General features: G+C 69.7%; 43 protein-coding genes and 1 pseudogene (2 of these 44 running past the window's edge). 29 read left to right on the top strand and 15 right to left on the bottom strand.

Annotated features, from left to right (window positions below; genetic code table 11):
* A protein-coding gene (locus BLQ39_RS00910) for a Pr6Pr family membrane protein (protein ID WP_092321197.1) crosses the window boundary here: on the top strand, positions 1 to 334 show its 3' end. Its footprint begins 350 nt before the window's first position; 334 of the gene's 684 nt are visible here — the last part of the coding sequence; its start codon lies beyond the left edge, outside the window; its stop codon occupies positions 332 to 334.
* On the opposite strand, the gene BLQ39_RS00905 is transcribed toward BLQ39_RS00910, so the two are convergent.
* Complete coding sequence (locus tag BLQ39_RS00905) at positions 331 to 1,782, bottom strand: flavin monoamine oxidase family protein (RefSeq protein WP_166784426.1); 1,452 nt, start codon at positions 1,780 to 1,782, stop codon at positions 331 to 333. The genes BLQ39_RS00910 and BLQ39_RS00905 overlap by 4 nt on opposite strands.
* Before the next feature lie 190 nt (positions 1,783 to 1,972).
* Between BLQ39_RS00905 and BLQ39_RS00900 the strand changes: the two genes are divergently transcribed.
* Entirely contained in the window at positions 1,973 to 2,428 is a 456-nt protein-coding gene (locus tag BLQ39_RS00900) for a type II toxin-antitoxin system Phd/YefM family antitoxin (RefSeq protein ID WP_092321195.1), read from the top strand.
* 52 nt (positions 2,429 to 2,480) lie between these two features.
* On the opposite strand, the gene BLQ39_RS00895 is transcribed toward BLQ39_RS00900, so the two are convergent.
* Complete coding sequence (locus BLQ39_RS00895; protein ID WP_092321194.1) at positions 2,481 to 3,755, bottom strand: M18 family aminopeptidase; 1,275 nt, start codon at positions 3,753 to 3,755, stop codon at positions 2,481 to 2,483.
* 101 nt (positions 3,756 to 3,856) lie between these two features.
* Positions 3,857 to 4,141, bottom strand: a complete 285-nt coding sequence (locus BLQ39_RS00890; RefSeq protein ID WP_092321330.1) for a winged helix-turn-helix domain-containing protein — start codon at positions 4,139 to 4,141, stop codon at positions 3,857 to 3,859.
* A gap of 111 nt (positions 4,142 to 4,252) precedes the next feature.
* Here BLQ39_RS00890 and BLQ39_RS00885 point away from each other — a divergent pair, with 111 nt between their 5' ends.
* Complete coding sequence (locus BLQ39_RS00885; RefSeq protein ID WP_092321193.1) at positions 4,253 to 5,197, top strand: sodium-dependent bicarbonate transport family permease; 945 nt, start codon at positions 4,253 to 4,255, stop codon at positions 5,195 to 5,197.
* Positions 5,198 to 5,202: 5 nt separating this feature from the next.
* A complete protein-coding gene (locus BLQ39_RS00880) occupies positions 5,203 to 5,505 on the top strand; it encodes a P-II family nitrogen regulator (protein WP_092321192.1) in 303 nt (100 codons plus the stop codon).
* Between the two features lie 8 nt (positions 5,506 to 5,513).
* Here BLQ39_RS00880 and BLQ39_RS00875 read toward each other — a convergent pair whose 3' ends face one another.
* Positions 5,514 to 5,996: a universal stress protein gene (locus BLQ39_RS00875; protein WP_092321191.1), complete on the bottom strand. Its 483-nt coding sequence runs from the start codon at positions 5,994 to 5,996 to the stop codon at positions 5,514 to 5,516.
* Positions 5,997 to 6,222: 226 nt separating this feature from the next.
* Between BLQ39_RS00875 and BLQ39_RS15505 the strand changes: the two genes are divergently transcribed.
* From BLQ39_RS15505 to BLQ39_RS00855, 5 genes and pseudogenes are all read left to right on the top strand, one after another.
* Positions 6,223 to 6,576 (top strand): hypothetical protein, encoded by a 354-nt coding sequence (locus BLQ39_RS15505; protein ID WP_134574994.1) that lies wholly within the window; start codon positions 6,223 to 6,225, stop codon positions 6,574 to 6,576.
* Between the two features lie 114 nt (positions 6,577 to 6,690).
* Positions 6,691 to 7,695 carry a TerC/Alx family metal homeostasis membrane protein gene (locus BLQ39_RS00865; protein ID WP_092321189.1) on the top strand — a complete coding sequence of 335 codons (1,005 nt, stop codon included), beginning with the start codon at positions 6,691 to 6,693 and terminating at the stop codon, positions 7,693 to 7,695.
* 23 nt (positions 7,696 to 7,718) lie between these two features.
* A pseudogene (locus tag BLQ39_RS16240) lies at positions 7,719 to 8,171 on the top strand (P-type ATPase actuator domain-containing protein); the annotation flags it as partial.
* A gap of 58 nt (positions 8,172 to 8,229) precedes the next feature.
* The gene (locus BLQ39_RS16030) at positions 8,230 to 8,376 is read left to right on the top strand and encodes a cation transporting ATPase C-terminal domain-containing protein (RefSeq protein WP_241982853.1); all 147 of its coding nucleotides are present in this window, start codon (positions 8,230 to 8,232) and stop codon (positions 8,374 to 8,376) included.
* A 134-nt stretch (positions 8,377 to 8,510) separates the two neighbouring features.
* Positions 8,511 to 11,747, top strand: a complete 3,237-nt coding sequence (locus tag BLQ39_RS00855) for a beta-phosphoglucomutase family hydrolase (protein WP_198417119.1) — start codon at positions 8,511 to 8,513, stop codon at positions 11,745 to 11,747.
* 37 nt (positions 11,748 to 11,784) lie between these two features.
* Here the strand turns inward: BLQ39_RS00855 and BLQ39_RS00850 are convergent, their stop codons facing one another.
* The 3 genes from BLQ39_RS00850 to BLQ39_RS00840 are packed head-to-tail and all read right to left on the bottom strand — an operon-like array spanning position 11,785 to position 18,507.
* Positions 11,785 to 14,901 carry an efflux RND transporter permease subunit gene (locus BLQ39_RS00850; protein ID WP_092321188.1) on the bottom strand — a complete coding sequence of 1,039 codons (3,117 nt, stop codon included), beginning with the start codon at positions 14,899 to 14,901 and terminating at the stop codon, positions 11,785 to 11,787.
* 1 nt (position 14,902) lies between these two features.
* Positions 14,903 to 15,352: a hypothetical protein gene (locus BLQ39_RS00845; protein ID WP_092321187.1), complete on the bottom strand. Its 450-nt coding sequence runs from the start codon at positions 15,350 to 15,352 to the stop codon at positions 14,903 to 14,905.
* Positions 15,349 to 18,507: an efflux RND transporter permease subunit gene (locus BLQ39_RS00840; protein WP_092321186.1), complete on the bottom strand. Its 3,159-nt coding sequence runs from the start codon at positions 18,505 to 18,507 to the stop codon at positions 15,349 to 15,351. The genes BLQ39_RS00845 and BLQ39_RS00840 overlap by 4 nt, the downstream gene beginning before the upstream one ends.
* Before the next feature lie 292 nt (positions 18,508 to 18,799).
* Between BLQ39_RS00840 and BLQ39_RS00835 the strand changes: the two genes are divergently transcribed.
* Positions 18,800 to 20,947: a RecQ family ATP-dependent DNA helicase gene (locus tag BLQ39_RS00835; protein ID WP_092321185.1), complete on the top strand. Its 2,148-nt coding sequence runs from the start codon at positions 18,800 to 18,802 to the stop codon at positions 20,945 to 20,947.
* A gap of 123 nt (positions 20,948 to 21,070) precedes the next feature.
* Here the strand turns inward: BLQ39_RS00835 and BLQ39_RS00830 are convergent, their stop codons facing one another.
* Positions 21,071 to 21,649 (bottom strand): helix-turn-helix domain-containing protein, encoded by a 579-nt coding sequence (locus tag BLQ39_RS00830; protein ID WP_092321184.1) that lies wholly within the window; start codon positions 21,647 to 21,649, stop codon positions 21,071 to 21,073.
* Positions 21,650 to 21,778: 129 nt separating this feature from the next.
* Here BLQ39_RS00830 and speB point away from each other — a divergent pair, with 129 nt between their 5' ends.
* The 8 genes from speB to BLQ39_RS00790 all read left to right on the top strand — a co-directional run bounded on the left by speB (position 21,779) and on the right by BLQ39_RS00790 (position 29,498).
* Entirely contained in the window at positions 21,779 to 22,765 is a 987-nt protein-coding gene (speB, locus tag BLQ39_RS00825) for an agmatinase (protein WP_241982850.1), read from the top strand.
* Between the two features lie 56 nt (positions 22,766 to 22,821).
* Entirely contained in the window at positions 22,822 to 24,294 is a 1,473-nt protein-coding gene (locus BLQ39_RS00820) for a purine-cytosine permease family protein (protein WP_092321182.1), read from the top strand.
* Positions 24,295 to 24,364: 70 nt separating this feature from the next.
* Positions 24,365 to 25,219, top strand: a complete 855-nt coding sequence (locus BLQ39_RS00815; RefSeq protein WP_092321181.1) for a nitrilase family protein — start codon at positions 24,365 to 24,367, stop codon at positions 25,217 to 25,219.
* A 112-nt stretch (positions 25,220 to 25,331) separates the two neighbouring features.
* The gene (locus tag BLQ39_RS00810) at positions 25,332 to 26,153 is read left to right on the top strand and encodes an amino acid ABC transporter substrate-binding protein (RefSeq protein WP_092321180.1); all 822 of its coding nucleotides are present in this window, start codon (positions 25,332 to 25,334) and stop codon (positions 26,151 to 26,153) included.
* Positions 26,154 to 26,156: 3 nt separating this feature from the next.
* The gene (locus BLQ39_RS00805) at positions 26,157 to 26,825 is read left to right on the top strand and encodes an amino acid ABC transporter permease (protein ID WP_092321179.1); all 669 of its coding nucleotides are present in this window, start codon (positions 26,157 to 26,159) and stop codon (positions 26,823 to 26,825) included.
* Positions 26,812 to 27,600, top strand: a complete 789-nt coding sequence (locus tag BLQ39_RS00800) for an amino acid ABC transporter ATP-binding protein (protein WP_092321178.1) — start codon at positions 26,812 to 26,814, stop codon at positions 27,598 to 27,600. Before BLQ39_RS00805 ends, BLQ39_RS00800 begins: the two co-directional genes overlap by 14 nt.
* A 130-nt stretch (positions 27,601 to 27,730) precedes the next feature.
* A complete protein-coding gene (locus tag BLQ39_RS00795; RefSeq protein WP_092321177.1) occupies positions 27,731 to 29,038 on the top strand; it encodes an Nramp family divalent metal transporter in 1,308 nt (435 codons plus the stop codon).
* A 262-nt stretch (positions 29,039 to 29,300) separates the two neighbouring features.
* Positions 29,301 to 29,498, top strand: a complete 198-nt coding sequence (locus BLQ39_RS00790; protein WP_092321176.1) for a hypothetical protein — start codon at positions 29,301 to 29,303, stop codon at positions 29,496 to 29,498.
* A 27-nt stretch (positions 29,499 to 29,525) separates the two neighbouring features.
* Here the strand turns inward: BLQ39_RS00790 and BLQ39_RS00785 are convergent, their stop codons facing one another.
* A complete protein-coding gene (locus tag BLQ39_RS00785; protein WP_092321175.1) occupies positions 29,526 to 30,905 on the bottom strand; it encodes an ADP-ribosylglycohydrolase family protein in 1,380 nt (459 codons plus the stop codon).
* Positions 30,906 to 31,366: 461 nt separating this feature from the next.
* Here BLQ39_RS00785 and ptsP point away from each other — a divergent pair, with 461 nt between their 5' ends.
* The 4 genes from ptsP (at position 31,367) to BLQ39_RS00765 (ending at position 34,661) form a co-directional block, all read left to right on the top strand.
* Complete coding sequence (gene ptsP / locus BLQ39_RS00780; protein WP_092321174.1) at positions 31,367 to 33,064, top strand: phosphoenolpyruvate--protein phosphotransferase; 1,698 nt, start codon at positions 31,367 to 31,369, stop codon at positions 33,062 to 33,064.
* Between the two features lie 44 nt (positions 33,065 to 33,108).
* Positions 33,109 to 33,417, top strand: a complete 309-nt coding sequence (locus BLQ39_RS00775; RefSeq protein ID WP_092321173.1) for an HPr family phosphocarrier protein — start codon at positions 33,109 to 33,111, stop codon at positions 33,415 to 33,417.
* 87 nt (positions 33,418 to 33,504) lie between these two features.
* Entirely contained in the window at positions 33,505 to 33,768 is a 264-nt protein-coding gene (locus BLQ39_RS00770; protein ID WP_092321172.1) for a hypothetical protein, read from the top strand.
* 2 nt (positions 33,769 to 33,770) lie between these two features.
* Positions 33,771 to 34,661 (top strand): FHA domain-containing protein, encoded by an 891-nt coding sequence (locus BLQ39_RS00765; protein ID WP_092321171.1) that lies wholly within the window; start codon positions 33,771 to 33,773, stop codon positions 34,659 to 34,661.
* 33 nt (positions 34,662 to 34,694) lie between these two features.
* On the opposite strand, the gene BLQ39_RS00760 is transcribed toward BLQ39_RS00765, so the two are convergent.
* From BLQ39_RS00760 to BLQ39_RS00750, 3 genes are all read right to left on the bottom strand, one after another.
* Positions 34,695 to 36,368: a DHA2 family efflux MFS transporter permease subunit gene (locus BLQ39_RS00760; protein ID WP_092321170.1), complete on the bottom strand. Its 1,674-nt coding sequence runs from the start codon at positions 36,366 to 36,368 to the stop codon at positions 34,695 to 34,697.
* The gene (locus BLQ39_RS00755) at positions 36,358 to 37,170 is read right to left on the bottom strand and encodes a TspO-related membrane protein (protein ID WP_092321169.1); all 813 of its coding nucleotides are present in this window, start codon (positions 37,168 to 37,170) and stop codon (positions 36,358 to 36,360) included. The genes BLQ39_RS00760 and BLQ39_RS00755 overlap by 11 nt, the downstream gene beginning before the upstream one ends.
* A 99-nt stretch (positions 37,171 to 37,269) precedes the next feature.
* Positions 37,270 to 37,752, bottom strand: coding sequence for a DUF2231 domain-containing protein (locus tag BLQ39_RS00750; protein ID WP_256332659.1), 483 nt, complete (start codon positions 37,750 to 37,752; stop codon positions 37,270 to 37,272).
* Positions 37,753 to 37,967: 215 nt separating this feature from the next.
* Between BLQ39_RS00750 and BLQ39_RS00745 the strand changes: the two genes are divergently transcribed.
* The 4 genes from BLQ39_RS00745 to BLQ39_RS00730 all read left to right on the top strand — a co-directional run bounded on the left by BLQ39_RS00745 (position 37,968) and on the right by BLQ39_RS00730 (position 45,905).
* Positions 37,968 to 40,259 carry a putative bifunctional diguanylate cyclase/phosphodiesterase gene (locus tag BLQ39_RS00745; protein WP_135109442.1) on the top strand — a complete coding sequence of 764 codons (2,292 nt, stop codon included), beginning with the start codon at positions 37,968 to 37,970 and terminating at the stop codon, positions 40,257 to 40,259.
* Positions 40,260 to 40,385: 126 nt separating this feature from the next.
* Complete coding sequence (locus BLQ39_RS00740) at positions 40,386 to 42,677, top strand: putative bifunctional diguanylate cyclase/phosphodiesterase (RefSeq protein WP_092321166.1); 2,292 nt, start codon at positions 40,386 to 40,388, stop codon at positions 42,675 to 42,677.
* A 352-nt stretch (positions 42,678 to 43,029) separates the two neighbouring features.
* Positions 43,030 to 43,584, top strand: coding sequence for an AMIN-like domain-containing (lipo)protein (locus BLQ39_RS00735; protein WP_134575005.1), 555 nt, complete (start codon positions 43,030 to 43,032; stop codon positions 43,582 to 43,584).
* Between the two features lie 44 nt (positions 43,585 to 43,628).
* Positions 43,629 to 45,905: a S9 family peptidase gene (locus BLQ39_RS00730; RefSeq protein ID WP_092321164.1), complete on the top strand. Its 2,277-nt coding sequence runs from the start codon at positions 43,629 to 43,631 to the stop codon at positions 45,903 to 45,905.
* A 79-nt stretch (positions 45,906 to 45,984) separates the two neighbouring features.
* On the opposite strand, the gene BLQ39_RS00725 is transcribed toward BLQ39_RS00730, so the two are convergent.
* Positions 45,985 to 47,544 carry a CYTH and CHAD domain-containing protein gene (locus BLQ39_RS00725; protein ID WP_092321163.1) on the bottom strand — a complete coding sequence of 520 codons (1,560 nt, stop codon included), beginning with the start codon at positions 47,542 to 47,544 and terminating at the stop codon, positions 45,985 to 45,987.
* A 139-nt stretch (positions 47,545 to 47,683) separates the two neighbouring features.
* Here BLQ39_RS00725 and BLQ39_RS00720 point away from each other — a divergent pair, with 139 nt between their 5' ends.
* The 3 genes from BLQ39_RS00720 (at position 47,684) to BLQ39_RS00710 (ending at position 53,411) form a co-directional block, all read left to right on the top strand.
* A complete protein-coding gene (locus BLQ39_RS00720) occupies positions 47,684 to 49,717 on the top strand; it encodes a gamma-glutamyltransferase family protein (protein ID WP_241987001.1) in 2,034 nt (677 codons plus the stop codon).
* A gap of 10 nt (positions 49,718 to 49,727) precedes the next feature.
* Positions 49,728 to 50,372 carry a pyroglutamyl-peptidase I gene (gene pcp / locus BLQ39_RS00715; RefSeq protein WP_092321328.1) on the top strand — a complete coding sequence of 215 codons (645 nt, stop codon included), beginning with the start codon at positions 49,728 to 49,730 and terminating at the stop codon, positions 50,370 to 50,372.
* A gap of 228 nt (positions 50,373 to 50,600) precedes the next feature.
* Positions 50,601 to 53,411: a cation-translocating P-type ATPase gene (locus BLQ39_RS00710; RefSeq protein WP_092321161.1), complete on the top strand. Its 2,811-nt coding sequence runs from the start codon at positions 50,601 to 50,603 to the stop codon at positions 53,409 to 53,411.
* Positions 53,412 to 53,528: 117 nt separating this feature from the next.
* Here the strand turns inward: BLQ39_RS00710 and BLQ39_RS00705 are convergent, their stop codons facing one another.
* Entirely contained in the window at positions 53,529 to 57,122 is a 3,594-nt protein-coding gene (locus BLQ39_RS00705) for a TM0106 family RecB-like putative nuclease (protein WP_092321160.1), read from the bottom strand.
* A gap of 176 nt (positions 57,123 to 57,298) precedes the next feature.
* Positions 57,299 to 57,671, bottom strand: the 3' end of a protein-coding gene (locus tag BLQ39_RS00700) for a putative endonuclease domain-containing protein (protein WP_092321159.1). 614 nt of this gene lie beyond the right edge of the window; 373 of the gene's 987 nt are visible here — the last part of the coding sequence; its start codon lies off the right edge, out of view — the gene reads right to left on this strand; its stop codon occupies positions 57,299 to 57,301.

Raw genomic sequence — 57,671 nt, 5'->3', positions numbered from 1 at the left:
CGAGGTTCCCTGGTCGAGCCAGCTCCTGCATTTCTGGATCCCGACCTTCGCCCTTCTGGACTGGATGCTCGACTTCGGGAAGGCGCGCCTGACCTGGAAGCCCCTCGCCTGGATTGTGGTGTACCCGCTGCTGTGGGGCGTCTTCACCCTGGTCCGCGGGGCCGGGGTCGGCTGGTATCCGTACTTCTTCCTCGACCCCGTGCAGGTCAGCGGCCCCCTCGAAACCGTGCTGTACTGCGCGCTCGCCGTGGCCCTGATGACCGGCGTCGCGGCGGGCCTGATCGCCCTGACGAAGCTCCGCTGGGCGCCCCGGTGGATGAGCCCGACCGGCTAGCCGGTCGGTTCGGGAACGGGCAGGGCGAACGGCTCGAGGCTGGCCAGTGCGGCCGCCAGGAAGTCGTCGTCGCCGAGCTTCGCCAGGCGCAGGGCGTCGTCGGCGGCCACCACGCCCATCAGCACCGCCTCGCCGGTGAGCGGTTCGAGGTTCACCCAGTCCTGGAAGCCGGAGTCGCCGCCGACGACGGACCAGAGCGTGACGTCGGTGTCCCAGAAGGGCTCGGGGAAGCGCAACCACACCTTGTCGAGCACGCCCATCCCGAGCGCGGCGATCGCCCCGCGGTGCTCGAACGGAAGCGGCGGCGCGAACTCCAGTGCGTCGGTCTTGAGCACGCCGAGCGGGACGGTGACGATCACCCGGTCGGCCCCGAGTGATTCTCCGGTCTCGAGCCGCAGGCTGACGCCCTCGTCGGTGTAGGCGATCCGTCGCACGGCGCTGGAGGCCAGCAGGTCGAGGTCCACGGCGGCTTCGGACACGAGGGTGGAGTACCCGCCGAGCACGATCCGGTCTCCCTGCCAGGTTCCGTCTTCCGCGGTGTCGTCGCCGGTTCCGGCCTGCGGCGGGAACCACGCGGATACCAGCCCCGCCTCGGCTCCGGAGAGCTGCTGGATCTCGCCGGCGACGGCGTGATCGAGCCAGTCGACCTCGGAGACGCCGTTTTCGCCGGGGGTGTCGGACAGGTCGGAGGCCCCCGATTCGACGAGGGCCACAGCGACGGACACGTCCTGCGGCTGGCCGGCCGCCCAGGCGATGGCCTCGGCCACGGCACCGGAGCCCACCGGCGACACCGGCGCGATGGCGCCGGCCGGTGTGCGGGTCTCCGTGCCGCCGGGCACCGGGAGGGTGGTCACCCCGGCCCTGGCGAGGTCCTCATCCAGCCGGCTCGCGGTGGAGTTGCGAACGAAGGATGGTCCGAGCTCGATCGGGAACGGCCAGTCCGGATCCGAGACGGTCGCGATCCGCCCACCGACGCGCTTGCGCGCCTCGATCACGACGACGTCGTACCCGGCGTCGCGGAGCAGCCCGGCAGCCGTGATGCCGGCCATTCCCGCTCCGACGACGGCGATGCGCTCGTCTGCGCCGGCGACGGCCATGACCTCCCGGGCGGCGCGGCGGCCCGAGTCACGGGCGCCCTGCACGGTGCCCGGCAGCTCGACCGACGTGGCCTCGCCCGCGAAGAACACCCGGTCCTGCACGGGCGTGGCCAGCGTGGTGCGATCCGCCGGCGTCGCCCCGACCGCCGTGAAACTCATCGACCCGCGCGCAAAGGGATCCTTCGACCACGAGGTGCGCCGCATGGCCTGCGGCCGGGGCACGAGGGACGGCGACGGGGATTCCGACGGGGACGGGCTGATGGAGGGCACCGGTGACGGGCCGGTGCACGCGGTGAGCGCGAAAATGGACAGCCCGGACGCCGACCCGATGAGGAAGGTCCGACGCTTCATGACTGTGCCCGTTCCCTGACTGTGCCCGCTGCCGCTGGTTTCGGCCGACCTCGGTGCTCCGGGTCCGCGCCGCTGGTATGACTCAAAGCTACCCCAGTGGCGGGCACGGCGCAGTCGGCGTACCGTCTGACACAGGCATCCGCACGCACAGGCATCCGCACAGGCACCGACCCGTGGAGAGGAGCCCGCCATGGGCTACACCTTCGACAGCGACCAACTTCCCGAGCTCCCCGATCCCGGCCCCCGCGACGGGCGCCACGGGGTGGACCGCGACGAGGAGTACGACCCCTTCCCCGCGCGGCGGCCCGGCGCCGAAGGATGGGACACCCTCACGGTGAGCGTGGAGGTCGCGAAGCTGCACCTCTTCGTGCTGCTCGCCCGGGTGGCGGACGGCCAGGACGTCGTGCTGACCCGGGCGGGACATCCGGTGGCCAGGCTCGTTCCGCCAGACGCTCCCGGTGCCGTGATCGTCTCCGAAACGGTGGTCGCGGTCATCGGAGAGGGCCCGGCCGCCCGGCGGGTCGCGCCGAAACGCACCTCGCTCTACGCCCGCGACGGCGACCAGCTTCCGGCCCTGCCCGACTCCGGCCCCCGCGACGGGCGCCATGGGGTCGACCGGGACCTCGGTTACCCGTTCGGCGGCTGAGCCGGCTCGCGCGGCGTCAGCCCGGCTGACGCCGCGTCGGCCCGGCTCAGGCTCAGGCGCCTGCGTAGAAGGCGCCGATCGCCGCGGACAGCAGCACCGGGTCGTTCACGTGGCACATCTCCCGCGCCGAGTGCATCGAGAGCAGCGCAACTCCGACGTCGACGGTGCGGATGCCGAGCCGGGTCGCGGTGAGCGGCCCGATCGTCGACCCGCAGGGCACCGTGTTGTTCGACACGAACTCCTGGTACGGCACGTCGGCCTGCTCGCAGGCGCGCGCCCAGAGGGCCGCGCCCACGGCATCCGTCGCGTAGCGCTGGTTGGCGTTGATCTTGAGCAGCGGGCCGCCGCCGGCGATGGGCGTGTTGGCCGGGTCGTGGCGCTCGGGGTAGTTCGGGTGCACGGCGTGGCCGGCGTCGGCGGAGAGGCACCAGGAGCCGGCGTACGCGCGGAGCCGGTCCGAGACGTCGGCGCCGAGGGCGGCGCCGAGGCGGGTGAGGATGTCGTCGAGCAGCGGTCCGCTGGCCCCGGAGCGCGACTGGGAGCCGAGTTCCTCGTGGTCGAAGGCGGCCAGCACGCTGATCTGCCCGGTGTCCTCCGGCGCGGCAATGAGCGCGAGCAGGCCCGCGTGCACCGAGGTGAGGTTGTCGAGGCGGCCGGCGGCGAAGAGGGTGGAGTCCCGGCCGAACGTGGCTGGGGCGGCGGTGTCTGCGGTGAGGATGTCGTAGCCGGCGACATCCGCCCCCTCCAGCCCGGCGAGGCCGGCCAGGTGCCCGACGAGGTCGGCCTGCGAGCTGTCGCCGACCCCGAACACGGGGTTGAGGTGGCGCTGGCGGTCCAGGGTGAGGCCGGCTGTGTTGACCTCGCGGTCGAGGTGCACGGCGAGCTGCGGGATACGCAGGAACGGGCCGGTGCGCACGAGGTGCTCGGCGCCGTCACGGGTGACGAGGCGCCCGGCGAGTTCCAGTTCGCGGTCGAGCCAGGAATTCTGCAGAGGCCCGCCGTACACCTCGACCCCGGCCTGCAGCCAGCCCTGGGAGGCCAGCGTGGGCTTCGGCTTGAGCTTGAAGCCGGGCGAATCGGTGTGGGCGCCGAGGATGCGGAACGGGGTGGTCGGGCCGGCAGCGGCCGGCTGCGCCCAGGCGATGACGGCCCCGTCGCGCACGATGTAGTGCCGGCCGGGTGTGGCGGGCCACTGCTCGGTCTCATCGCGGCGGGTGAACCCGGCGGCGTCGAGGCGGCGGGCGACCTCGGCGGCCGCGTGGTACGACGACGGCGAGGCCGTGATGAATCGGGCGAAATCGTCCATGTACGCGTGGCTCGAGGTCATGGGTCCATCCAACCACCTGCCCGGCCAGGCAGAATCTCCGAGGTTGGGAGCCTCGGCACCCCATGTGGGCCGTGCTGATACCTGAGTAATCGTCTAACCGTCTAAACGCGGTGTTCGGATCCAAGCGCCACGAGAAGTTCGCCGATTTGGTGGTCACTTTCCAGGGGATGCCGAAGCGGCAGCTCCGGGTAGAGCTCGTAGCGGTTACGCCGTCCATCGCGTCGACGCGTGAGATACCCGTCTGCGACAAGTTCGGCGATGATGCGCTGGGCGGCGCGTTCGGTAATGCCCACCGCTCCCGCAATGTCCCGTAACCGCATACCGGGGTCTGTGGAGACACACAGCAGAACGTGTGCGTGATTAGTGAGGAAGGTCCAGTCGGCCATCCTCTGATTATAGATGACACACGTTTTGAAATACACGCTATGTCAAACACGCTATGTCATACCGGCTATCATTAGCATGCATCGCTCGACAACGAACCAGAGAGCCACCATGTGATCGATCCAGTCATCCTCTTCTTCGTGCTCGGCGCCGTCGCGGGCCTGCTGCGTTCGGAACTGCGTCTCCCAGCGGCGGTGTACGAGTTCGCTAGTATCGTGCTGTTGCTCTCCATCGGCCTCAAGGGCGGAATCGAACTCGCCAGGCAGCCGTTCGGCAATCTGCTGCCGCAGATGCTGGCTGTGGTGGCCCTGGGCCTGGCCCTCTCCCTCATCGCATTCCCCGTGCTGCGCCACCTGGGCCGATTCACACGTGCGGATGCGGCTTCGATCGCCGCCCACTACGGCTCCGTGAGCGTGGGCACCTACGCCGTGGCGGTTGCCTATCTCGGCAGCCGGCAGATCGCCTTCGAAGCGCACATGCCGCTTCTTCTGGTCCTTCTGGAGGTGCCGGCCATTCTGGTGGGAATTGTTCTCGCCCGGGGTCTCTCACGCGAGACGCGCTGGGGTTCGGTTGCCCATGAGGTCTTCCTGGGGAAGGGCATCGTGCTCCTGCTCGGCGGAGTGTTCATCGGCTGGGCGGCGGGGCCGGACGGTCTCGCGTCGATCGAGCCGTTGTTCTTCGACCTATTCAAGGGAATCCTCGCCCTATTCTTGCTGGAGATGGGGTTGATCACGGCGAAACAGGCCGGCAGCCTGCGCCGCCACGGGCCATTTCTGGTTGCCTTTGGTATCGGGATGCCACTCTTTTCGGCACTGGTGGGGACCTGGCTGGGATGGGCTCTAGGGCTCTCCATCGGCGGAACGGCCATTCTCGCGACGCTGGCGGCGAGCGCTTCCTACATCGCGGTGCCGGCCGCCATGCGCATTTCAGTGCCCGAGGCCAACCCCACCCTGTCCCTGGCCGCCGCGCTGGGCATAACATTCCCGTTCAATGTCCTGCTCGGCATCCCGATCTACCACGCGCTCTCCGTGTGGGCACATACATTCGCGAGAGGATGAGACGAATGCACAGCCATACCCGCACGCTCTTGACCATCGTCACCGAAGCAGCACTCGAGGGCACCCTCGTTCGGGATCTCGATCGGTTGCATGCGCACGGCTACACCATCACCGATGCCCGCGGAAAAGGGAACCGCGGCGTTCGCGATGCCGGCTGGGAGGCGAGCGCCAACATCCGCGTCGAGGTTGTGTGCGACGCGGAGACAGCCGAAGCGATCGCCGCCTCCCTCCAGGAGCAGTACTACGACGACTACGCCATGATCCTGTTCATGAGCGACATCACCGTGCTGCGACCGCAGAAATTCTAAGCGCCCCGTCAGGTGCGCGGCCGCACGACCAGGACGGGGCAAGCCGCGTGCCGTACGCACTGCTCGCTCACGGAACCGAGCAGCATCCCCGCGAGTCCGCCACGCCCGCGGGTTCCGACGACGAGCAGGCGGGCGTCGCGTGAGAGGTCGATGAGGCTCTGCGCGGGGCCGGCGTGAACGGCGCGGTAGCTGACCGAAACCGCGGGATATTTCTTGACCGCGGCGCGCGCGTCCCGCACAAGTTCGTCGTGGACGGCCGCGGAATACTCATCGAACGACGAGACGTACCCGAAGTCCCAATTGGACGGGCGCGGAGCCGTCGCGATGGACCAGGCCCGCACCACCAGGACGGGGACATGCAGCTGGTCGGCGAGCTCGAGGGCCGCGCCCAGGGCGTCATCGGCATAGTCGGATCCATCGTGTCCGACCACAATGCTGTTGCGCGGTGCGGGTACCAGTTCGCTGTTGTCGATCGTGTCTTCAGCGCTCATGGGTTGTTCTCCTTATCGGGGTGACGGGCGATGCCGGCTCTTAGGTCGCTGGCGTGGTGGGCGGTGGTGGGATGATCGGTTGTTTGGGCAGCTGCGTGGCACCATGGCGGCGAGCCAGGCGGTCCATGGCTGCACACATGCTCCGACTGCTTCCGGGCTGGGTGCCACTGCCCCCGTAGGTCATCAGGACTGTGTCGAATGCGACGCCCGTGCGGTCTAGTACCTGGTGAGCAAGACGCTCCAAGTCCAGCAGCTCCTGCCGCCTCCGCACAACGACGCGTCGTGCGATCGCAGCGTCGGTCGTGAAACCGCAACGGGAGCGGGCAAGCGCGATCAACAGTCGCGCGCCTGCGCGACGAGCCAGCACAGACGCCGCGGCCAGGCTCTGGGCGACGTCGAAAAAATCCGCCACGACGACGAGGTAGGTGGGTTCGGGGGGAACCGCGGTGGAGGCGGGAACACTCGATCCAAAAGGGAAAAAAGCAGGTGTCTCTCGATTGGACAACAACGAAATCCCTTCCTGCGCCAGCTCGGCTGCGCCGTGCCGGACACCTTCCAGTCGAACATGCTGGCCACATGAATGTGTGCGGAAACCATTCAACGTACGTATCCAGATTAGCGAATTTCGCTTCAGGTGTCTATCCTTGGAAGCGAACGCCGGACGTAATCTCGACCGAAGGCAGAAAGGTCACTAGTGCTCGAAGTCACCGCTCTCCGCTGGACGCTGACCATCGGACTCATTCTGGGGCTGCTCGCCCTGGACCTGGGTCTGGCCGCCGCCCGGCCGCACGTTGTCAAGTTCCGCGAAGCGGCAATCTCATCGGTCCTCTACATCGCGGTGGCGATCGTGTTCGGTCTGGTATTCGCCGCCCAGGTGGGCTGGGACCTCGGCGCGGAATACTTCGCCGGCTACATCGTCGAGAAGAGCCTGTCGATCGACAACCTCTTCGTCTTCGTGATCATCATGTCGACCTTCGCCGTTCCGCAGAAGTACCAGCAGAAGGTTCTCATCTTCGGAATAGTACTGGCCCTGGTCCTGCGAGCGATCTTCATCGCCCTGGGTGCCGCGCTGCTCTCGCTGTTCTCCTTCATGTTCCTGATCTTCGGTCTCGTGCTGATCGTGACGGCCGTACAGCTTTACCGGCACCGCAACGTCGACCCCGACGTGCACGACAACGTGCTGGTCCGGGTGGCCCGCCGCAGCCTGAACGTCAGCACGGACTATGACGGCGGGCGTATGTTCACGCGCAGCGCCGGCCGCCGCGCGGTGACGCCACTTTTCATCGTGCTGCTGGCAATCGGCAGCACCGACCTGTTGTTCGCGCTCGACTCGATCCCGGCGATTTTCGGTATCACCGACGAACCGTACATCGTCTTCACCGCCAACGCCTTCGCCCTGCTCGGGCTGCGGGCACTCTTCTTCCTCGTCAAAGGGCTCCTGGACCGGCTGGTCTACCTCTCCACCGGCCTGGCCCTCATCCTGGCCTTCATCGGCGTGAAACTCGTCCTGCACTGGGGGCATGGCCTGGACGACCGAGTGCCGGAGATCAGCACCAACCTCAGCCTTGGCGTCATCGCTGTCGTCCTGACCGTGACCACGATCGCCAGCCTGATCCGGGTCCGGCTCGACCCCACCGCACGCGCCCACGCCGGCTCGCTCACGGGAGAGCAACCGCACGACCCCGGAAGGACGGAGTAACCGCCCGGAACAGGGGCGACATCGTGACCTCCAAGCAAATCGCCGCGTCCAGGACCGCAGCCGAGCCGGTGCCGCGGCACAGCCTGGATCCGGAGACAGCCGGTCATCACGCTCATCCAGCAACAGTGGGTGGATTCGGGTGCCATCTTCCTGGTCCTGTGCATCAACGCTGCCCGGGGTTCGTGCAGGAGCGCAAGGCGGAAGCCGATGTGCGGGCGCTGCAATCCCTCTCGACTCCCTCCTGCCGGGTCCTGCGCGATGGCGCCGAACGAGTGGTCCCCGGACGCGACATCGTGCTGTTCGAGAGCGGTGAGCGAGTTCCCGCCGACCTGCGACTCATCGAAAGGAACGGCCTCCAGGACGACGAGTCGATGCGGACCGGAGAGTCCTTCGCCGCGACGGAGCACACGGATCCGCTCCCGCGGGAGGTCGTGGAAGCGGACAAGGCAAACGTTGCTTTCATCGGCACGTTCGTGGGCAGCGGTCGCGGGAGGGGCGTTGCCATCGCCACCGGCCCTGACCGCTCACTGGGCCGTGATTACCTGGCCTGTCTCCGCCAGCGTGCTGGGGCTGACGCCCCTGAACGCCCGGGAATGGCTCCTCTGCATCGCCGTGGGCTCAACGGTGTTGATCATTGTCGAGGCGGAAAAGGGCGTCCGGCGCTGGTCCCAGCGGCAGTGACGTCGAGCGGCAGTGACGTCGAACCGCACTGACGTCGAACCGACCCGACGCATGGGCCGATCTCATGTCACACGCCGAACGCGAGCGTCACCTGCATAGTATGGGCACACAACGCCGCCGTGAGGAGTGCAATCGTGACCGAGATCGAGCCGCAGCACTCGCCCCGGTCAGGGCGCGAAGCCGTGATCTTCGACCTGGACGGCGTCGTCACCGACACCGCGTCGGTGCACGCGCTCGCCTGGAAGGCCCTGTTCGACGAGCAGCTTCCGCTCCTCTCGGCCGGCCCGGTGCCGGCATTCGACGTCGGCGCCGACTACCGGCGGTACGTCGACGGGCGTCCGCGCGAAGACGGCATCCGCAACTTCCTGGCGTCCCGTGGGCTCGAGGCGGCGCCGGAGCGGATCACCGCGCTGGCCGACCGTAAGCAGGCGCTGTTCGAGCAGCTCATCGGCGGCGGGGTGCAGGGGTATCCCGGCACCGTGGCGCTGCTCCGCCGGCTGCGCGGGCAGGGCATCCCGACCGCCGTCGTGACCTCGAGCCGCAACTGCCAGGCGGTGCTGGCGGCCGCCGGGCTGACCGGGCTCTTCGACGCGCGGGTCGACGGCACGGATGCGGCGAGGCTGGGCCTGCCCGGAAAACCCGACCCGGCTATGTTCCTCGAGGCGGCCCGGCTGCTGCGGGTGTCCCCCGGGCACGCCGTGGTCATCGAGGACGCCGAAGCCGGGGTGCGGGCCGCCTCCCGCGGCGGATTCGGACTCGTCATCGGCGTCGACCGCACCGGCTACGGTGACCGGCTCAGGGCCGAAGGGGCCGATCTCGTGGTGACGGACCTGGGCGAGCTCGACCTGCGCGACCTCGACCTGCGGATGCCCAACCTCGACGGGGCCGACGTGGGCTTCCCCGACCTGCCGCGCGAACCGGGGCCGGAGTTCCCCGGGTGGGCGGGCGGTGACTCCGGCAGCGACCCGTGGCTGCTGCGCTACGTGGGCTTCGACCCGGCGACGGAGGGGCTGCGGGAAGCGCTTTGCACCCTCGGTAACGGCTACTGGGGAACCCGCGGAGCCGCCACAGAGACCGGCGCCGACGGCGTGCACTACCCGGGGACCTACCTCGCCGGCGTCTACAACCGGGTGCACACGCAGCTCGGCGACCGGAGCGTTGAGGACGAGCACCTGGTGAACGGCCCGAACTGGCTGCCGCTCTGGTTCAAGGTGGCCGAAAACGACTGGTTCCGCCCGGGCGGCTCCCAGTTGATCAGCTACCTGCAGGAGCTCGACCTCCGGCGCGGGATGCTCCGGCGCGTCATCCGATTCCGGGACGAGGCCGGGCGCACCACGACGGTCACCTCCGACCGGTTCGTGTCCCAGGCCGCGCCCCGCCTGGCCGTGCTGACCACGACCTTTGAAGCCGAAGACTGGTCGGGGCCGATCACGATCCGGTCCGCGCTGGAGGGCCGGGTGGCCAACCGCAACGTCGCCGCCGACCGCTTGCTCACCGGCTCGCACCTGATCCCGCGCACCGCGGCGGCCATCGATGGGGAGACGGTGCTGCTCGAGGTGGAGACGAACCAGTCCGGCATCCACATCGCCATGGCCGCGCGCACCCGCGCCCACCGGGCGGGCGCCCGCATTCCCCTCTCCCCGCGCCTGCTCCACGACGACGAGGGGTGGGTCGCCCACGAGTTCGAGGTGGACCTGGCGCCGGGGCATCCGGTCACGGTGGAGAAGACGGTCATCGTCGGCACCTCCCGGGACCGGGCGATCGCCTCGCCGGCCAGGGCCGTGGCGACGTGGATGCGGCGGCTGCCGGAACCCGAGCGGCTCGCCGCCGCCCACGAGCGCGCCTGGCAGATCCTCTGGGACGAGTTCGCCGTGCGCATGCACACCAGCGAGCGAGCGTCGCTGGCGCTGAACCTGAACACCTTCCACGTGCTGCAGACGCTGGCCGCCGTCGACGCCGACCTCGACGCGGGGATGCCGGCCCGGGGCCTGCACGGCGAGGGCTACCGCGGACACGTGTTCTGGGACGAGCTGTTCGTCTACCCGATCCTCACCCTCCGCCGCCCCGACCTCAGCCGCGCCCTGCTCGGCTACCGGTACCGGCGCCTCGACGAGGCGAGGGCCGCCGCGAAGGAGTCCGGCTTCGAGGGGGCGATGTTCCCGTGGCAGAGCGGGATCGACGGGCGCGAGGTGACCCCGACCGAGTTCTTCAACACGCGCAGCGGCACCTGGATGCCCGACAACTCCCACCTGCAGCGGCACGTCGGGCTGGCCCTCGCGTACAGCGTCTGGCAGCACTACCAGTCGACGGCCGACCTGGAGTTCCTCATCCGCCAGGGCGCGGAGATCCTGCTCGAGGTGGCGCGCTTCTTCGCCAGCCTGGCCCGCTACGACGAGACCGCCGACCGGTACGACATCGAGGGCGTGATGGGGCCGGACGAGTTCCATGACGGCTACCCGGGCTCCCCCGGCTCGGGTCTGCGCAACAACGCGTACACGAACGTCATGACCGCATGGGTGCTGCGGCGCGCGATCGAAACGGTGTCGCTGCTCGAGGGGCGCTACTGCCGACCGCTGTGGAACCGTCTGCGACTGCGGCCGGAGGAGGTCGGCCGGTGGGAGCACATCGGCCGGCGGCTGCGCGTGCCCTTCCACGCCGACGGCGTGATCAGCCAGTTCGAGGGCTACGAAGACCTGGCCGAGTTCGACTGGCAGGCGTACGGGGACCGGTACGACTCCATCGGCCGCCTCGACCTGATCCTCCAGGCCGAGGGCGACACGACGAACAACTACCGGGTGTCCAAGCAGGCCGACGTGCTCATGCTGCTCTACCTCTTCTCGGCAGAGGAGCTCCGCGAGCTGCTTCATGAGATGGGATACGCGCTGCCGCCGGAGGCGATCGTGCGCACCGTGGAGTTCTACGGCGCCCGTTCGACGCACGGGTCGACCCTGAGCAATGTCGTGCATTCGTGGCTGGAGGCCCGGCGCGACCGGGAGGCGTCCTGGGACTTCCTGACCCGGGCGCTGGAGAGCGACCTGGCCGACATCCAGGGCGGGTCCACTCCCGAAGGGATCCACCTCGGGGCCATGGCGGGCTCGATGGACATGGTCGTGCGCTGCTACACCGGGCTCGAGATCCGGGAGGACATGCTCTGGCTACACCCGGTGCTGCCCGCGGAGCTGGCGCGGGTGGTCTTCACGATCAACTACCGGGAGCAGCCGATCCGGCTGGAGGTGACCGCGACGACCCTGCGCCTGAGGCTGCACGCCGGCGGTGCCACGCCGATCCGGGTCAGGGTGGAGGGACGCGAGTCGATGCTCGCGCCGGGAGAAACCCGGGACTTCGTGCTCGGCCCCTCCGCCGAACTGTGAGTTTGGCACCTTCGTGGTGCCCGGGAAGGTGCCAAACTCACAGTTCGGCGGGAACGAGCGAGGCCTTCGACTTGGCGAATCTCAGGTACAGGGACGGCACCACGAACAGGTTGAGCAGGGTCGAGGTGAACAGCCCGCCCAGGATCACGAGTGCCATCGGGTGTTCAATCTCATGGCCGGGGAGGTTGCCCATGACCACGAGCGGCACGAGCGCGAGTCCCGTGGCCAGCGTGGTCATCAGGATCGGAGAGAGCCTCTCGCCGGCGCCGCGCAGCACCAGCTCGGGGCCGAATGTCACCCCTTCCTTCTTCTCGAGGTGCTGGCAGTGATTGATCAGAAGGATGCTGTTGCGCGCGGCGATGCCCATCACCGTGAGGAATCCGACGATCGAGCCCAGCGACAGCACCCCACCGCCCAGAAAGGCCGCGAAGACCCCGCCGACCAGGGCGATCGGCAGCGTCAGCATGATCAACGTCGCCAGCCTCCAGCTGCCGAACGCGGCCTGCAGGAGGAGGAAGATCACGGCCAGCGCCAGCAGCGCCAGCGTCAGCAGGAGCCGTGAGGCGGCTTCACGTTCCTGGAACTCGCCGAGGACTTCGGCGTGGAACCCCGTCGGCAGCTCCAGGTCGGCCAGCCCGGCCTCCATCGCCGCGACCACCGTCCCGAGGGTGCCATCCTCGACGTTGGCCTCGATGTCGATGCGCCGGGAGCCCTCCTCGCGCTGAATGACATTCGGCGTCGCGATGAGCTTGACGTCTGCGACGTCGGACAGTTTGATCTGCTCTCCGCTGGGTGTGTCAATGGGCAGGTTGCGGATGCTGCTCACGTCGGAGCGGATCTCCACCGGGCTCCAGACCTGCACGTCGTAGGCCTTGCCGCCCCGGTAGACGTCACCGACCTCTTCGCCGGCAACCAGTGTTGCCGCCGCGCGCCGCACATCGCCCGGCTTCAGCCCGTAGGTCTGGGCTTTCTCGAGGTCCACCTTGACGCTGAGCTGGGGGATGTCGACCTGCAGGGCCACATGCTCGTCGATCGCCCCGGGGATTTTTTCGAAGATCTCCAGGATGTCATCGCCCGTCGACCGCAAGAGGTTCAGGTCATCGCCGTAGAGCCGCACCACGACCGCGTTGCTCGAGCCTGTCAGGACCTCCCTGATCCTCTCTTTCAAATAGGTCTGGACGTCCCGGTGGATGCCCGGATACCCCTCGACCATTTCCAGGACCGCGGCATGGGTCTTCTCGTAGTCCGCCTCGGGGTCGATGCTGATCCAGTTCTCGCCGAAATGGACGCCGACGACCTCGTCGGCCGCGAACGCCTGCCCGATGTGGGCGCCGCAGTTGTTGACACCGTCGATGGTGAGCAACTCCTGGCAGGCGAGCTTGCTGATGCGGTATTCCTCGGCCACCGAGGTACCCGGCTGGGTCACCCAGTGCATCAGGAAGTCCCGCTCCTTGAAGTCCGGCAGCAACGACTGCCCGAGCAACGGAGCAACGAGGGCGCCCGTTGCGGCCAGGGAGCCGAACAGGATGTACCCTCCCGCGGGCCTCCGGACGATCGGTTTCAGAACCGTGCGGTATCCGCGCTTGAGCACCCGCACGAGCGGCGGCTCCTGTTCCTTCAGCGGCAGGTTGCGCATGAAGAGCAGCGCCAGCGCGGGAGTGACGGTCAACGCGACCACCATCGAAGCCAGCACGGCCAGCGTGTACGAGATGGCCAGCGGCCTGAAGAACGCCCCGGTCAGCCCCTCGAGGAAGAAGATCGGGATGGCCGCGACGACAATGATCAACGTGGCATAGACAATCGGGCCGCGCACCTCGAGCGAGGCCTCCAGCACAACCGAGGACGTGGATCTCGTGCTGCCGGAGGCGCGATGCTGCCGCAGGCGGCGAATGATGTTTTCGATGTCGATGATCGCGTCGTCCACCACGACGCCCACCGCAATCACCAGTCCCGCGAGGACCATGGTGTTGATCGAGCTGCCGGTCAGATACAGCACCAGCGCCGCGGACACGAGGGAGAGCGGGATGGCGATCAGGCTGATCAGCGCCGTGCGCCATTGGAAGAGGAAGGCCCCGAGGACCATCATCACCAGGAGGCAGCCCAGGAGGAGCGACCGGGTCAGGTTGTCCAAAGACTCCTCGATGAATGACGCCGGCCGGAAGATCGCGGTATCGATGTCAATGCCGCTGAGCCCGGGTTTCATCTCCTCGAGCGCGGCCTCAACGCCCTCCGTGACCTCGAGGGTGTTCCCCCAGGGGAGCTTCTCCACGATCAGCATGAGGCCTTCGCCGTTGTTGATCACCGCGTCGCCGATCAGCGGCTGATGATCTTCGACGACGGTCGCCACGTCCCCGAGCTTGAGCGGCGTCCCGTCACGGTCCTCGATGGTCACGTTCGCGAGATCCTCGGCCGTCGCGATCGGCAACACGTGCTGGATGCCCAGCTGCTGGTTGGGGGTGCCGATGCTTCCCCCGGTTCCGATCAGGGCGCCCGGGGAGTATTGCAGCAGGCCGGCGTCCAGCGCATTCGCCGTGACATCCATCACCTGGTTCAGGGATACGCCCTCTGCCAGCATCTTGTCCGGCTCCGCCTGCACCTGGAGCATCTGCAGTCGCTCGCCCCAGATCGCCACGTTTGCGACGCCGGGCACCCGCAGCAGATGCGCCCTGATCTTCCAATAGGTGATCATGGACATTTCCATCAGCGAGCGCTCATCGGATGTCAGCCCGATCTTCATGACCCGGCTGGTCGACGAGAGCGGCTGGAGCATCACCGGCGGCGCGGCCCAGGTGGGCAGCGTCGGGACCACGATGGCGATGCGTTCCGACACCATTTGACGGGCCGTCAGGAGGTCCGTGCCGGGTTCGAAGATCATCACGACCGAGGACAGCTGCTCGACCGACTTCGAGCGCAGGTCGTCGAGGCCCTCGACGCCGTTGAGCGCCTCCTCGAGGGGCACGGTGACCAGCTGCTCAACCTCCTCGGCGGTCAGGCCGATGCAGATGGTCTGGATCTCCACCTTGGGCGGCGCGAACTCGGGAAAGACGTCCACGGAGGCCGTGCTCAGCTGGACTCCCCCGAACAGCATGATCCCGACGGCGATCGCGACGATCACCGACCGGAACTTGAGGCTGAACCCGATGACGCGGCGCATGTCAGTGCGCCGCGTCGAATTCGGCGCCGTAGAGCTCGGCCGCTCCTACCGTGACTATCTTCGTACCGGCCGCGGGGCCCGCACTCAGCCGGACCGTGTCCCCGTCGATGCGTTCCACGACGACCTGCGCCCGGATATACACGAGCGGCTCGGGGTTCGTGTACACCCAGGTGTCTCCCTCGGAGGTGTAGATCAGGGCGCCGTACGAGACTTCGAGCCCGCCGGCGCCGACCGTGACGGCCACCGTCTGCAGGTCGAGTCGTTCCACGGCCCGCTCGGTGAGGGTCAGCTTGCTCAGGTCCGTGCCCGCGATCTCTTCCTTCGTTGCCGCGGCGATGATGGGCGCCGCTTCGACCGGAGGCTGGACGCAACCGGTCAGGCCCACGGCAAGCGCCGCGGCCACCGCGGCTGCCATCGTCCCCCGGCGCAGCGAACGACTGTTGGTTTTCATGACACGTCCTGCCTCTCTTGCGGTACAGGTCCATCAGAACTTACGAGCGAGCTTTCCCATTCCACCTGTCTCGCGGGCCCGAACCGCTCGAGGAGGATGGGCAGGATGAGCAGGGTGAGCAGCGCCGACGTCGCCAGTCCGCCCCAGACGATGACGGCCAGCGGCAATATTGTGGTCACTCCGACTGCGCCCCCCAGGAGAACCAGGGGGATCAGGGCAACTGCCGTCGTCAGGCCGGCCAGGATGGTCGGAGCAAGCCGGTCCCGGTACGCCGCCCGGACGAGGCTCTCCGGCGACGCCGATGGGTCGCGGCCCTGCAGGGTCTGGTATCGACCCAGGAGCAGGATCACATCCCGCACGGCGATGGCCAGCACGGCCGCGAATCCAATCAGCGCGTAGAGCGAGCCGATGCCCTCGGCAAGCACGGCGGCCAGCAGGCCGCCGAACAGCGCCACGGGCAGGAGCACGAAAGCAAGCCCCGCCAGTTTCCAGCTGCCCAGGACCGTCTGCAGGAGGATGAGAATCCCGATGACGGCCGCGGCGAGCAGCCACCAGACGAGCTGCCCGGAAGCCTGTTGTTCCTCGTACTGCGGGGGAATCGCGGCGTGATGCTCGACCGGGAACTCCATCTTCGCGATGGCCGCCTGGATGTCGGTCGTGACATCCGCGAGGCTCCGTCCCTCGATTTCTGCGCTGACATCGATGCGCCGGGACGTGTCGTCGTGGTTGATGACCGTCTGGTTCGGGCTGACCCGCACCTCGGCCACCTGACCCAGCTGCACATGACCGCCGTCGGGCGTGTTGATGACCAGCTCACGCACGCTCGTCAGGCTGTTGCGAACCTCGGCGTTGCCCTTGACCACCACCTGAAACACCTTCTGCTGTTCGAACAGGTACCCGACTTCTATGCCCTGCAAAATGGCGGCGGCCGCACGTCGCACGTCGCCGGGCTTGATGCCGTGCTTCTCGGCGGCGGCAAGGTTCACTTCGATCTCCGCGATGGGCTGGTCGATCGTCACGTCCACCCGGGGGTTCACCACACCGTCGGTCTCAGCCAGGATCTGCCTGACCTCCTCGGCCTTCTCCCGCATGACGTCCAGATCGATGCCGTAGACGCGCACCTGGAAGGGCTGCTCGCCGGCGTCTCGGACCGCGGCGATCTGCCGTTCCGGGTAGGTGATGACCTCGGTGGCGATTCCGGGATACCCGATGACGATGTCCTCGACGGCAGCCCGGACGCCCCGGAAGTCCGCTTCGGGCGTCATCGTGACCCAGAGCTCTGCCGAGCTGACGTCGGATGCAGTGTCGGATGTGATCGCCCGGCCGACATGGCCGCCGACGGAGTCGACGCCGGGCACGGAGCGCAATTCGGTGCCGGCGATTGCCATCACGCGGCTTAATTCACTTCCCGCAGTGCCCGCGGCCGCCTCCCATTGGATGAGGATGGTGCGGTCGGGGACCTCCGCGACGATGGGTTTGCCGTCGGCCAGGAACGGAATCGCGGCCACGCCGGCGATCGCGATCGCGGCGACAACGGCCGCAGCTACCCACTGCCTTCCGGATGCCAGTCTCTCCCCCGCACTGTTGCCCCTCGCGCGCAGCCGACGAAGAAACGCCGGATCGGGGCGCGGGCTACGATCCCCGGCCAGCAGGATGCCGGCGAGGGCTGGAGTGACGGTCAGCGCGACGATCGCGGCGACAAGCAGGGCCAACAGGTATGCGAGGACCAGCGGCCTGAGGAATTCCCCGTCGATACCGGGCACGAAGAGGGCGGGCGCCACTGCCAGCGCGGACATCAGGGCCGCGAACACGGCAGGGATTCGCGAGCGTTTGAGGGCTCGAACCAGCCGACCTTCCTGGGGTTCGGCACCATCGGCATCCGTTCGCAGCCTGACGCTGTGCAGGTCAGTGATCACATCGCCCACGATGACGGCCAGCGCCAGGACAAGTCCGGCGAACACCATTGTGTTGAAGACGGCTCCCTGCAGCTCGAGCAGCACGGCGGCTGCGGTCGCTGACAGCCCGATGCCCACCAGTCCGACCAGCGCGTACCGCCAGGAACGAAAGGCCAGCCCAATGGCCAGGGTGACGACCAGCAGGCTCACCAGCAACGCCAGGCCGAGATCGTCGACGGCACCGGCCAGGAAGGACGCGGGGCGGAACACCGTGCTGTCGACGGTGATGCCGGTCAAGCCGGGCTTGAGGTCATCGAGCGCATCCTCGATGTCTCCGGTGACCTCTTCGACGCTCGTGTCCGGGAATTTCTCGATCACGAGCAGCAGGCCGGGCTCGTCGCCGGTGACGGCGTCACCGATCAGCGGCTGGTGGTCCTCGGAGAGCTCGGCCACATCGCGGAGCAGGAGCCGGCCACTCTCCGTGCCCTCGACGGTGACCTTGCCCAGATCCTCCGGCGTCTGGATCGGCAGCACATGCTGGATGCCGATTCGCTGGTTGGCGGATTCCAGGAATCCGCCGGTACCGGGAGTGGACGCTTCCAGGAAGCTCAACGGCGACACCCACACGGCATTGCCGGTCGTTTCGATGACCTGCTCGAGCGTCACGCCCTTCGCACGGAGCTGATCCGGGTCCACCTGCACCTGGAGCTGTTGTTCCCGCTGGCCCCAGATCGACACATTGGCGACGCCCGGGACGCCCATCAGCTTGGGCTTGACGTTCCACCGCGCGAGGACGGACATGTCCATCAGCGAGACATCCTGCGAGCTGAGTTTGATCATCATCACCCTGCTGGTGGACGACAGCGGCTGCATCAGGACGGGCGGCGTGGACACATTCGGCAACGCGAATGCCTGGGTGAGCCGCTCGGCCACGAGCTGGCGCGCACGCAAGACGTTGGTGCCGGGTTCGAAGATCAGATCGATGGAGGAGAGCCCCGGCACGGACACGGAGCGGATTTCATCGAGCCAGGCGACACCGTTCAACAGGTCGGCCTCCATGGGCGACGTGATGAGCTGTTCGACTTCGACGGCGGAGAGCCCGAGGGCCTCGGTCTGGATCTGAACGTGAGGAGGCGCGAATTCGGGCAGGTTGTCCACCGACATCTCCGGCGCATTGATCAGCCCGAAGCCGACGATCCCGGCCGCCAGGGCCAGCACGAGAAGGCGGAATCTGAGGCTCCAGCGCACTAACCAGCCCATGACATTCCACCCGTCCCAGAGAAGCCGTCGGCGATCGGTAATTCCGATCACCGCTGTTCGATCACCGCTGTTCGATGTGCCGAATCAGACTTCGAATCACGCCCCGAGGACGTCGAGATGCGCTGCGCCGCAGGTGAGCGGCCATCAGCGATTCGCGTTGTCGTGAATCGTTGCCACTGAATTTTACTGAGAGTATCTCATGAATTTCATTCCGTGGGGCCCTGCCCCAAGAGTGCTGCGTTACTATCCGCTCTTCCCTCCGGCTGTCAGGGGGGTCTGGCAAGCTGAGCGGATGACCACCGACACGCGCGCATCCGCCCTCGAGATCCTGCGCGCCCTGGTCGGGCGTCCCGACGCCGAGTTCCACGAGGGCCAGTACGAGGCCATCGAAACCCTCGTCGACCAGCGGCGTCGGGCGCTCGTCGTGCAGCGCACCGGCTGGGGAAAGTCCGCGGTGTACTTCGTGGCCACGCTGCTCCTGCGCCGCCAGGGAGCCGGGCCGACAATCCTCGTGTCGCCGCTGCTGGCCCTCATGCGCGACCAGGTCGCCGCCGCGGCGCGCGCCGGCGTGCGGGCCGTGTCGATCAACTCGTCGAACGCCCACGAGTGGGCCGAGGTGCAGGCGTTGCTGCAGGCCGACGAGGTCGACGTGCTGCTGGTGTCGCCCGAACGGCTCAACAACCCGTCGTTCCGCGACGAACAACTGCCCGCGCTGATCCGTCGCGTCGGCCTGCTCGTGGTCGACGAGGCGCACTGCATCTCCGACTGGGGCCACGACTTCCGCCCCGACTACCGGCGCCTGCGCGACCTGATCGCCGAGATGCCGGACGGCGTGCCGGTGCTCGCGACGACGGCGACCGCGAACAGCCGGGTGGTGACGGATGTCGCAGCCCAGCTGGACCACCGGGTCACGGCAGGCTCGACTTCCGAGGGCTCGACCACCGAGGTGGTGACGATCCGCGGGCCGCTCGCCCGGGCATCCCTCCGCCTCGGCGTGCTCCGGCTGCCCGACTCGAAGGCCCGGCTGGCCTGGCTGCTCAGCCACCTCTCCGAACTGCCCGGAAGCGGCATCATCTACACCCTCACCGTCGCGAACGCCGAAGACACGGCGCGCCTGCTGCGTGAGGCGGGCCACGCCGTGCGCGCCTACACCGGCCAGACCGACACAGCCGAGCGCGAGGAGTCGGAGGGGATGCTCAAGAACAACGAGGTGAAGGCGCTCGTCGCCACGAGCGCCCTCGGGATGGGCTTCGACAAGCCCGACCTCGGCTTCGTGCTGCATCTCGGCGCTCCCTCCTCCCCCGTCGCCTACTACCAGCAGGTCGGCCGCGCCGGCCGCGCGACCGAGAACGCCGACGTGCTGCTGCTGCCCGGGCTCGAGGACGAGGCGATCTGGCAGTACTTCGCCACCGCCTCCATGCCGAGCCAGGGCAAGGCCGAGGCCGTGCTCGGGGCGCTGCGGGACGCCGCCGGCGCCCCCCTCTCCACGCCGGCGCTCGAGGCGCGGGTCGACCTGCGCCGCACCCCGCTGGAACTGCTGCTCAAGGTGCTCGACGTCGACGGGGCCGTGCGCCGGGTGAAGGGCGGCTGGGTCGCCACCGGGCAGCCCTGGGTCTACGACAGCGAACGCTACGAGCGCATCGCCGCCGAGCGCGTCGCCGAGCAGCGCTCGATGATCGAGTACGAACGCACCTCGGGCTGCCGGATGGAGTTCCTGCAGCGCGCCCTCGACGACGACACGGCCGTGCCCTGCGGCCGGTGCGACACCTGCGCCGCGCCCTGGTATCCGGCCGACGTCGACGAGGCCGCGGCCTCCGCGGCCGCGCAGTCGCTCGACCGGGTGGGCGTGGCGATCGAGCCGCGCGCCCAGTGGCCCACCGGCGTCGCGAGCCTCGGCGTCGACGTGCGCGGCAACATCCCGCTCGGCGAGCGCCTGTCCACCGGCCGCGCCCTTGCCCGGCTTACCGACCTCGGCTGGGGCGGGCCGCTCCGGGACGTGTTCGCTTCGGGGGCGACGGATGCCCCGGCGAGCGCCGCCATGCTGGCCGCCTGCGTGCGCGTCCTGGCCGACTGGGACTGGGACGAGCGCCCGGCCGCCGTGATCAGCATGCCGTCGCGGCGGCATCCGCTGCTCGTCGAGTCGGTCGCGCGTGCGCTGTCGGACGCCGGCCGCCTGCCCTGGCTCGGCTCGCTCGACCACGCCAACGGCGGCCCGACAGGAACGCCGGGCGGCAACAGCGCCTACCGGCTCGCCAACGTCTGGGAGCGGTTGGCGGTCGGCCCGCACCTCGCGGAAGGCCTCGAATCGCTCGCCGGCCGGCCGGTGCTGCTCATCGACGACAGCGCCGACAGCCGGTGGACGCTCACGGTCGCCGGCCGCTTGCTCCGTCACCAAGGCGTCTCGGCCGTGCTGCCCTTCACCCTCGCGCTGAAGTCCTGACCCCCGCCCGCCCTCCCCGCGAAACCGCAGTTGTGCGCCCTAAAACGCCCGTTTAACGCGCACAACTGCGGTTTCGCGGGAGGGGGATGGGGCGGGATGGGGCGGGATGGGGCGGGGCGGGGGCTAGGCGCTCCAGGCGGCGGGGACGAGCGTCCAGATGACCTCGGCGCCGGCGTCGCCGGGGTTCTGCCAGGTGTGCGGCTCGCGACCGGCGAACGTGACGGTGTCCCCGGCCGCCAGGTCGACGGTGCGGTCGGAGAAGCGCACCGTCAGCCGCCCGCTGATCACGTGAACCACCTCGGCGTCGCAGTTGATCGTGTACAGCTTCTCGCCGCCGTCGGCCCCGGGCTCGAGCGTGGAGCGCAGCACCTGCACGCGGGACTGGCTGCGCGGCGTCACGAGGCGTTCGACCGCGCCGGTCCCGCCCATATTGATCAAGGGGGCCTCGGCCAGGGTGATGACCTCGATGTCTGCCTCCGCGAAGAGGGAGCCCACCGACAGCGACAGCACCTGGCAGAGCGTGACCAGGGTCGCGACGCTGGGCGAGGTCTCATCCCGCTCCACCCGGCTGATGAAGCCCCTGGTGAGGTGGGTGGCATCCGCGACCTGTTCGATCGTCAGGCCCTGGGCCCGGCGGGTTGCGCGCAGCCGGGCGCCGACACGGACGCGATCCTCGGAGGGGGCTGGATGCACGGGTCTCATGTGACTCTTTCGTCGGAGCGGCCGGGAGCATCATCTTGACAGGGAGGGACGCTGCCCCCAGAATCAGACCAGGCTCAAAGTTGCATGACAAACACTTTATGTTGCATATGAGTATCCCGCACCATCCCGATGAGCGACACCCCCACACGCACGAAAGCAGGACGACTGATGGTCAACGAACAGCCGATCGGCCCGACGGACGCCAGCCTGGTGCCCCGCTACGCCGGAATCGCCACCTTCGCCCGGCTGCCCCGCCTCGAGGATGTCGGCCGGGCCGACATCGCGGTGGTCGGTGTGCCGTTCGACAGCGGAGTGAGCTACCGCCCGGGCGCCCGCTTCGGCCCGGCCCACGTGCGCGAGGCCTCGCGGCTGCTCCGGCCCTACAACCCCGCGCAGGACGTCGAGCCGTTCTCCACACAGCAGGTCGTCGACGCCGGCGACATCGCCGCGAACCCGTTCAACATCACCGAGGCCGTGGCCCAGATCCAGCAGGCGGCCTCCGAGCTGACCGCCGACGGCAAGCGCCTGGTGGTCATCGGGGGCGACCACACCATCGCCCTCCCCCTGCTGCGGGTGGCCGCCGAACGGCACGGACCCGTGGCGGTGCTGCACTTCGACGCGCACCTCGACACCTGGGACACCTACTTCGGCGCCCCGGTCACGCACGGCACTCCGTTCCGCCGCGCCTCGGAGGAGGGGCTGATCGACATGCAGGCCAGCATGCACGTCGGCATCCGCGGCCCGCTGTATTCCCGCGACGACCTCCGCGACGACGAACGTCTCGGCTTCGCGATCATCACCAGCGCCGAGTTCGAGACCGAGGGCCTTGCCCGCGCCATCGAACGGATGCTGGCCAGGCTCGGCGATCGCCCCGTCTACCTGTCCGTCGACATCGACGTGCTCGACCCCGCCCACGCGCCGGGGACGGGCACCCCGGAGGCCGGCGGCATGACCAGCCGGGAACTCCTGGCCATGATCCGCGCCCTGCGTGCCGTGAACCTGGTCGGCGCCGACGTCGTCGAGGTTGCCCCCGCCTATGACCACGCACAGCTGACCGCCGTCGCCGCCTCCCACGTCGCCTACGAGATCATCTCGGCGATGACCCCGTCCCGCTAGACCCGGGCTCCCGCACGCCTCCCGCACGCACCGCACACCGCACACCCCGAAGGACAATGATGTCAACAAGCCCGACCACCCCCGCCCCGGCCTCGCCCGCTGATTCCGAACGGCGCGGCAGCGTCATCGAGCAGCGCTCGATCGACTACGTGCCACGATCCGAACGGCACGGAAAGGTCTGGCACCAGGGACCGTTCTGGTTCACCGGCAACTTCGTGCTCCCCACCATGGTGATCGGTTTCATCGGCCCGGCCATCGGGCTGAGCGTCTGGTGGACCGTTCTCGCGGTCGTCCTCGGCGCCTGCTTCGGAACGTTCTTCATGGCCTTCCACGCCAACCAGGGGCCGCGCACCGGCCTTCCGCAGATGATCCAGTCCCGGGCCCAGTTCGGCAGCCGAGGCGCCATCGTCCCGTTCGCGGCGAGCGTTTTCGTCTACATCGGCTTCATGGTCTTCGATACGATCCTGGCCACCCAGGGCCTGCAGCTGGCGCTGCCGGGCGACAAGCTCTTCTGGTACCCGCTCCTGATTGCGCTCTCCATCGTGATCGCCGTCGTGGGCCACGACTTGCTGCACTTCATCCAGCGCTGGCTGACCTACCTGCTCATCGTCGTGTTCGCGATCATCACCGTCCTGGCGATCGTGAACTTCGACGCCTCCACGGTCACCGAGGCCGCCGGCGCCGCCGGCTGGGACGGCACCTCGTTCCTGGTGATGTTCTCGCTGGCCGCCGGCTACAACATCAGCTACGCCATCTACGTCTCCGACTACAGCCGCTACCTGCCTCAGGATGCCTCGGCGCCCAAGCTCATCGGCTGGACCTACCTCGGCGCGGCCGTGTCGGCGTCCTGGCTGATGTCGCTCGGCGCCCTGCTCGGCAGCAACATCCCGGATGCCGACGCAATCGGCGCCGTCAAGACCGTCGGCGACATGCTCTTCCCGGGGTTCGGCACCTTCGCCGTCCTGGTCTCGACCGTGGCCCTCATCTCCATCATGGGCGTGAACGCGTATGGGGCCATGCTCACCGGCACGACCGCCGTCGACGGATTCCGCAAGGTTCGCGCGACGGTGCGGCTGCGCGTGATCGGGCTCGTCATCGTCGGCCTGATCACCCTCGCGATCGCCCTGCTCATCCCGGACAACTACCTGGGCAGCTTCAACGACTTCGTGCTCCTCATGCTGTACTTCCTCGTGCCGTGGACCGCGGTCAACCTGGTCGATTTCTACCTCGTGCGGCGCGGGCAGTATGCGATCGCCGAGATCTTCAACCCGCGGGGCATCTACGGACGCTGGGCCTGGCGCGGGATGGTCTCCTACCTGATCGGTTTCGTCGCGATGATCCCGTTCTTCTACACCTCGTTCTACGTGGGGCCGGTCTCCGAGGCGCTGGGCGGAGCGGACATCTCGTTCGCCGTCGGACTGGTCGTCTCCGGCGGGCTCTACCTGCTGTTCTCGCGAAACCTCGACCACGCCGCCGAGGCGGAGGCCCGCATCCGCAGCGAGCTCGAACTCGAAGGCACGGCCGGGTGACCCCGGCCCGATGAGTAACGGCGCGATGAGTAGCGGCCCGATGAGTAACGGCGCGATGAGTAGCGGCCCGATGAGTAACGGCCAGTCGAGTGCCGGCCCGATCCGTGTCGCCTGCTGTCAGGTTTCCCTGGCTGTGGGCGACACGCCAGGCAACCTCGCCCGGCTGCGCGCCGCGGTCACCCGGGCCGCGGATGCCGGGGCACGCATCGTCGTGCTGCCCGAGCTCGCCAACACCGGCTACATGTTCGAGGACCTCGCGGAGCTTCGAGCCGCGGCCGAGCCGCTGGACGGGGCATCCGTTCGCCAGTGGGAGGCCCTCGCCCGGGAGCTGGACCTCGTCATCGTGGCCGGCTTCGCCGAGGCCGGTGACGACGGCCTCGTCTACAACTCGGCCGTGCTCGTGGACAAGACCGGGCTGCGTGCCCGCTACCGCAAGGCACACCTCTGGGACCGGGAGAAGGACAACCTCTTCAGCGCGGGCTCGGACGCCCCTCCCGTCGTGGATACCGCGTTCGGACGCATCGGCGTGCTCATCTGCTACGACCTCGAATTCCCGGAGTGGGTGCGCTCGGCGGCCCTCGAGGGCGCGGAACTGCTCTGCTGCCCGGTCAACTGGCCGCTGTATCCCAGACCGGCGGGCGAGCGCCCGACCGAGATCGTGAAGGTGCAGGCCGGCGCCACCGTCAATCGGATGTTCATTGCCGCCGCCGACCGTGCCGGGCAGGAGCGCGGACAGGACTGGCTCGGCGGGAGCGTCATCGTCGACGCCGACGGCTTCCCGCTCACGCCGATCAGCCTGGGCGAGGAGACGCTGGTGCTGGCGACCGTCGACCTGGCCGAGGCGCGCGCCAAGGGCATCAGCGACCGGAACGACGTGCACGCCGACCGTCGCCCGGCCCTCTACACCCGCCTCACGCAGCACTGACCTCGTCGGCAATCGGGCGTAACCGGAATATTCACCGGCCCGTGATGCTTGTTACGCTCGGACGTCGCCGCTTGGCGATCGCAGACCCCAATACCGTAAGGCTCCGAATCCCATGAAGCGTTCCCTCATCACCGCAGCAGCCCTCACCGTGATCGCCGTTTCACTGTCCGGCTGCGCTGCGGGCGGGGCGGGAACGGACGCGATCTCCGCCACGGGCACTCCCACCGACGATTCCCTGGCGGCGGTGCACGAATCCGGTACCCTCACTGTCGGCACCGAGGGCACCTACCGCCCGTTCACCTATCACGAGGGCGGCTCCGGCAAGCTGACCGGCTACGACGTCGAGGTCATCGAGGCCGTCGCGGACAAGCTGGGCGTCGAGGTCGAATTCGAGGAAACGCAGTGGGACGCCATCTTCCAGGGCCTCAAGGCCGGCCGTTTCGACGTGGTCGCCAACCAGGTCTCGATCACGCCCGAACGCGTCGACGAGTACGAGTTCTCCACCCCGTACACGTTCTCCACCGGCGTCGTCGTGGTGAAGAAGGGCGACTCGTCGATCACCTCGTTCGAGGACCTGTCCGGCAAGAGCACGGCCCAGTCGCTGAGCAGCAACTGGTACGCGCTCGCCAAGGAGTCCGGCGCGAAGATCCAGGCCGTCGAGGGCTGGGCGCAGTCCGTTGCCCTGGTCGAACAGGGCCGGGTGGATGCCACGGTGAACGACAGCCTGACCTTCCTCGACTACAAAAAGCAGACCGGGGCATCCGGGCTGAAGGTCGCGGCGACCACCGAGGAGCAGTCCGAGAACGCCTTCGCCTTCGCCAAGGGCGACACGGCCCTCGCTCGCGCCGTCGACACGGCCCTCGCCGAACTCACCACATCCGGGGAGCTGGCGAAAATCTCGAACAAGTACTTCGGGGTCGACGTCAGCAAGTAGACCATGACCGAGTCCACCTGGCAGCTCGTCCTCGACTCCTTCTGGCCGCTGCTCGACGGGGCGATCCGGGGCACCATCCCGCTTGCCCTCTCGTCGTTCGCAATCGGGCTCGTGCTCGCGCTCGGCCTCGCGCTGATGCGGCTGTCCGGGCGGGCCTGGGTGTCCGGGATCGCCCGCGGGTACATCTCGATCGTGCGCGGCACCCCGCTGCTGGTGCAGTTATTCGTGATCTTCTACGGGCTGCCGTCGATCGGCTTGGTGATCGACCCCTGGCCGAGCGCCGTTGTCGCGTTCTCGCTCAACGTCGGCGGATACGCGGCCGAGGTCATCCGGGCCGCGATCCTGTCGGTGCCCAAGGGCCAGTGGGAGGCCGCGTACATGATCGGGATGTCGCACCGGCGGGCCCTCGGCCGGATCATCCTCCCCCAGGCCGCCCGGGTCTCGGTGCCGCCGCTGTCGAACACGTTCATCAGCCTGGTCAAGGACACCTCCCTCGCCTCGCTGATCCTCGTGACCGAGCTGTTCCGGCAGGCGCAGGAGATCGCGGCGTTCAGCCAGGAATTCATGCTGTTGTACCTCGAGGCCGCGCTGCTCTACTGGGTGATCTGCCTGGTCCTGTCGTCGGGACAGGGCATGCTCGAGAAGCGATTGGACCGCTATGTCGCCCACTGACCCGTCGCCCGCGAAGACGCAGCCGCCGCTGCTGGCCGTGCGCGGCCTGCGGAAGAGCTTCGGCGCGAACCGGGTGCTCGACTCCATCGACCTCACCGTCGACCGCGGCCGGGTGCTCGCCCTCATCGGACCGTCCGGCTCCGGCAAGACCACCATCCTGCGCTGCCTGAACGGGCTGGAACTGGCCGACGGCGGAACCATCGACGTGGCCGGGGAACTCTCGATCGACTTCGCCCAGGCCCCGCCGAAGAAGCGGCTCAGCGCCCTGCGCGACCGTTCGGCCATGGTCTTCCAGCACTACAACCTGTTCCCGCACAAGACCGTGCTCGAGAACGTGATCGAAGGACCCGTCGGCGTGCAGAAGCGCCCCCGCGCAGACGCCGTGGCCGAGGCGCTGGCCCTGCTCGACCGGGTCGGGCTGGGCGACAAGAGGGACAGCTACCCGTTCGAGCTCTCCGGCGGCCAGCAACAGCGCGTCGGGATCGTGCGCGCGCTGGCCCTGAAGCCGCAGCTGCTGCTGTTCGACGAGCCGACATCCGCGCTCGATCCGGAGCTCGTCGGCGACGTGCTGCGCCTGATCAAGGAACTCGCCCGCGAGGGCTGGACCATGGTGATCGTCACGCACGAGCTCGAGTTCGCCCGTGAGGTGGCGCACGAGGTCGCGTTCGTCGACGGCGGCGTGATCGTCGAGCGCGGCGACCCGAAACAGCTGCTCCGCCACCCGCAGCACGAGCGCACGAAGCAGTTCCTGCACCGCCTGCTCTTCCCCTTCTAGGGGCTGCCGGACGCTCGCTCGCCGCGCGAGCCCGTTAGGCGCCCGCGAATGCCCTGTGAGAGGGTGAACGACGTCAAGCGCCCGGCGGCAGAGAAGCCACCCGGGCGTCAACGTTAGGAATGCACCGGTCATGGTCACAGCTCATAACGCCTCTCTCGAACCAGTGGATCACGCCGCAACCGTCGATGATGACGGCGGCGCCCCCGCAAAATGGAAGGTCGTCGGGCCGGGCCTGGTGGTCGCGGCCACGGGTGTCGGCGCGGCCGACATGGTCGCCACGCTCGTCGCCGGCTCAAAATACGGCTACGGCCTGCTCTGGGCGGTGATCCTCGGGGTCGTCCTCAAAATCGTCCTGGTCGAAGGCGCCGGCCGCTTCACCCTCGCCACCGGGAAGACGATCTTCGAGGGGTGGCGTTCGCTCGGCAAGTGGACCACCTGGTACTTCGGCCCGTACATCATGATCTGGGGCTTCGTCTACGGCGCCACGGCGATGTCTTCGGCCGCGCTGCCCCTGGCCGCCCTGTTCCCGGCGGTGCCGCTGACCGCCTGGGCCGTCATCATGGGCCTGCTCGGATTCGTGATGGTCTGGTTCGGCCGGTACAGCTTCTTCGAGAAGATCACCGCCGTGCTGGTCGGCCTCATGTTCGTGACGGTCGTCGGCCTCGCGATCATCGCGGCGCCGAACATCCCGGAGATGGTCACCGGCCTGGTCCCGATGATCCCGGACGGCGGCATCCTCTACACCCTGGCGCTCGCCGGCGGCGTGGGCGGCACGATCACCCTGGCCGCGTACGGCTACTGGCTGCGCGAGAAGGGCTGGTACACGCCCAAGTGGATGAAGGTCATGCGGATCGACAACTCCATGGCCTACGTGCTGACCGGCATTTTCGTCATCGCGATGCTGATCGTGGGCGCGGAGGTCGTTCGCGCCGCCGGCATCTCCCTCAGCGCCGACGACACCGGCCTGCTCGAGCTGACGACCGTGCTGCGCGAGAAGTACGGTGACGTGGTCGGCGTCGGCTTCCTGGTCGGCTTCTGGGCCGCATCCTTCTCCTCGATCATCGGGGTGTGGAACGGCGTCTCGCTCATGTTCGCCGACTTCTGGGGCAACATGCGCGGCAAGGCATCCGGACACCCGGACACCCGCATCGGCGGCAAGTACTTCCGGTTCTACGTGCTCTGGCTGACGTTCCCGCCGATGCTCCTGCTGCTCCTCGGCAAGCCGATCGGCCTGATCCTGGCCTACGGCGTGCTCGGCTCGCTGTTCATGCCGTTCCTGGCGATCACCCTGCTGGGGCTGCTGAACGGCAAGCGCATCTCGGCCCAGTGGGCCAACAAGCTGCCGACCAACATCGCGCTCGGCGTCTGCGCGCTGCTGTTCGGCATCCTCGGCGTGCAGCAGCTGGTTGTGGCGATCGCCCCGGCGTTCGCGGTGTAGTCCTAGAGTGTGGGCATGACCAGGCCCGCTGGCGGAGAATCGTCGAAGGGCCGCTGAACCTGGCGGCGCTGGTCTTCTTGATCGCCTACTCCTGGCGCGTCATCGGGGATCTGCAGGGGGCCGGAGCGGCCATCGCGAAAGCGGTCATCTTCGCCACCTGGCTGGCCTTCCTGACGAACTACCTGGCCAATCTCGCCCTCACAACCGATCGCAAACGCTGGTTCGGCAGCCATATTTTCGAACTGCTGGGGTCGCCCTTCCCGTGCTCCGTCCGTTGCGCCTGCTCAGGTACCTGCGCCTGCGACGGTTCGAGCGCACGGTGGGCGGCGCCTTCCGTTCCCGGATATCGGTCTACCTGGCCGCGTCGATCGTGCTCCTGGTCTACATGGCCACGCTGGCGGTGCTCGACATGGAGCGATCGGCCCCCGATGCGACCATCACCACCTTCGGGCCCGACTAGCACGACCGGATCAGTGCCGGGCCCGGATCAGTGCTCGACCCGCATCAGTCTTGGTGCGAGCGCGTCGCGCAGGGCGGGGTTGGGCTTCGCCGCGGGGAGCACCTCGATGATGTCGGCGAGCGCCTGCTCGAGCGGAATCCGGCAGTGCCGCGAGGCGTAGAGCGCCGCGACGGCGGGCGTGCGACTGATCGCCTGAACACAGTGCACGAACACGATGTGCCCCTCCGCGCGCAGCGCGGCGATCTCGTCGACGGTGTCCACGAGCACGAAGTCCAGGTTGGGGTTCATCTCGGGGCGCGGGTCATCGACGAGCCACACCGCGATGTGGTCGCGGATGCGGGCGGGCACCTGCGCCGTGCCCACGCGGCAGAGTGAGACGACGGCGTCAACCTGGGCCGGGAGCCGGTCCAGCGCCCCCACCCCGCCGAGCCACACACCGCTGTCGTGCGGATGCCGCACCAGCGCCGCGGTGCCGCCGTACCTCTCGTACTCGATGCGCTGGTCGCTCGGCCAGCCGTGTGCGTCCGGCGCGCCTTTTCGGGCAGCGAGCACGGCGAGCCGCACGAGGTCGGGGGCGCGGAGTCCCGGGCGGCCGTGCAGGATGCGCCGCCACTCTGCGGGCACGGCCGACGCGCCCCAGCGGGCGCCGGCCAGCGCGCCGGTGATCGCGGCCACGTGGGTGGCCCCGCGGCCGGCGCGAACCGAGTTCTCGATCGACTGGCGGAGGAAGTCGGCATCCGTCTGTCCGATCTCGGCGATCACGTCCAGGTGCACGAGGGAGGACCAGGCTCCCTGCAGCGCCTCCACGACCCCGTTGTTGCGGTCGAAGGCCGACGGCGGAAGGCGGTCGGCATCGTCCAGCCGTCGCCACCACGGCGTCTGACGCTCCCGGGGGAGGGCGGTGAGCCCGACCCGCACGTTCAGTTCGCCGTGCAGGACGGCATGGTGCACGGCCAGCGCCCAGAGCACGCAGGCGTCCTGGGCATCCGTCTGGTCGTGGGTGAGTGCGCTGATCGCCCGTGCGGCCTCGGCGAGCGCCACCGGATCGTCGAGGTAGGCGAGCGCGACGCCGGCGCTGCGCAGGAGCGAGCTGTTGTCGACGCGGCCGGAGCGCTGCTCGCTGTGCTTGTGCACGGCGGCGCCCGACTGCGGGACGAGCCCGCGCTGGACGCCCTCGTTCCGAAGGTCCTCGGCCGCGGCCGCGGCTCCGACGACGTCGATCGCCGTTGCGGTGTCGTCAGACCACTCGCCGGGGTCCAGGCCGAGGCTCGCCATGCCCCCCATGGTCACGAACGCGGCGTCCGGCATGGGCTCGAGGCAGTCGTAGCCGGCGCCCAGCGCGTCGCCGCAGGCAAGACCGAGCAGCGTTCCCGCTGCTCTGTCGTGTTGAGCGGAGGTGAGATTCATTTGCGGACTCCTTCGGGTTGAGTACACGGTGTTGCGCGCCCCTCGAAAAGGGACGAAAAACGGAAAGTGCCGGGGGTAAGTCGTCACTGCCGTGGCGAGCCGTGGGGGCTCGCAATGTTTCAGCACCTCGTTTCGGAGCATCGTGTGCGGCGTCGGAGCTGCAACCGGGGCCCCTGCGGGCGACCAGTGAAGACAGACTTGTCCCATCGGGACGCGCACGTAACCCCCAGTTGAGGGGCATTGCGCCCTGCACCGGCCCGTGTCGGAGAGGGAAAGCGGACCGGTCATCGGCAGCCCGCATCTCTTTGTTCGTCTGGTATGGCGTGACACACAAAAGAAAAGCGCAGCTACAGTCGTTGGAGCGCAGGGCCAGCACCTGCATCACTCAGCCGAAGACTCCGCCCTCATCCCCGGCTGGATTCCCACCTCGGATGCTTCGCCCCAAGAATCGAGGACGTTCCATGCAAGTCTTTCCAGGAGTCGGCGTCAGCCCCGGCCGGATCATCGGATCCGTCCGGCAGATGCCCAAACCGGTCGGCGAGCCCGCCCAGGGCGAACGACTGGCCGAGTCGAGCACGCCGGACGACGCCTCGGCGCTGCTGCTCACCGCCTCGAAGGCCGTGCACGCCGAGCTGAAACGCCGCTCGGAGGGAGCGCAGGGCACCGGCAAGGCCGTGTTGGAGTCGACGGCCCTGATGGCGACCGACCCACTGCTGATCGAGGGCGCGGTCACGCTCATCAACGCCGGCACCTCGGCGGAGCGGGCGATCTGGGATTCCGGGGCATCCGTGGCGGAAATGCTGCACAACCTCGGCGGTTACATGGCCGAACGGGCCGCGGACGTGCTCGACGTGCGCGCCCGGATCGTGGCCGAGCTGCGTGGGGTGCCCGCGCCCGGGATCCCGCACTCCGACACGCCGTTCATCCTCGTGGGCGAGGATCTGGCCCCGGCCGACACGGCGACGCTCGACCCGTCGATTGTGATGGGCCTGGTGACCTCGGGTGGGGGCCCGCAGTCGCACACGGCCATCATCGCGAGGGCGCTCGGCCTACCGGCCGTCGTCGCGGCGGTCGGCGTCGACGAACTCGACGACGGCACGGAGGTATACGTCGACGGGGCCGCCGGGACCCTCACGGTGGGCCCCGGCCCGGCCGAGGTCGCCGCGGCGGAGGCCTGGGTCGCCCTGGCCGCCACGCTCGCCGTCTTCGACGGCAACGGCGGCACGGCGGACGGCCACCCGGTTCCCCTGCTGGCCAACGTGGGCGGCGCCGCCGACGCGGTCGCCGCGGCCGAGGCTGGCGCCCAGGGCGTCGGCCTGCTGCGCACCGAGTTCTGCTTCCTCGGCCGCGACACCGAGCCGTCCGTTGATGAGCAGGTGGCCGCGTACCGCGGCGTCTTCGACGCCTTCCCCGGCAAGAAGGTCGTCGTGCGCACGCTCGACGCCGGCGCCGACAAGCCGTTGCCCTTCGTGACCGACGCCACCGAACCCAATCCCGCCCTGGGCGTGCGCGGGTACCGCACGGACACGTCCAGCCCGGGAGTGCTGGAGCGCCAGCTGGCAGCCATCCTTGCCGCGGCGGAATTTTCCGCGGCCGAGGTGTGGGTCATGGCCCCGATGATCGCCACGGCCGAGGAGGCCCGGCGCTTCGCCGCCCAGTGCGCCGCCGCCGGGTTGAAGACGCCCGGCGTGATGGTGGAGGTACCGTCGGCCGCTCTGACCGCCGAGGCGATCCTGAGAGAAGTGGACTTCGTCAGCCTGGGCACCAACGACCTCACCCAGTACGCGATGGCCGCCGACCGCCAGCTCGGCCCCCTCGCCGCGCTGAACAACCCGTGGCAGCCTGCCGTGCTCCAGCTGATCCGGCTCACCGTCGTCGGCGCCCGGGCCGAGGGACACCACACCGGCCAGGTCAAACCGGTCGGCGTGTGCGGTGAGGCCGCAGCCGACCCGGCCCTGGCCGTCGTGTTGGTGGGCCTCGGCGTCTCCACCCTGTCGATGACCGCCCGGTCGTTGTCGGCCGTCCATGCGGTGCTGAGCCGGGTCACGCTCGACCAGGCGAGGGAGCTGGCCCAGCTCGCCCTCTCCGCTTCCAGCGCGACGGATGCCCGGGCCGCCGTCCGCGCCCACCTGCCCATACTCGAAGACCTCGGCCTGTAACCGCACTCACACCGCGAGCCCGCCCATACCCAGGAGCAAACACCATCCACGAACGCAAAGCCGTCATCGCCAGCCGCGTCGGCCTGCACGCCCGCCCCGCCGGCATCTTCGCGGAGGCGGTGGGCGAATTGACCATCGAGGTTCCCATCGCCCTGGAAGACAACGCGGCCGAAGACGCCATGGATGCCTCGAGCATCCTGTCGCTGATGAGCCTGGGTGCCGCCAACAGCGACATCGTCATCCTGCGCGCCGAGGCCGAGGGCGAGGGCGAGGGCGAGGGCGAGGGCGCGGTTGCGGTTGCGGCGCTTGGGGCGCTCATCACGCTGCTCGAAACCGACCTCGACGCCGAGTAGTCGGAGCCCCGGGACGGGCCCTTCCCCTCAGCAGGTAGCTTGGCTACTCTGGCCACAACACACGGGCACTGACTGGGAGGAGACATCGTGGCTGAAGAGCAGGACACCGCAACCACAGCGAGCGGACCGGAGGGCCGGAGCATTCGCGACTGGACGGATCTCGGCAAGGAGATGTGGTCGTACCTGACCGGCAGGAGCGCGGTCATCGACTACAGCTTCCTCGACATGACCGTCGAGGTGCCCCGCGATATCGGTCCGGATGCGCCGCGGGCGACCTGGAAGCTGAACGGCACGCTCCGGGTGACGACGAGCGAGGGCCAGCCCACCGTCACCGACACGCCCCGCAGCTAGTCATGACCGCGCTCACCCGGCTGGACATCGACCTGACCTTCTCGCTGACCGAGCCGGGCACGCCAGATTCGGCCGCCGAGGCGATGCAGGGCACGATCAGAGCCGGCGGAACCGAGGTGGAGATTTTCACCAGCAACCCCGAGCTGTTCGTCCAGGGCAGCGCGGCGATGCTCCGGCATCTGCGCGAAATCGCGGCCGAGCTCGCCGAGCGCGGGCTCACCGTGTCGCTGTCCGGTCCGGAGGGCCTGATCGGGCGTATCGGCGCGGTCAGCGCGCCGCTCGTCCAGCGAATCGTGACCCGCTCGCCGAACATCTCGCTGGGCAGCCGCGCCGTGCTGGCCCCGCTGCTGCTGCGTCGCAATAGAGCCTCTGCCCCGGCGGCGGTGCCACTGCCGCCACCGACTCTGTTTCCGCTGGTTCCGACCTTCAACCGGAGGATCAAGCGCCGCGCCACCACCACCCACTACGCGCCGGGTGCCGGGCGGCCGCGGCTCATCTTCGTCATCGGCTCAGAGAACTGGCACGGGCAGATGCCCCGCGAGTTCGATCTACTGCCCACCGTCACGACCATCGGCAGCGCTCCCACGGCGGACCTCCGCCTGAATGGCCTGCGGCTGCAGCACGCCGAGATCCGCCACGACGAGAACGACGAGTATGTTCTCTACCCGCTCGGACCTGTGGGCGGGACCGTCCGTCCGGGCAGCGTGCCCGGGCAGCCCGGGACCGTACTGCGAACCGGGGCACGGATCGAAATGGGACCCTGGCGGATGGCGTTCTTCCGCGAGGAATACGCCGATCACGGTCGGCCGTTCGGTGGACGCGCCGGCGGCGAGCTGGCCTATCAGAAGCCGCAGCCCGCCCGTCGGTCCGGTGCCCTTGAGGGCGAGGACTGAGCCTCCGAGGCCCCGGCGCTCCCCGCGCCCTGCCTACGCCGACCCTGCCGCCTTGCGCGTCGCGGCCGGTTCGCCCCCGGTCGGCCCTTCCGGCTCGTGGTGCGGCGCCAGGCCCGACAGTCGCAGGGAAGCGAGGAAGCCGAGCAGCAGGAACCCGGCTGCGGCGAAGGCCGAGTACCGGGTGCCGTCACTGAACGCATCGCGGGCGGCATCCGCCAGTTCGGGGCTGCGTTTCTCGAGCGCCGGGATCGCCGATCCGGCGCTGTCCACGACGACGTCGACGATCTCCGTGCGAACCGACGCAGGGACCCCGGGCACGTCCGCGAGCTTCGCGTCCAGCGAGGCCCCGACCGACGTGAACAGCACCGTGCCCAGGATCGCGATCCCGAGCGCCGACCCGATCTGCCGGGACGTGCTCGCCGTCCCCGACCCCTGGCCGCTCTGCTCGATGGGCACGTCCTTCAGCGCGACCCCGGTCAGTTGCGCCGTCGCCAGGCCGACGCCGAGGCCGTAGACGAACAGGAAGGGCACCACCACGAGCCAGGTCGCCTCGGCGGAGATGACGACGCCGAGGCCGGCCACCCCGACGATCTCGGCCAGGATGCCCGCGCGCACAATGGTGGCCGGTGAGATCTTGTTGCCAAACGCGCCGGCCAGTCCGCTGGCGACGAAGGCCCCGAGCGCGAGCGCGAGCAGGACAAACCCGGTCTGGAGTGCGTCGTAGCCGAGCACGTTCTGCAACCAGAGCGGCAGCGACAAGATGATGCCGAACTCGCCCAGGGACACGATCAGGGCCGCGATGTTGCCGTTCCGGAACGAAGGGATGGTGAACAGGGAGAAGGCAAGCAGCGTCGTCTTGCCCGCGCGCTGCCGGTAGAGGCCCCACCAGACGAAGGCCACTCCGGAGACGATCGTCACCAGGAACACGATCGGGATGATCGACAGCTCGTATGGCCAGGTCCAGTCGCCAACCGTGGGCGGGTTGTCCGTCAGCCACCAGCCGTAGCTGCGGCCCTCGATCAGGCCGAATACGAGGCTCCCACTGGCGAGCACCGACAGCACTGCCCCGACCACATCGACCCGCCGCGGCGCGCCCGCCTCCTTCGACTCCGTCACGAACAAGAGCACGCCGACGATGATGATCACGCCCAGCGGCACGTTGATGCCGAACGCCCAGCGCCAGGAGTAGTAGGTCGTGAGCCAGCCACCGAGGAGCGGCCCCACGGCCACCATGCCGCCGATGGTCGAGCCCCAGATGGCGAAGGCGATGCCACGTTCCCGTCCGCGGAACGTGGCGTTCAGCAGCGAGAGCGTCGCCGGAAGCACCATCGCGCCACCGACGCCCTGCACCAGCCGGGAGGCGATGAGCAGGTCGCCGGTCTGGGCCAGGGCAGCGAAGACGGAAGCCACGGCGAACAGCACCACGCCCAGCAGCAGGATGCGCCGGCGTCCGAAGCGATCGGCGAACGTGCCGAACACGAGCAGGAGAGCCGCGAAAACGAGCGTGTAGCTCTCCTGCACCCACTGCACCTGGGTGGAGTTGATGTCGAGGTCGTCGACGATCGACGGGATGGCCACATTGACGATCGTCGAATCGACAATGATAAGCGCGACCGCGATGCTGATGAACACGAGCCCGGTCCAGCGACGTCGGGCCGCCCTGGCGTCCGCGGCCGATGCTCTTACGGCCGGGCTATCACCGGTCATGCCTTGACCAATCGGCCGAACCGGTCCTGTCGGTGCGAACCCGCACTGCCACGGTGACCAGGGCGACAGCGACGACGGCGACGATCGCCGCGATCGCGGTGGGCGTGGAGAGCAACTCGCCGCTCAGCCGGGCGACGGCCACCCAGGCCAGGCCCCAGCACAGCGACGCTGCGGGGGCGAGCCGACCGCGGCCGGCGACCGCGAGCAGCACGCCGACGAGCCCGGCCACGGCGATCACGCCAACCGCCCAGACGTCGCGGTCGATGCCGAACCCGTCGAAGCCGGCGTCGACGAGCACCGCGGTCACATTGGCGGCTGTCGCGACGCAGACCCAGCCGAGGTACAGGCCGATCGTGCCGTCGACGACGACCGTTTCGGCCAGGCTCCTCGGCCGTGATGCGAGGCTGATCCGGAACGCCTGGACGAGCACGGCGAGCAGCAGCACGATCAGGGGAACGCTCAGCCACAGGAGGTCGAACTGGACGCTGAGGATCCACGCGGCATTCAGCAGCAGGGATGCGGCCACCGGGTAGCCGAGGCGGCGCTGGCGGGCATCCGTCTTCTGCGCCGGCAGCAACTGCCAGATCGCGTACGCGACGAGGCCGAGGTAGATGACCGACCAGATGCCGAAGGCCGGCCCGGCCGGGGCGATCGGCGTCGCGTCGGCTGACAGCGCCCCGCCGGAGGCCATCTGGATGGGCGTGCCACCGGCCGCCCCCGACCCGATGAACGACCCGATGATGGCGATGACGGCGCTCCCCGCCACGACGGCCTGGCGCAGCGAATCACGGTGCTCTGTCACAAGAATCTCCTCATCCTGCGCGCCGGAAGGTGAGTTGCGGAGAAAGTACCTTCCCCTCGCCGGGGAAGGTACTTTCTCCGCAACTCAGCCGGCCGGCCGCTAGTTCTCCCCACTGCTCACATTCCCTGACCAGACCGCGCGCACGCCGGATTCGCCAATCAGAACCACGGTGACGACCGAACCGGCGGCGAGCACCAGGGTGATGACCCGCCGGGACTGCCGGCCCGGGACCAGCCGGGAGAACCGGCCGTCCGGGACGGCGACGTAACGACACCACGCCCAGTGGGCCGCGGTCAGCAGGAAGAGCGCGATCACCCATGGCAGCAGCGACTCACCTATCTCGACGTGCGCTTCGGACAAAGGCGTTTCCACGACCCGCTCCTCGAGCCACTCGCCGGCCTCCGTCGTGAGGGGCACCGACACGAGCGCCGCGAGGGCGATGAGCGGCGTCACGATGCCGAGCCTGCGGCGCGCTGCCGGCCAGGCAACGGCCAGCAGGGCGCACAGTGCGGCCAGGGGCACGACGATCACCACGAAGTGGATCAGCAGCACATGCGCCGGCAGGCCATTGATCTCGCCCAATGCCTTCTCCATCCCGGGCGGCCGAGGGCCCGCCGTCGGCTCCCAGAATAGGCCAGACCACGCCATTGAGTTGCGGACAAAACACCTTCCCGGCGCCCGGGAAGGGACTTTTTCCGCAACTCGACCGCCAGGAGCGGCGCGGCACGCGGCCCCGCGTCGACCGCTGGTAGGCTCGGCAAACCGGGGGTAATGACGACGGTACAAGGGGGCGCTGCGTGGGACGACCTTTTCGCGCACCCAAGCTGCTCGCTCCCGTCCGCACGGCGAGCCCGCGCCCTTCCTGGTCGCTGTGGGGCATGGGGCTGTTGCTTGGCGCCTACCTCATCGGCTTGTCCCTCCACGGCACCGGGTTCAGTCTTCTGGTTGACGGATGGCTCGGGCTGGCGGCGCAGTACGCTCCGGCAGTCGTGTGCTGGATTGTCGCGGTCCGCACCCGATTCAGACGGGGCACGGTGGTCCTGGCTGCGGTCGCGGTCACCTCCTTCGCCCTGGGCAACACCTACTACGTCGTCGCGTCCGCGGCAGGGGCCACGGAGGTCCCGTTCCCCTCCCTCGCCGATGTCGGCTACCTGCTGTTCTATCCGCTCATGCTGGTCGCCCTCGCCGTGCTCATCCGCCGCCGTCTGCGCGCCCTCACCCTGCCTGTGCTGCTCGACAGCGCCGTGGGCGCAATGGGCGCCTCCGCGGTTCTGGCGGTCCTGCTGAGCCCGGTCCTGGAATCGGCCGTCGCCGGTCCGCTGTCGCTCGGAACCGTCGTCGCGATCGCCTTTCCCCTTTTCGATCTCCTGCTCGTCGCGGCCGTCGTCGGCATCGCAGCCACCCAGGTCTTCCAGAGCGGACGTCGCTGGATCCTGCTGACGCTCGGACTGCTCGTGCTCGCCGCCTCCGACGTCGTCTATGCGCTGCGCCTGTCTGCGGGCACCTACGAGGTCGGCACCGCCCTCGACGCCGGCTGGGCCATCGGACTCGCCCTGGTGGCGGTCTGGGTCGACGGCGCCGAGCGTTCCCCCGCCGGTGCCGAGCGGTCGCAGGCCGGCGCGTGGACCCTGGTGGTGCCCGCGGCAGCCACCGCGGCCGGGCTGACGGTGCTGATCCTGAGCAGCCAGAAACAGGAATCCGTGCTCGCGGTCGCCCTGGCCGCCCTCACCCTGATCTTCGCCGCGGTGCGCACACAGCTCGCCTTTCGCGAGCTGATGAAGATGAATGACCTGCGCCGGCAGGTCTTCACCGACGACCTGACCGGGCTGCCAAACCGGCGTGCCCTGTACGCCGATATCCCCGACCGCCTGACGAATGCCGCGGGCGGGCGAAGCGCGCTCCTGCTGCTGGACCTCGACCGGTTCAAGGAGGTCAACGACAGCCTCGGCCACGACATCGGGGACCGGCTGCTTGTTCAGGTCGGTCAGCGATTGTCCGGGCACCTGGGCGCCGGGGACCTGCTGGCGAGGCTGGGCGGAGACGAGTTCGCCATCCTTCTCGACGACGCGGGCTCCGACCGGGCGGTCGCCGTCGCCACCACTCTCCACGGGCTGCTCGCTGCGCCCTTCACCCTCGCCGGCATCGCGGTTCAGACGGACGTCAGCATCGGGATCGCGCTGTACCCGGACCAGGGCAAGGATTTCCGCGCGCTGCTGCGCCGGGCGGACATGGCCATGTACAAGGCGAAGGGAGCGCGCACCGGGCACCACGTGTTCGTCAGCGCGGACGATCGCCACGGAGACGACCGGCTGCGCACGCTGCAGGAGCTGCGAACCGCCCTGTCCCGCGATGAGCTGGTGCTGCATTACCAGCCCAAGGTCGACCTCGACACCGGCGAGGTGCACGGCGTCGAGGCGCTGGTGCGCTGGCATCACCCGGTGCGCGGCCTGCTCTATCCCGACGCGTTCCTCGAGCTCGTCGAAGAGGCCGGGCTCATGCGCGAGATGACGAACCTCGTGCTGCGGAAAGCCCTCGACCAGGCGGCGATCTGGCAGGTCCGGGAGACGCCCCTGACCGTCGCCGTGAACCTCTCCGCCAGTTCGCTGATGGACGCCGACCTGCCCGAACGGGTTGCCTCCATGGTCGACGAGCGCGGCCTGGAGACCTCCGCCCTGGCGCTGGAGATCACCGAGGACTTCCTGATGGCCGACCGAGGCCGGGGCAAGGCGATCCTGACCAGGCTGCGAGACGCCGGCATCCAGATCGCCATCGACGATTTCGGCACCGGCTACAGCTCGCTGGCCTACCTGCGCGACCTGCCCATCGACGAGCTGAAGCTCGACCGCTCCTTCGTGATGCCGATGGCCGGCGATCCCCGGGCCGCCGCCCTGGTCGCCTCCACAATCCACCTCGCCCACAGCCTCGGCCTGCGCATGGTGGCCGAAGGCGTTGAGGATGCCGCAACCTACGACCGACTGGTCGGTTTCGGCTGCGACCACGCCCAGGGTTTCCACCTGTCCCGGCCCATCCCCGCCGCCGATCTGGAGCGCTGGCTGGCCGGCCGCGCCGAGGCCGCGCTCGCCGTCTAGCCGCGATCCGGTTTGTCCGATATTCGCCGATGCCCGCACGGTGTCGCGCCCCGGTTCCGCCCTCAAGCCGAGATAGGCTCGGGCGAACCAGGGGGCTGGACGCGGGGCGTAACACAAGGATCTTCAGTGCTCTCTACCTTCCGCCTCACCCACCCCCGCGCACGGGCACGCGCTGCCGCCCACGTGAACACCGGGCTGGTCTGGGCCATGGGCATCCTGCTCGGGGCGTACCTCGGCGGACTCGTGCTGCATGGCGACGGATTCAGCTTTCTCGTCGACGGCGTTCTGGCGTTGCTCACCCAGTGGGTGCCCGTTGCCGTCTTCTGGCTGGCCTCGCTCCGCACCCGATTCCGGCGGCCCGAGATCCTCCTCGCCGCGGCGGCCGTCACCTCGTCGGCGCTCGGCGAGACGTATTACGTGCTCGCGCTCGACGGCGCCGCGGCGGCCCCGTTCCCCTCCTGGGCCGATGTCGGCTACCTGCTGTTCTACCCGCTGATGTTGGCCGCCCTGGCCTCGCTGGTGCGGCGTGAGGCACGCGGGCTGGCGTGGCCGGTCGTCCTGGATGGAGCCGTCGGTTCTCTCGGCGCGGCCGCGGTGCTGGCCGTGCTGCTCGGCCCGATCCTGGTTTCCGCCGCGGCCGGTCCGTCTGCCCTGGCCGTCGCCGTCGCGGTCGCCTATCCCCTGTTCGACCTGCTCCTCGTGGCCGCGGTCGTCGGGATTGCCGCGACCCACGGCCTCGATATCGGCCGCCGGTGGGGCCTCCTGGTGCTGGGCCTGTTCGTCTACGCGGCCGCCGACGTCGCCTATGCCCTCCTCGAACTCGAGGGGCGTTACGCCGTCGGGACCCTGCTGGACGCGAGCTGGCCGATCGGGCTGGCGCTGATCACCCTGTGGGTTGAGGGCACGGTTCGCCGGGGAAGCCACGGCCGAACGTCCGCATCCACCCCGGCCCTCGCCGTGCCCGCCGTCGCGGTGCTCGCCGCACTGGGCGTCCTCATCCTGGGCAGCCGAATCCCCCTGTCGGTGCTCGCCCTGGTGCTGGCCAGCGGCACGATGGGCCTGGCTGCCGTCCCGCTGATCTTCCGGCAACGGCTGCTGCGGCGTCAGGCCGGAACCGACGAGCTGACCGGGCTGCCGAACCGACGCCGGCTCTATGCGGAGGTCCCGGTGCGCCTGGTCGCGGCTCCGGACCGCCCCCGCGCGCTGCTGCTGCTCGACCTCGACCGGTTCAAGGAGGTCAACGACAGCCTCGGCCACGACGTCGGCGACGAGCTGCTCGTGCAGGTAGGCCAGCGGTTGTCCAGCCACCTGCGCGGCAGCGACCTGCTCGCGCGCCTGGGCGGAGACGAGTTCGCGATCCTGCTCGACGACACCGGGTACCTCCGCTCGGTGGCCGTCGCCGTCGGGCTGCAGGAGGCGCTCGCGGAGCCGTTCACCCTCGCCGGCATCGCCCTCACCGTCGACGTCAGCATCGGGGTTGCCCTGTTCCCCGACCAGGGCACCGATCTCGGCACCCTGCTGCGCCGGGCCGACCTGGCGATGTACCGGGCCAAGGATGCCCGCAGCGGGCACCACGTCTACGTCAGCGACGATGACACCCACGGCGACAACCGGCTGCGCACCCTCGAGGACCTGCGCACCGCCCTCAGCACCGACGAACTGATCCTGCACTACCAGCCCAAGGTCGACCTCGCCACCGGCGCCGTGCACGGCGCGGAGGCCCTCGTGCGGTGGAACCACCCCGCCCGCGGTCTGCTCTACCCGGATGCTTTCCTCGGCCTGGTCGAGGAGGCCGGGCTCATGCCCGAGCTGACCTGCCTCGTGCTCGGGCAGGCACTGGACCAGGCCGCACGCTGGCAGGAACAGGGCACCCCGCTCACGGTCTCGGTCAACCTCTCCGCCAGCTCCCTGAAAAACGCCGAGCTCCCCGAGCGGATCATCGCGATGGTCGAGGCGCGCGCCCTGCCGCCGCAGGCCCTGATGCTCGAGATCACCGAGGAGTTCCTCATGGCCGACCGGGACAAGGCCCGCACGATCCTGACCAGGCTCCGGGGCGGCGGCATCCGGATCGCCATCGACGATTTCGGCACCGGCTACAGCTCGCTGGCCTACCTGCGGGAACTTCCGATCGACGAGCTCAAGCTCGACCGGTCCTTCGTCATGCCGATGTCCGGCGATCCCCGGGCCGCCGCCCTGGTCGCCGGGGCGATCAACCTCGCCCACAGCCTCGGCCTGCGCATGGTCGCGGAGGGGGTCGAGGATGCCGCCGCCTACGACGAGCTGGTCGGCTACGGTTGCGACCACGCCCAGGGCTTCCACCTGTCGAGGCCGGTACCCGCGGCCGAACTCGACCTCTGGCTGGCCGGGCGCCCGTTGCCGGCCACTGCGCTCCAGGCTGCGGAGGGCGCCGGGCGCTGAGTGCCCGCCTTGTGCGGCAGTCGCGCCGGGGCCAGACTGCGATTGAGGGGTCGGGACGCAATCGATTGGGGACCTGATGAGACTCGGTTGTGCACACCGTTCGGCAGGCCGCGCCGCCCAGACGGCACCTCGCCGGCTGGCACCGCTGGTGCTGCTGCCGCTGGTTTTCCTCCTCACCGCCTGCACGACGCCGGCGCCGATTCCCGGGCAGAGCACCTCCCCATCGACGGCCACCGCCACCCCGTCGCCTTCGCCTTCGCCGTCCCCGTCCCCGTCGGGCTCGTCCGCGCCGACGCCGACGACCACTCCCCCGCCGGACGACGAGCCGGCGCCTCCGAACTCGGGCGACCGCGTGATCAGTTCACGCATCGTGCAGGACTGGGGCTGGCCCGGTCCCGGCGAGCCCTATCGGGTGGAGCACGAGTTCCCGGTGCCGATCGCGGGGCCGCCCGCGCCGCCGCTGCCGTACCTGTATTCGATCGCCGCGGGCACGCATCCGTCGGACAACCCGCCGTATGACCAAATGAGTTTCCGGTTCCAGAGCGGCTTCCCGAGCTACGACATCGAGTACGTGCCGAAGCTCATCGCCGACGGCAGCGGGGCGAACATCCCGATGCCGGGCAGCCAGTCGATCCTCCGGGTGGTCTTCCGGACGGCCCAGGCCCACCTTGAAAACGGCACCTCGAGCATCGTCTCGGCGCCGGCGCCCGTCATCGGCTACCCGGCGATCACCCGGTACGCCTCCGCCGGCGACTTCGAGGGATACGTCACCTACGGCATCGGCGTCGGCAGACCGGCCGACACGAACCCGCAGACCCGGGTGCGGGTGTACGAGGTGGAGAAGATCGAGCTGGGCCGGCACCTCTACGTCGTGGCGATCCAGGTCGACGCGACGCCCTGGCGCTAGCAGCCCGACACCTCCTCGGGCCTCGGCGACGTACGCTGGGGCTCATGAACATTCCTCCTGCCGCCGCGAAAAAGCCCCAGCCGCGTACCCACCACAATGACGTGTACGTGGACAACTACGAGTGGCTGCGCGAGAAGGAGAGCCCGGAGGTGGTGGCGCACCTCGAGTCGGAGAACGCCTTCACGGATGCCCGCACTGCTCACCTCGAACTGCTGCAGGAGCAGATCTTCGAGGAGATCAAGGGCCGCACTCTGGAAACCGACCTCAGCGTTCCCGTGCGCCGCGGCGGCTGGTGGTATTACACCCGGACGGTGGAGGGGCAGGAGTACGGCATCCACTGCCGGGCGCCGATCTCGGACTCGGACGACTGGGCTCCGCCGGTGCTGGCGGGGGGCGGGGCAGGCTCGGGGGGCGGGGCAGGCTCGGGCGGCGGGGCAGGCTCGGGCGGCGAGGTTGGCTCGGGCGACGTTGGCTCGGGCGGGGCGGGGCTGCCCGGCGAGCAGGTGCTCCTCGACGACAACGTGGAGGCGGCCGGCCACGACTTCTTCGCGATCGGCAGCTTCGACATCAGCACCGACGGCACCCTGCTGCTCTACGCCGTCGACACCGAGGGCGACGAGCGGTACACGATCCGGGTGCGGGCGATCGCCGCGGGAGCGGCGGGAGGCGCAGCGGTGGGCACCGCGGTGGGCGCGAACCTGCCGGACGAGATTCCGAACACGTCAGAGGGCGCCATGTTCGACCCGAGCGGGCGCTACCTGTTCTACACGACGGTCGACGATGCCTGGCGGCCGGACACCGTGTGGCGGCACGAGCTCGGCACCGCGGTATCCGCCGACGTGAACGTCTTCCACGAGCCCGACGAGCGCTTCTGGGTGGGCGTCGGGCGCACCCGCAGCCGCAGGTACCTCGTCATCGAAGCCGGCTCGAGCGTGACCAGCGAGACCCGGCTGCTCGACGCCGCCGACCCGACCGGCGAGTTCGTCGTGGTCTGGCCGCGGCAGGAGGGCGTCGAATACGACGTGGAGCACGCCGTGCTCGGCGGCACAGACCGGCTGCTGATCGTGCACAACGGCGGCCCGGAAGGTCACAAGGCGGTCAACTTCGAGCTCGTCAGCGTCGCGGCATCCGACCCGCAAGGCGCGAGGCGGGTGGTGCTTCCGCACAGCGAGCGGATCCGTCTCGAGGGCGTCGACGCGTTCCGCGATTTCATCGTGATCGAGTACCGCAAGGAGGGGCTCGCGCGGGTGGCGGTTGCCCGGCACGACGAGCACGACCACGACGACGGCGGCCTAACCGAGCTGAAGTTCACCGAGCCGCTGTACACGGTGGGCGTGGCCGGCAACCCGGAGTGGGACCAGCCGACGATCCGCCTGGTCTACACGAGCTTCGTGACGCCGTCGACGGTGTACGACCACGTCGTCGCCACGGGCGAGCTGCGCCTGCTCAAGCAGCAGCCGGTGCTCGGACTCTACGACCCGACCCTGTTCGAGCAACGCCGGGAGTGGGCCGTCGCGGACGACGGCACGCGCATCCCGATCTCCCTCGTCTACCGCAAGGACCTCGTGACCCCGGGCGAACCGGCGCCGACGGTGCTCTACGGCTACGGCTCGTACGAGCACAGCATCGACCCCGGCTTCAGCATCTCCCGGCTCAGCCTCCTCGACCGCGGGATGATCTTCGCGGTCGCCCACGTGCGCGGCGGCGGCGAGCTCGGCCGGCTCTGGTACGAGCACGGCAAGAAGCTGCACAAGCGCAACTCCTTCACGGACTTCATCGAGTGCGCGACGCACCTGATCGACTGCGGGTACAGCTCGCCCGACCGGCTCGTCGCCGAGGGCCACAGCGCGGGCGGCCTGCTGATGGGCGCGGTGGCGAACATGGCGCCGAAGCTGTTCTCGGGCATCCTCGCCGGCGTGCCGTTCGTCGACCCGGTCACGTCGATCCTCGACCCGTCGCTGCCGCTGACGGTGATCGAATGGGACGAGTGGGGCGACCCGCTGCACGATCCGGAGGTATATGCCTACATGGGCACGTATTCCCCGGTGGAGAACGTGCACGCGACGCACTACCCGCGCATCCTGGCCGTCACCAGCCTGAACGACACCCGGGTGCTCTACGTCGAGCCCGCCAAGTGGGTGGCCAGGCTGCGCGAGGTGGGGGCGGATGCCCTGCTCAAGACCGAGATGTCGGCGGGGCACGGCGGCGTCTCTGGACGGTACAACGCCTGGCGCGAGGCCGCGTTCAACTACGCCTGGATGATCGACGCGGCCGGCGCGCATCCGTCGGGGGAAGGCGCGCTGCCCGCCTCCGCCCGCTGAGTTGCGGACAAAGTACCTTCAATTCGAAAACGAAGGTACTTTGTCCGCGACTCAGTGCGGACTGGAGCGTGCGTGCGGGTCAGAAGGTGCGGGCGAGCCGCGCGATGCGCCGCACCGACGAGTCGAGGTCCGCGGGCGGCGCGCCGAGCTCGCTCGCCGCGCGCGCGGTGAGCATCCCGTAGACGAAGGTCTCCTCGCCCGCCTCGTTGGCGCTCGCGGAGGCGAACTCGAGCTGCCCCGCGAAGAGCACCAGGTCGTGCCGCTCGCCGAGGGACGTCTCGATCGGCTTGGCCGCGGCCGAGATCCGGCGGAGGGCGCGGCCTTTCTTCGCGCCGAGCACGGCGGCCGCCTCGGGGCGCACAGCATCGACGGCATTCCGCAGGCGCCGCACGGCCTTGCGCACGTCGTGCAGGGCGGCTTCGCGGTCGACCGGCCCGGCCGCCGCTGCCCTCCGCGCTCGGGTGCGCAGCCGGGCGATGTCCCGGCGCAGCTGCCGCCGGATTTCCTTGACCGCGGGATGGGACCACCGTTTGGTCAGCGGCGGGCGCGCGGCGAAGTCGTCGAGGGCGTCGAGCAGCCGGTAGTACCGTGGGCTCGACATCAGCCGGCGCACGCGCTGGTGCGCCTCGGTGTATCCGCGGCGGGCATCGGCCACGAGGCGGGCCTGCACGGCGGCGTCGGAGGGGTGCGCCGGGACGGCGTCGAGTTCCCGCACCGCTCGCTTGCCGCTCACCTCGGCGTCGCGCGCATCCCCGAGCGAGCCGCCGAGCCAGGCGAGGCCGTCCCGCAGCGCCCGGACCGCCTCCGCGTCGAACAGGCGGCCGTTGCCGGCGAGCACGTTGCTGAGCCGGCGCACGGCCCGGCGCATCTGGTGCACGGCATCGGGCTGGTCCGCGCGCACGGCGGGATCGGCGTTCTCGAGCGCGGCGGTCAGCCTGCGCACGGCGGCGACGACGACGGATGCCGCGGTCCCGGCAATTGCGTCGGCCACCGCGCCGATCCCGGGCACGACGTCGGTGAGGGACTCGGCCCCGAGTGCCTGCGCGACCTTGGCGACGCTGGACGAGGGGGTCGCCCCGGCCTCGAGCAGGACCCGTTCGATCGCGTCGAGGAGCCTGCTGCGTGCCTTCTTCGTGTCGGGGGCGGCCGGGAGCAGCTCGACCTCCCACTCGCGCCAGGTGCGGAGCGTCCCGCCGCGGGCATCCGACGCCGACACGACGTCATCGGCCAGCTCGGCCACGGCCTCGCCCCGCTCGTCCAGCAGGTGCACTGCGGTGCGCACGGTGTTGATGCGGGCCAGCGGGGACAGCGCCCGGTCGCGCACGATGGCGCGCACGGGGTCGAGCACCTCGTCGGGGATGGTGGTGCCGCTGCCCAGCGGCCAGTGCAGCTCGGTGCGGCCCTCCTTCGCGGGCTTCTTGATGTGCCAGCCCTCGTCGGGGCCGCCCTCGCGCCGGCGCAGGATCATCCGGTGCGCGGCCAGGTCGAGGTTCGCGGTGTCGAAGTACACCGCCGTGAGTGTGACCGGTTCGAGCTGCCGGGCCGCGGCGATGCCGTCTGCGGCGGTGAGGTCGGGCACGGAGGCCGCGGCATCCACGTCGTATTTTCGCTCGATCTCCGCCTGTGTGTGCGCAGCCATGGCATCCCTGTCTCGTCGCCGGTTTGAGTTGCGGAGAAAGTACCTTCATTCTCGAAACGAAGGTACGTTGTCCGCAATTCAGCCTTGTGGGCAGTCTTGCATGGGAGCAGCCAGCGCCGAGCTCTGTCAGAGTGGGCCTGTGACGTACACTCCCGCGAACTCCTTCACCACCCGTCCAACCCTGCAGGGCACGTTCGGCATGACCGCCTCGACGCACTGGCTGGCGACGGCCTCGGCGCAGGCCGTGCTCGAGCGCGGCGGCAACGCCTTCGACGCGGCGGTCGCCGGTGCGTTCGTGCTGCACGTCGTCGAGCCGCACCTGAACGGGCCGGGCGGCGACATGACCGGGATCTTCGCGACCGCCGAGCATCCGGATGCCCCGATCGTGCTGATGGGGCAGGGCCCGGCCCCCGCCGCCGCGACCCCGGAGCACTACCTGGCGGAGGGCCTCGAACTGGTACCGGGGGCGGGGGCGCTGGCCGCCGCTGTTCCGGCGGCCGTCGACGCCTGGCTGCTGCTGCTGCGCGACCACGGCACCTGGGAGCTGGAGCCGGTGCTGGAGTTCGCCATCGGCTACGCCCGGCGGGGGCATCCGATGCTGCCCCGCGTCTCGGCCACAATAGCCGCCGTCGCCGACCTGTTCACCGAGCACTGGCCGAGCTCCGCCGAGCGGTGGATGCCGGGCGGGCGCGTTCCGGCGGCGGGCGAGCTGGTCACCAACGAGGCGTGGGCGCGCACCCTCGAGCGACTCGTCGCGGCAGCGGCGGCCAGCGCTGCCGGCGGGTCGGCTGACCCTGCGGCGGGCACCCCGGCGGGCTCCGCGGCGGGCGCCGCGGCGGGCGCCGCGGGCGGCTCCCGCGAGGCCCGGATCGACGCGGCGCGCACCGAGTGGAGCGAGGGGTTCGTCGCCCGGGCGATCGTGGACTTCATCCAGGCGCCGCACCGGCACTCCTCCGGCACCGACCACGCCGGGGTGATGACCGGGCAGGACCTGGCCGGCTTCGCGGCATCCGTCGAGCCGGCCGTCACGGCGACCTTCCACGGCTTCACGATCGCCAAGACCGGGGCCTGGGGCCAGGGGCCGGCCCTGCTGCAGATGCTGGCCATCCTCGACGGGTTCGACGACCTGCACCTCGACCCGTCGACCGCGCTCGGCGCGCACACGATCCTCGAGGCCGAGAAGCTCGCGCTGGCCGACCGCGAGGCCTGGTACGGCGACGCGGATGTCCCCCTCGACTACCTGCTTTCGGCGGAGTACTCGGCCGAGCGGCGGGCGTTGATCGCCGAGACGGCCTCGCACGAGTTCCGGCCGGGGACGGTGCCGGGGCGCGAGCCGTTCCTGCCGCCGCTCCGCACCGAATACGCCCCGCCCGTGCCCGGCGGGCACTCCGCCGACGCGGTCGGGGCCGGCGCCGGGAACCGGGCCTTCGCCGGCGTGGGTGAGCCCACCGTCGCGCCGCCGCGTGCGGGCGAGCCGGCCGCGCCCACGACTGCGGGCGAGGCGACCGCGTCCCGCGACACGGGCGAACCGATGGCCGCGCCCCGGGACGCGGGCGAGCCCACCGTCGCGCCCACCGGCGAGACGCGCGGCGACACCTGCCACATCGACGTCGTCGACCGGTGGGGCAACATGGTCTCGGCCACCCCATCCGGCGGCTGGCTGCAGTCCTCCCCCACCATTCCGGAACTCGGCTTCTGCCTCGGCACCCGGCTGCAGATGACCTGGCTCGAAGCCGGGGCACCCTCGACGCTGGCCCCGGGCAAGCGCCCGCGCACGACCCTGACCCCCACCCTCGTGCTCCGGGACGGCAAGCCCGTCGCGGCCGTTGGCTCCCCCGGCGGAGACCAGCAGGACCAGTGGCAACTGCTATATCTGCTGCGCACGATCGTCGGCGGCTACTCGCCGCAGCAGGCGATCGATGCGCCCGCGTTCCACACGACATCCATACCGGAGTCGTTCTGGCCGCGCACCTGGACCCCCGGCGGCGCCGTGGTCGAGGACCGCCTCGGCGACGACGTCATCGCCGACCTCGAGCGACGCGGTCACCGCGTCACCCGGGCCGGCGACTGGTCGCTCGGACGCCTGTCCGCGGTCACCAGCGACCCGCACACGGGCCTGCTCGGTGCCGCCGCCAACCCGCGCGGCGCGCAGGGCTATGCGGCCGGCCGGTAGCGTGGCATACGTGACCTCAATTCTGCTGACCGGGTTCGAGCCGTTCGACGGCGAGACCGTCAACCCCTCCTGGCAGGCGGTGCTGCGCGCGCAGGCGCTCTGGGACGGGCCCGAAGACGTGCACATCGCCGAGATCCCGGTCGACTTCGAGGCCTGCGACCGGGCACTGGCGGACGCGCTCGACCGGTTCCGGCCCGACCTCGTGATCGCGGTCGGCCAGGCCGGCGGGCGGCCCGGGATCTCGGTCGAACGCGTCGCCATCAACGTCGACGACGCCCGGATCCCCGACAACGCCGGCTTCCAGCCCGTCGACGCCCCGATCGTGCCGGACGGGCCCGCCGCCTACTTCAGCACGCTGCCGATCAAGGCCTGCGTCGAGGCACTCACCCAGGCGGGCATTCCGGCATCCGTGTCCCAAACCGCGGGCACCTACACCTGCAACCACGTCTTCTACCGGCTGATGCACACGCTGCAGGCCGACCGCCCGGATGCCCGCGGCGGCTTCGTGCACATCCCCTATGCCCCCGAGCAGGCTGCCGCCCGCGACCAGCCGAGCATGTCCGTGGAGCTGGCGGCCCTCGCGCTGCTGGCCATCGTGCGCACCAGCCTCGATGTGGCAGTCGACACGCGCGCGCCCGGCGGGGCGCTGCACTGAACCCGCGCTAACCCTGCCGGCCCGCCCTGCCCTGCCCTGCCCTGCCCCCGCCCACACCACGCCTGGTTTGAGTCGCGGACAAAGTACCTTCCCGCGCGAAAGGAAGGGTGTTTGTCCGCAACTCAGCGGCTCTCGCCGCGCGAGAGGCGTCACCCTCGCCCCGGCTGCAGCGGCCGACTCGCGAGTGCGACAGACTGATCTCATGGCCACGGACAAATCTCACTGAGCATGGGAGCAGAAGCAGCGGAACCCTCGCTCGTCGACCCCGCCCTCGTTGACGCCGACGACATCGCCCGCGGGCTCGAGGTCGACCCCGCCGTCGGCCTGAGCGACGCCGAGGCCGCCCGGCGCCTGGCGCGCGACGGCCCGAACGAGCTGCGCGGGGTCCCGCCCGTGCCGACCTGGCGCAAGATCCTCGCCCAGTTCCACGACCCGCTGATCTACCTGCTGCTCGTGGCCGTCCTGGTCTCCATCGGCGCGTGGATCTTCGAGCGGGCCGCCGGGTCCGGCGCCTGGCCGATCGACGCGATCGTCATCGCCGCGATCGTTGTACTGAACGCCGTGCTCGGGTTCGTGCAGGAGGCCCGCGCCGGCGACGCGGTCGCCGCCCTGTCGACGATGACCGCAGCATCCTCTACCGTTCTGCGCGCCGGCGAACTCGCCACCGTTCTGAGCGCCGACCTCGTGCGCGGCGATGTGCTCGCGCTCGGCGAGGGCGACCACGTGGGTGCGGATGCCCGGCTCCTGTCCGCGAGCGCGCTGCGGGTGGCCGAGGCCTCCCTGACCGGCGAAAGCGAGGCCGTGGGCAAGGTAGCCGACACCCTGCCCGCCGCGGCGCAGCTGGCCGACCGGCTGAACATGGTCTTCAAGGGAACTGCCGTCGTGGAGGGCGTCGGCCGGGCCGTCGTGACCGGCACCGGCATGGACACCGAGGTCGGCGCCATCGCGAGCATGCTCGACGCCACTCCCGCCCATGTGACGCCGCTGCAGAAGGAGATCGAGCGCATCAGCCGTACCCTCGGGGCGATCGTCATCGGAATCGCCCTCGTCGTGATGCTGACGATCGTGCTCGTGCAGGGCGTCTCCACCCCCGCCGACTACGTGACCGTGTTCCTGCTTGGCATCTCCCTCGCCGTCGCGGCCGTGCCCGAGGGCCTGCCGGCCATCCTGTCGGTCGTGCTCTCGATCGGGGTGCAGCGGATGGCCAGGCGCAACGCGGTCGTCAAGAACCTCAAGTCCGTGGAGACGCTGGGGTCGGCATCCGTCATCTGCGCCGACAAGACCGGAACCCTGACGAAGAACGAGATGACGATCGAACGGGTGCTGACCGCGTCCGGCGCGGCCCGGGTGACCGGCGTGGGCTACCGGCCCGAGGGCGCGGTGCTGGATGCCGACGGTCGGCCACTCGAGGACCCGCGCCTGCACGCCGAGGTGCTGCGGACGCTCGGCATCGGGTCGCTGGCCGGGAACGCCCAGCTGCTCGAGCACGACGACGCGTGGGAGATCCAGGGGGATCCCACCGAGGCCGCGTTCCTCGTCGCCGCGGGCAAGCTCGTCGGCACGAACGGCCAAGTCGCCCGGTTCGACCGCCTGGACGAGGTGCCGTTCACCTCCGACCGCAAGATGATGTCGACCCTGCACGAGGAGAAGGCGGACGGCAGCCTCCGGATCTTCAGCAAGGGCGCCCCCGATGTGCTGCTCGAGCGCTGCAACCGTATCCAGCTGGGCGAGGAGGTCGTCCCCCTCGACGATGAGCGCCGGCGGCGAGCACACGAGGACGTGCGGGCGCTCTCCGCGCAGGCGTTCCGCACCCTCGGCGTCGCGTACAGCCACGTCGATCCGGGCAGCACGCCGATCGACGAGTCACACGAGCACGACCTGATCTACACGGGCGTCGTCGGCATCATCGACCCGCCGCGTGACGAGGCCACCGCCGCGATCGCCGAGGCCCACCGCGCCGGCGTGCGGGTGATCATGATCACGGGCGACCACCCGGGCACGGCCGCGCGCATCGCGAGCGACCTCGGCATCGTACCGCCGGGATCGACGGCCGTGTCGGGGCTCGAACTCGACCGTCTCGACGAGCCGGGCCTGGCGGATGCCGTGCGCCAGGCATCCGTCTTCGCCCGCGTTTCGCCACGGCACAAGCTGCGCATCGTCGACGCCCTGCAGGCGAACGGGCAGATCGTCGCGATGACCGGGGACGGGGTGAATGACGCCCCGGCGCTGAAGTCGGCGGACATCGGCGTCGCCATGGGGATCACCGGCACGGCGGTGACCAGGGAGGCCGCCACGATGATCCTCGCCGACGACAACTTCGCCACCATCGTCGTGGCGGTGCGGCAGGGCCGGGTGATCTTCGACAACATCCGGAAGTTCCTGCGCTACCTGCTCTCCTCGAACATGGGCGAGGTGCTGACCGTGTTCCTCGGCGTGCTGTTCGCCGGGGTGCTCGGCCTGTCCGGCGCGAGCAACGAGGCCGTGGTGCTGCCACTTCTGGTCACCCAGATCCTCTGGATCAACCTCGTCACCGACTCGGGCCCGGCACTGGCGATGGGCATCGACCCGGAGATCGACGATGTGATGGCACGCCCGCCCCGGGCGCTCACCGACCGGGCCGTCGACGGGCGCATGTGGTTCGGCATCCTGTCGACCGGCATCGTGATGGCCGTCGTGACGCTCGCGACGATCGACCTGTTCCTGCCCGGCGGGCTGCTGCCGGGAGAGGACACGCTCGACGTGGCCCGCACGGCCGGCTTCACCACCCTCGTCTTCGCGCAGCTCTTCAACGCGTTCAACGCTCGCTCCGAAACGAGCAGCGCGTTCCGCCGCCTCTTCGTCAACCGGTGGCTGTGGGGCGCAATCGCGCTGACCGTGCTGCTCCAGGTGGCCGTGGTGCAGCTCCCGTTCCTGCAGGTCGCGTTCGGCACCGCGCCCCTGGATGCCGAGCACTGGCTGATCTGCGTCGCCCTGGCATCCGGCGTCCTCTGGGTTGAGGAGTTGCGGAAGGTCGTGCTGCGCGCGCTGGATCGGGCCTGAGGGTGTGTGGCCCGGGTTGACTTGCGGAGAAAGTACCTTCGTTCGCGCGGGGAAGGTACTTTGTCCGCAACTCAACCGGGGCTGGGTGCGCTGGGTGCGCTGTGCGGGCTGCAGCGACTACGCCGCGGGCTCGACCAGGGTGATGAACGCGCTGAGCTCCGCGACGCCGGCCGGGGTCACCGGCAGGTAGTCGGTGAGCGCCGGCGAATAGACGAGGAAGGCCGCCCACTTGGCCCGCGAAATCGCGACGTTCAGCCGGTTCTTCATGATCAGGAAGGACATCCCGCGGGGCACGTCGTTGACCGAGGATGCCGCCAGGGTGACGATCGCGATCGCCGCCTCCTTGCCCTGGAACTTGTCCACGGTGCCCACGCGCACGTGCGAGTAGCCGGCCGCCGCGAGGGCGTTCCGCACGGTGCCGAGCTGCGCGTTGTACGGGGTCACGACGATCATGTCGTCCTCGCAGAGGGGCTCGCCGAAGCGGTCCTTGGTCGGGTCGGTCCAGCTCGTGCCGAGCAGCCGGCGGACCAGCGCGACCACTTCGGCGGCTTCCTCCGGAGATTCGACCGCGTTGCCGACGTGCCGCACCGGCACCACGTGCAGGCCCGGCTCCACGCCCGGCAGCGAGCGCGTAGCGGCGTCCGGATGCGACCGCAACTGTCCCTCATAGGACAGGCGCGACACCGGCGCGGTCACCGCGGGGTGCATCCGCCGGCTCTCGGCGAGGAAGTAGCCCAGCTCCTCCGGCAGCACGTCGTGCCCGGCGCTCACCCAGCCGAGCGCGGACTGGTCGATCGGTTCGGGGTGCGTGCCCTGACTGACCTGCGGCAGCTGCTGCGGGTCACCGAGCAGCATCAGGTTGCTCGCGCCGACGCTCGCCGCGATGGTCGAGGCCAGAGAGAACTGGCCGGCCTCGTCGACGACGAGAAGGTCGAGGCTGCGGCGGGGAATCCGCGCGGGATTGCTCAGATCCCAGGCTGTGCCGCCGACGACGAACCCCGTGACGGCGTTGTCGAGGCCGAAGAGAAGCTGTCCGTCCTTGGCCAGAACGGTGAAGGCGGCATCCGCGGCGGCGTCGGGCGAGCTGCCGGTCTGGGCGACCTTGCCGACCAGGCTCGGGTCGAGGCCCGCCTTGACGATGGCATCGAGCAGGGTTTCGACGACGGCGTGCGACTGGGCGACGACGCCGACCTTCCAGCGGTGCTTCTGCACGAGGGCGGCGATGACGTGCGCGCCGAGGTAGGTCTTGCCGGTGCCGGGCGGTCCCTGCACGGCGAGGTAGGACCGGTCGAGGTCGAGCAGGCTCCTGACGACCGCGTCGATCCGGTCCCGGCCGTGCTCATCGGACGGGGCCACGGACGCCAGAGCGCCGGAACGGGTGCGCGGCGGGACACGGCGCAGGATGTCGACCATCGGGTCGTTCGGCCACCCCGGCTGGGCGTCGACGATGGCCTGGGCCCACTCGTCGATTGCGGGCTTCTGGCTGCCCGCCTTGGGCGGAGCGGACGGGGCGAGCGCCATCGGCCGGTGAGAATAGGGCGGGACATCTTTGCCCAGGGTTTCCTCGACGAGCACGCTGCCGTCGTCGTCGACCGCGAGAATCTTGACCGGCTTGGCGCAGCGGGATCCCGCCTCGGCCTTCGGGTCGAGGAACGGCCCCGGGTAGTCGTAGAGCAGGTACGGCCCGGCCTGTTCGCCTCGTTTGACGCTGCTGCCCGGCGCCCACTGCCCGCGCAGCCACAGCTCGCGCCGGTCGACGCGCTGGCCACCCTCCCGGTACCAGTCGCGTGCCAGGCGCACGTCGTGGATCTCGAGAACGTCCCGGGTGTCGCGCCAGACCTCGATCGGCTGCGCGAGGCGGGCGAAGTGCCCCCACCAGAAACTCTTCTGTTCCCGGCGGTGGTAGTCGATCGCGGCGGCCGCGAACGCCGCCGCCGTCTGCTCGGGGCCGCGGTCCGGGTCGAGCGGGTCGCCGGCGAGCGCGAGCAGCGACTCGCGGAGCGGAGACGGCTCAGGCTCCGCGACCTCCTTCTCGGGCTGCATCGCCCCGATCGGGATGCCGCGCTCGGCCGCCCGGGCAAGCAGCCAGTCGCGCAGGCGGAGCGTGGACACGCAGTCGTAACGGTTGTAGTCGGCAATGGAGTCGAGCATCCGTTGCCCCTCGGCGGCATCGCCGGTGACCTGCTCGTCGCGCGCGGCGACGTACGCGGTGATCGAGTCGGCCGCGTTCGTGACGCCCTCCTTGTCGCGGATTTCGTCGCCCATGTACAGCGGCTCGAGCTTCTTGATCGAGTACGAGTGCGACCCCACGCGCATGGCCTTCTTCACGACCGGGTACAGGTCGACAAGCACATTGCCCTGCAGCAGCTGGTCGACCTCGTCTTCGCCGACGCCGTGCCGGGCGGCGATGGTCAACAGGTGCGTGCGCTCGTAGGAGGCGTAGTGGTAGACGTGCATGCCCGGGAACTCGGCGCGGCGGGCGCCGAGGTAGTCGAGGAAGTCGCGAAGCGCCACACGTTCCTCGGCCCAGGTATGAGCCCAGAAGGCGCGGAATGTTTCGTCGGGCTCGACGAGTCCGAAGAGGTAGTCGAGGCCCCAGCTCTCGCCGGCGCCCTCGGTGTAGAGCGGATCACCCTCGAAGTCGAAGAAGATGTCGCCCGGGTTGGGTTCGGGCAGCACGGCCAGCGCCGACGGGTTGTAGAGCTCGACCGGCGGCGGCTGGTTCTCGACGGCGCTGACCTGCAGGCGCGCCTGGGCCCGCAGCGCGGCGAGCGTGCTGTCGGCGATGCCGGGGATCTCGCTCGTCGGGCTGGGCTGGTGGGGCGTGGCGGGGGTGGCGGGGGTGGCGGGGGTGGCAGGCGTGGCTGCTGTGCCTGTCGTGACTGCTGTGGCAGGCGTGTCTGCTGTGCCGGGCGTGGCGCCCGACGCCGCGAGCGCGTCGATCGTGAGGATCCCGGCCTCCGCAAGCCGCGCGCGCTGCGTCACGCGCATGCCGGCGACGAGCAGCACGTCGCGGTGACCCTGTACTTCGCCCTCGCACACAGCGCAGCGGCCGCAGACCGCGTAGCGCGCGTCGCCCCAGGCTACGGGCGCGGTGTCCGCCATGCGCTCGGCGATGATCTGCAGCAGTCGGGCCCGGCGTTTGCGGTACACGGGCAGGATGTCGACCAACCGGTGCTCGCTCACGGTTCCGTCGCCGAGCAGCAGCTGCACGGTGTCGGCGGTCTCGAAGCCCAGGGACTCGAGCTGGTCCGCGTAGGCGGCGAGCTGGAGCAGCGCGGTGACCCGGGCGCTGCGGGCGAGCTTCGTGTCCTGCACGAGGTACCGTCCGTCGGGCTGGCGCACGATGAAGTCGGCGAAGCCGAGGAAGTTGTCGCGGAAGAAGGTCGCCTGGAAGACGATGTCGGCACCGCCGCGGAACGCTGCTTCGGTGGCCGCCACCGCTGCCTCCAGGGCGCCGTCCGCGCGGGTGTCGGGCCGTTCGATTTCGACGACTCCCTCGCCGAACCTGGCCCGGTAGCCCTCGAGCACGCGGAGTTCGTGTTCGTCGCCGAGCACGCCGGTGCGCTCGAGCATGGCGTCGGCCTTCTTTTCCACCGCGGCGATCCGGTCCAGTTTGGCGTCGAGGGAGCGCAGGAAGGCAAACTCGCACTTGGATGCCGTGGTCAGGTCGCTCGCGCTGGTGACCACACCGCCGTTCAGCAGGTACATAGCTCCCCCTCCGGTCGCTCTCTGTCGAGAGTATCGGGAGGGTCTGACATCCGTTGCCCGGGCCGTCTCGCTCTTGCCTGCGCTCCCACCGTTGAGGTGCGGACAAAGTACCTTCCCGCCGCTCGGGAAGGTACTTTCTCCGCAACTCAGCGGGGCAGGCAACTCAGCGAGGCGGGTCAGCGGGGTGGGCGCCGCGTTCCGATCCACCCACGGGCCCGCAGTCGCAGCTCGATGCGCGCGATGAGCGCGGACGGATCCTGCAGGTCATCGTCGGTGAATTGCAGCATCTGCCAGCCGTGGTCCTCCAGGTTTCCGACCCGGCGGATGTCCCGGCGCCACTGCGCCCGATCCGTGCGGTGGTGATCTCCCTGGTATTCGAGCAGCAGCCTGAACTCGGGGTAGGCGAGGTCTGCCCGGGCCAGGAGGCGCCCCCGCGGGTCGTAGATGTTGAGGTTGCATTCGGGTTCGGGCAGTCCGCCGAGCACAATCAGCACGCGCAGCTTCGTCTCGCGCCGCGACTCGGACCGGGTGCGGATGAGCGGGAGGGCC

The organism is Cryobacterium psychrotolerans (assembly GCF_900101115.1).
In the GTDB taxonomy this organism is placed as follows: Bacteria; Actinomycetota; Actinomycetes; order Actinomycetales; family Microbacteriaceae; genus Cryobacterium; species Cryobacterium psychrotolerans.
The sequence above is the reverse complement of the archived record's forward strand: the minus strand, read 5'-3'. Positions and strand labels throughout refer to the sequence as shown.

Bases quoted from the DNA above. Each gene is read 5' to 3' on its own strand.
- BLQ39_RS00905 (WP_166784426.1), bottom strand. From the start codon at position 1,782: ATGAAGCGTCGGACCTTCCTCATCGGGTCGGCGTCCGGGCTGTCCATT.
- BLQ39_RS00900 (WP_092321195.1), top strand. From the start codon at position 1,973: ATGGGCTACACCTTCGACAGCGACCAACTTCCCGAGCTCCCCGATCCC.
- BLQ39_RS00895 (WP_092321194.1), bottom strand. From the start codon at position 3,755: ATGACCTCGAGCCACGCGTACATGGACGATTTCGCCCGATTCATCACG.
- BLQ39_RS00890 (WP_092321330.1), bottom strand. From the start codon at position 4,141: ATGGCCGACTGGACCTTCCTCACTAATCACGCACACGTTCTGCTGTGT.
- BLQ39_RS00880 (WP_092321192.1), top strand. From the start codon at position 5,203: ATGCACAGCCATACCCGCACGCTCTTGACCATCGTCACCGAAGCAGCA.
- BLQ39_RS00875 (WP_092321191.1), bottom strand. From the start codon at position 5,996: ATGAGCGCTGAAGACACGATCGACAACAGCGAACTGGTACCCGCACCG.
- BLQ39_RS00850 (WP_092321188.1), bottom strand. From the start codon at position 14,901: ATGCGCCGCGTCATCGGGTTCAGCCTCAAGTTCCGGTCGGTGATCGTC.
- BLQ39_RS00845 (WP_092321187.1), bottom strand. From the start codon at position 15,352: ATGAAAACCAACAGTCGTTCGCTGCGCCGGGGGACGATGGCAGCCGCG.
- BLQ39_RS00840 (WP_092321186.1), bottom strand. From the start codon at position 18,507: ATGGGCTGGTTAGTGCGCTGGAGCCTCAGATTCCGCCTTCTCGTGCTG.
- BLQ39_RS00835 (WP_092321185.1), top strand. From the start codon at position 18,800: ATGACCACCGACACGCGCGCATCCGCCCTCGAGATCCTGCGCGCCCTG.
- BLQ39_RS00830 (WP_092321184.1), bottom strand. From the start codon at position 21,649: ATGAGACCCGTGCATCCAGCCCCCTCCGAGGATCGCGTCCGTGTCGGC.
- speB (WP_241982850.1), top strand. From the start codon at position 21,779: ATGAGCGACACCCCCACACGCACGAAAGCAGGACGACTGATGGTCAAC.
- BLQ39_RS00820 (WP_092321182.1), top strand. From the start codon at position 22,822: ATGATGTCAACAAGCCCGACCACCCCCGCCCCGGCCTCGCCCGCTGAT.
- BLQ39_RS00815 (WP_092321181.1), top strand. From the start codon at position 24,365: ATGAGTAACGGCCAGTCGAGTGCCGGCCCGATCCGTGTCGCCTGCTGT.
- BLQ39_RS00810 (WP_092321180.1), top strand. From the start codon at position 25,332: ATGAAGCGTTCCCTCATCACCGCAGCAGCCCTCACCGTGATCGCCGTT.
- BLQ39_RS00805 (WP_092321179.1), top strand. From the start codon at position 26,157: ATGACCGAGTCCACCTGGCAGCTCGTCCTCGACTCCTTCTGGCCGCTG.
- BLQ39_RS00800 (WP_092321178.1), top strand. From the start codon at position 26,812: ATGTCGCCCACTGACCCGTCGCCCGCGAAGACGCAGCCGCCGCTGCTG.
- BLQ39_RS00795 (WP_092321177.1), top strand. From the start codon at position 27,731: ATGGTCACAGCTCATAACGCCTCTCTCGAACCAGTGGATCACGCCGCA.
- BLQ39_RS00785 (WP_092321175.1), bottom strand. From the start codon at position 30,905: ATGAATCTCACCTCCGCTCAACACGACAGAGCAGCGGGAACGCTGCTC.
- ptsP (WP_092321174.1), top strand. From the start codon at position 31,367: ATGCAAGTCTTTCCAGGAGTCGGCGTCAGCCCCGGCCGGATCATCGGA.
- BLQ39_RS00765 (WP_092321171.1), top strand. From the start codon at position 33,771: ATGACCGCGCTCACCCGGCTGGACATCGACCTGACCTTCTCGCTGACC.
- BLQ39_RS00760 (WP_092321170.1), bottom strand. From the start codon at position 36,368: ATGACCGGTGATAGCCCGGCCGTAAGAGCATCGGCCGCGGACGCCAGG.
- BLQ39_RS00730 (WP_092321164.1), top strand. From the start codon at position 43,629: ATGAACATTCCTCCTGCCGCCGCGAAAAAGCCCCAGCCGCGTACCCAC.
- BLQ39_RS00725 (WP_092321163.1), bottom strand. From the start codon at position 47,544: ATGGCTGCGCACACACAGGCGGAGATCGAGCGAAAATACGACGTGGAT.
- BLQ39_RS00710 (WP_092321161.1), top strand. From the start codon at position 50,601: ATGGGAGCAGAAGCAGCGGAACCCTCGCTCGTCGACCCCGCCCTCGTT.
- BLQ39_RS00705 (WP_092321160.1), bottom strand. From the start codon at position 57,122: ATGTACCTGCTGAACGGCGGTGTGGTCACCAGCGCGAGCGACCTGACC.